Source organism: Streptomyces sp. 130, from assembly GCF_007096885.1.
Lineage (GTDB): Bacteria > Actinomycetota > Actinomycetes > Streptomycetales > Streptomycetaceae > Streptomyces.
Genome location: NZ_VJNO01000016.1, coordinates 1 through 55,217, shown reverse-complemented (window position 1 = coordinate 55,217; position 55,217 = coordinate 1). Strand labels below are relative to the sequence as shown.

At 71.3% G+C, this 55,217-nt stretch carries 57 protein-coding genes, 2 pseudogenes and 1 riboswitch (1 of these 60 running past the window's edge); of the genes and pseudogenes, 30 read left to right on the top strand and 29 right to left on the bottom strand.

The features are described 5' to 3' along the window. The 6 genes from rdgB to FKN01_RS16110 all read left to right on the top strand — a co-directional run. Positions 1-493: the 3' portion of an RdgB/HAM1 family non-canonical purine NTP pyrophosphatase gene (rdgB, locus tag FKN01_RS16135; protein WP_143620956.1), read on the top strand. 110 nt of this gene lie to the left of the window's left edge; 493 of the gene's 603 nt are visible here — the last part of the coding sequence; its start codon lies off the left edge, out of view; it ends in the stop codon at positions 491-493. Between the two features lie 200 nt (positions 494-693). Continuing rightward, positions 694-1,416: a class I SAM-dependent methyltransferase gene (locus tag FKN01_RS16130; RefSeq protein ID WP_185992861.1), complete on the top strand. Its 723-nt coding sequence runs from the start codon at positions 694-696 to the stop codon at positions 1,414-1,416. Positions 1,417-1,685: 269 nt separating this feature from the next. Further along, complete coding sequence (locus FKN01_RS16125) at positions 1,686-2,393, top strand: MOSC domain-containing protein (RefSeq protein ID WP_143620952.1); 708 nt, start codon at positions 1,686-1,688, stop codon at positions 2,391-2,393. Then, a complete protein-coding gene (locus FKN01_RS16120) occupies positions 2,386-3,612 on the top strand; it encodes a cytochrome P450 (protein WP_143620950.1) in 1,227 nt (408 codons plus the stop codon). The genes FKN01_RS16125 and FKN01_RS16120 overlap by 8 nt, the downstream gene beginning before the upstream one ends. Then, positions 3,609-4,550: a nucleoside hydrolase gene (locus FKN01_RS16115; RefSeq protein WP_185992860.1), complete on the top strand. Its 942-nt coding sequence runs from the start codon at positions 3,609-3,611 to the stop codon at positions 4,548-4,550. Before FKN01_RS16120 ends, FKN01_RS16115 begins: the two co-directional genes overlap by 4 nt. A gap of 50 nt (positions 4,551-4,600) precedes the next feature. Then, a complete protein-coding gene (locus tag FKN01_RS16110; protein WP_143620946.1) occupies positions 4,601-5,251 on the top strand; it encodes an HD family hydrolase in 651 nt (216 codons plus the stop codon). A 28-nt stretch (positions 5,252-5,279) separates the two neighbouring features. Here the strand turns inward: FKN01_RS16110 and pabB are convergent, their stop codons facing one another. Next, positions 5,280-7,385: an aminodeoxychorismate synthase component I gene (pabB, locus tag FKN01_RS16105; RefSeq protein ID WP_143620944.1), complete on the bottom strand. Its 2,106-nt coding sequence runs from the start codon at positions 7,383-7,385 to the stop codon at positions 5,280-5,282. A gap of 60 nt (positions 7,386-7,445) precedes the next feature. Continuing rightward, a complete protein-coding gene (locus FKN01_RS16100) occupies positions 7,446-8,210 on the bottom strand; it encodes a 50S ribosomal protein L11 methyltransferase (protein WP_260696910.1) in 765 nt (254 codons plus the stop codon). A gap of 218 nt (positions 8,211-8,428) precedes the next feature. Between FKN01_RS16100 and FKN01_RS16095 the strand changes: the two genes are divergently transcribed. Beyond that, positions 8,429-10,354 carry a helix-turn-helix domain-containing protein gene (locus tag FKN01_RS16095; RefSeq protein ID WP_143620942.1) on the top strand — a complete coding sequence of 642 codons (1,926 nt, stop codon included), beginning with the start codon at positions 8,429-8,431 and terminating at the stop codon, positions 10,352-10,354. 4 nt (positions 10,355-10,358) lie between these two features. Here the strand turns inward: FKN01_RS16095 and FKN01_RS16090 are convergent, their stop codons facing one another. Further along, complete coding sequence (locus FKN01_RS16090; RefSeq protein WP_260696909.1) at positions 10,359-11,537, bottom strand: transposase; 1,179 nt, start codon at positions 11,535-11,537, stop codon at positions 10,359-10,361. A 324-nt stretch (positions 11,538-11,861) separates the two neighbouring features. Here FKN01_RS16090 and FKN01_RS16085 point away from each other — a divergent pair, with 324 nt between their 5' ends. Genes FKN01_RS16085 through FKN01_RS16075 form a run of 3 tightly spaced genes read left to right on the top strand, consistent with a single transcriptional unit; the run spans position 11,862 to position 14,020 of the window. Further along, positions 11,862-12,782 carry an aminoglycoside phosphotransferase family protein gene (locus FKN01_RS16085; protein ID WP_143621087.1) on the top strand — a complete coding sequence of 307 codons (921 nt, stop codon included), beginning with the start codon at positions 11,862-11,864 and terminating at the stop codon, positions 12,780-12,782. A 31-nt stretch (positions 12,783-12,813) separates the two neighbouring features. Further along, positions 12,814-13,290, top strand: a complete 477-nt coding sequence (locus FKN01_RS16080) for a GNAT family N-acetyltransferase (protein ID WP_143620937.1) — start codon at positions 12,814-12,816, stop codon at positions 13,288-13,290. Positions 13,291-13,339: 49 nt separating this feature from the next. Continuing rightward, the gene (locus FKN01_RS16075) at positions 13,340-14,020 is read left to right on the top strand and encodes a pentapeptide repeat-containing protein (RefSeq protein ID WP_260696908.1); all 681 of its coding nucleotides are present in this window, start codon (positions 13,340-13,342) and stop codon (positions 14,018-14,020) included. 18 nt (positions 14,021-14,038) lie between these two features. Here the strand turns inward: FKN01_RS16075 and FKN01_RS16070 are convergent, their stop codons facing one another. The 3 genes from FKN01_RS16070 to FKN01_RS16060 are packed head-to-tail and all read right to left on the bottom strand — an operon-like array spanning position 14,039 to position 16,536. Next, positions 14,039-14,536: a hypothetical protein gene (locus FKN01_RS16070; protein WP_143620935.1), complete on the bottom strand. Its 498-nt coding sequence runs from the start codon at positions 14,534-14,536 to the stop codon at positions 14,039-14,041. A gap of 51 nt (positions 14,537-14,587) precedes the next feature. Next, a complete protein-coding gene (locus FKN01_RS16065) occupies positions 14,588-15,229 on the bottom strand; it encodes a response regulator transcription factor (protein ID WP_143620933.1) in 642 nt (213 codons plus the stop codon). Further along, a complete protein-coding gene (locus FKN01_RS16060) occupies positions 15,226-16,536 on the bottom strand; it encodes a sensor histidine kinase (RefSeq protein ID WP_398932535.1) in 1,311 nt (436 codons plus the stop codon). The genes FKN01_RS16065 and FKN01_RS16060 overlap by 4 nt, the downstream gene beginning before the upstream one ends. 226 nt (positions 16,537-16,762) lie before the next feature. Between FKN01_RS16060 and FKN01_RS16055 the strand changes: the two genes are divergently transcribed. From FKN01_RS16055 to FKN01_RS16040, 4 genes are all read left to right on the top strand, one after another. After that, positions 16,763-17,320, top strand: a complete 558-nt coding sequence (locus FKN01_RS16055) for a heme-binding protein (protein ID WP_143620932.1) — start codon at positions 16,763-16,765, stop codon at positions 17,318-17,320. 30 nt (positions 17,321-17,350) lie between these two features. Beyond that, complete coding sequence (locus tag FKN01_RS16050; RefSeq protein ID WP_143620927.1) at positions 17,351-17,998, top strand: ankyrin repeat domain-containing protein; 648 nt, start codon at positions 17,351-17,353, stop codon at positions 17,996-17,998. A 512-nt stretch (positions 17,999-18,510) separates the two neighbouring features. Beyond that, positions 18,511-19,629 (top strand): hypothetical protein, encoded by a 1,119-nt coding sequence (locus tag FKN01_RS16045; protein ID WP_398932590.1) that lies wholly within the window; start codon positions 18,511-18,513, stop codon positions 19,627-19,629. A 50-nt stretch (positions 19,630-19,679) separates the two neighbouring features. Continuing rightward, positions 19,680-21,095: a M1 family metallopeptidase gene (locus FKN01_RS16040; RefSeq protein ID WP_143620925.1), complete on the top strand. Its 1,416-nt coding sequence runs from the start codon at positions 19,680-19,682 to the stop codon at positions 21,093-21,095. Between the two features lie 162 nt (positions 21,096-21,257). On the opposite strand, the gene FKN01_RS16035 is transcribed toward FKN01_RS16040, so the two are convergent. Beyond that, positions 21,258-21,833: a TerD family protein gene (locus FKN01_RS16035; RefSeq protein ID WP_143620923.1), complete on the bottom strand. Its 576-nt coding sequence runs from the start codon at positions 21,831-21,833 to the stop codon at positions 21,258-21,260. Positions 21,834-22,001: 168 nt separating this feature from the next. On the opposite strand from FKN01_RS16035, the gene arfB reads away from it, so the two are divergent. Beyond that, a complete protein-coding gene (arfB, locus tag FKN01_RS16030) occupies positions 22,002-22,436 on the top strand; it encodes an alternative ribosome rescue aminoacyl-tRNA hydrolase ArfB (RefSeq protein WP_143620921.1) in 435 nt (144 codons plus the stop codon). 169 nt (positions 22,437-22,605) lie between these two features. Here the strand turns inward: arfB and FKN01_RS16025 are convergent, their stop codons facing one another. Beyond that, complete coding sequence (locus FKN01_RS16025; protein ID WP_185992858.1) at positions 22,606-23,169, bottom strand: flavin reductase family protein; 564 nt, start codon at positions 23,167-23,169, stop codon at positions 22,606-22,608. A gap of 268 nt (positions 23,170-23,437) precedes the next feature. Between FKN01_RS16025 and cdgB the strand changes: the two genes are divergently transcribed. Both cdgB and FKN01_RS16015 read left to right on the top strand, forming a co-directional pair. Then, on the top strand, positions 23,438-25,069 hold the full coding sequence (cdgB, locus tag FKN01_RS16020; protein WP_143620917.1) for a diguanylate cyclase CdgB: 1,632 nt from the start codon (positions 23,438-23,440) through the stop codon (positions 25,067-25,069). Positions 25,070-25,212: 143 nt separating this feature from the next. Then, positions 25,213-26,184 (top strand): carbohydrate-binding protein, encoded by a 972-nt coding sequence (locus FKN01_RS16015; protein WP_143620915.1) that lies wholly within the window; start codon positions 25,213-25,215, stop codon positions 26,182-26,184. Between the two features lie 67 nt (positions 26,185-26,251). Here the strand turns inward: FKN01_RS16015 and FKN01_RS16010 are convergent, their stop codons facing one another. From FKN01_RS16010 to FKN01_RS15990, 5 genes are all read right to left on the bottom strand, one after another. Beyond that, positions 26,252-27,103 (bottom strand): class II fructose-bisphosphate aldolase, encoded by an 852-nt coding sequence (locus tag FKN01_RS16010; RefSeq protein ID WP_143620913.1) that lies wholly within the window; start codon positions 27,101-27,103, stop codon positions 26,252-26,254. A 63-nt stretch (positions 27,104-27,166) separates the two neighbouring features. Beyond that, positions 27,167-28,111, bottom strand: coding sequence for a 1-phosphofructokinase family hexose kinase (locus FKN01_RS16005; protein ID WP_143620911.1), 945 nt, complete (start codon positions 28,109-28,111; stop codon positions 27,167-27,169). A gap of 150 nt (positions 28,112-28,261) precedes the next feature. Continuing rightward, a complete protein-coding gene (gene nagA, locus FKN01_RS16000; protein WP_143620909.1) occupies positions 28,262-29,422 on the bottom strand; it encodes an N-acetylglucosamine-6-phosphate deacetylase in 1,161 nt (386 codons plus the stop codon). After that, complete coding sequence (locus tag FKN01_RS15995) at positions 29,422-30,315, bottom strand: ROK family protein (protein ID WP_260696914.1); 894 nt, start codon at positions 30,313-30,315, stop codon at positions 29,422-29,424. The genes nagA and FKN01_RS15995 overlap by 1 nt, the downstream gene beginning before the upstream one ends. Before the next feature lie 132 nt (positions 30,316-30,447). After that, entirely contained in the window at positions 30,448-31,353 is a 906-nt protein-coding gene (locus tag FKN01_RS15990) for an SIS domain-containing protein (protein WP_143620905.1), read from the bottom strand. A gap of 326 nt (positions 31,354-31,679) precedes the next feature. On the opposite strand from FKN01_RS15990, the gene FKN01_RS15985 reads away from it, so the two are divergent. From FKN01_RS15985 to otsB, 3 genes are all read left to right on the top strand, one after another. Beyond that, a complete protein-coding gene (locus tag FKN01_RS15985; RefSeq protein ID WP_185992865.1) occupies positions 31,680-32,897 on the top strand; it encodes an extracellular solute-binding protein in 1,218 nt (405 codons plus the stop codon). Positions 32,898-32,941: 44 nt separating this feature from the next. Further along, entirely contained in the window at positions 32,942-33,202 is a 261-nt protein-coding gene (locus FKN01_RS15980) for a DUF3263 domain-containing protein (RefSeq protein ID WP_143620903.1), read from the top strand. Positions 33,203-33,511: 309 nt separating this feature from the next. Next, entirely contained in the window at positions 33,512-34,357 is an 846-nt protein-coding gene (otsB, locus tag FKN01_RS15975; protein WP_143620901.1) for a trehalose-phosphatase, read from the top strand. Between the two features lie 52 nt (positions 34,358-34,409). Here otsB and FKN01_RS15970 read toward each other — a convergent pair whose 3' ends face one another. After that, positions 34,410-35,801: a trehalose-6-phosphate synthase gene (locus tag FKN01_RS15970; RefSeq protein WP_143620899.1), complete on the bottom strand. Its 1,392-nt coding sequence runs from the start codon at positions 35,799-35,801 to the stop codon at positions 34,410-34,412. A gap of 64 nt (positions 35,802-35,865) precedes the next feature. After that, positions 35,866-36,804, bottom strand: coding sequence for a glucosyl-3-phosphoglycerate synthase (locus tag FKN01_RS15965; protein WP_143620897.1), 939 nt, complete (start codon positions 36,802-36,804; stop codon positions 35,866-35,868). Positions 36,805-36,957: 153 nt separating this feature from the next. Next, positions 36,958-37,084, top strand: a riboswitch (SAM riboswitch). A gap of 17 nt (positions 37,085-37,101) precedes the next feature. Between FKN01_RS15965 and thrC the strand changes: the two genes are divergently transcribed. The 4 genes from thrC (at position 37,102) to groL (ending at position 41,223) form a co-directional block, all read left to right on the top strand. Further along, a complete protein-coding gene (gene thrC / locus FKN01_RS15960; RefSeq protein WP_143620895.1) occupies positions 37,102-38,394 on the top strand; it encodes a threonine synthase in 1,293 nt (430 codons plus the stop codon). A 28-nt stretch (positions 38,395-38,422) separates the two neighbouring features. Then, positions 38,423-38,701, top strand: a complete 279-nt coding sequence (locus FKN01_RS15955) for a MoaD/ThiS family protein (RefSeq protein ID WP_018101573.1) — start codon at positions 38,423-38,425, stop codon at positions 38,699-38,701. Positions 38,702-39,056: 355 nt separating this feature from the next. Further along, on the top strand, positions 39,057-39,263 hold the full coding sequence (locus FKN01_RS15950; protein WP_003967346.1) for a cold-shock protein: 207 nt from the start codon (positions 39,057-39,059) through the stop codon (positions 39,261-39,263). Positions 39,264-39,600: 337 nt separating this feature from the next. Next, the gene (gene groL, locus FKN01_RS15945; RefSeq protein ID WP_018101572.1) at positions 39,601-41,223 is read left to right on the top strand and encodes a chaperonin GroEL; all 1,623 of its coding nucleotides are present in this window, start codon (positions 39,601-39,603) and stop codon (positions 41,221-41,223) included. Positions 41,224-41,385: 162 nt separating this feature from the next. Here the strand turns inward: groL and FKN01_RS15940 are convergent, their stop codons facing one another. Together FKN01_RS15940 and FKN01_RS15935 are read right to left on the bottom strand one after the other, a co-directional pair. After that, a complete protein-coding gene (locus FKN01_RS15940; RefSeq protein ID WP_143620893.1) occupies positions 41,386-42,306 on the bottom strand; it encodes an SGNH/GDSL hydrolase family protein in 921 nt (306 codons plus the stop codon). Positions 42,307-42,472: 166 nt separating this feature from the next. Continuing rightward, positions 42,473-43,168 (bottom strand): VOC family protein, encoded by a 696-nt coding sequence (locus tag FKN01_RS15935; protein ID WP_143620891.1) that lies wholly within the window; start codon positions 43,166-43,168, stop codon positions 42,473-42,475. Between the two features lie 86 nt (positions 43,169-43,254). Between FKN01_RS15935 and FKN01_RS15930 the strand changes: the two genes are divergently transcribed. Continuing rightward, on the top strand, positions 43,255-43,890 hold the full coding sequence (locus FKN01_RS15930; protein ID WP_143620889.1) for a maltokinase N-terminal cap-like domain-containing protein: 636 nt from the start codon (positions 43,255-43,257) through the stop codon (positions 43,888-43,890). A gap of 82 nt (positions 43,891-43,972) precedes the next feature. Here the strand turns inward: FKN01_RS15930 and FKN01_RS15925 are convergent, their stop codons facing one another. Beyond that, positions 43,973-44,836 carry an AraC family transcriptional regulator gene (locus FKN01_RS15925; protein ID WP_143620887.1) on the bottom strand — a complete coding sequence of 288 codons (864 nt, stop codon included), beginning with the start codon at positions 44,834-44,836 and terminating at the stop codon, positions 43,973-43,975. 107 nt (positions 44,837-44,943) lie between these two features. Between FKN01_RS15925 and FKN01_RS15920 the strand changes: the two genes are divergently transcribed. Together FKN01_RS15920 and FKN01_RS15915 are read left to right on the top strand one after the other, a co-directional pair. Further along, on the top strand, positions 44,944-45,315 hold the full coding sequence (locus FKN01_RS15920) for a cupin domain-containing protein (RefSeq protein WP_143620885.1): 372 nt from the start codon (positions 44,944-44,946) through the stop codon (positions 45,313-45,315). Positions 45,316-45,448: 133 nt separating this feature from the next. Beyond that, positions 45,449-46,468 (top strand): PP2C family protein-serine/threonine phosphatase, encoded by a 1,020-nt coding sequence (locus FKN01_RS15915; RefSeq protein WP_143620883.1) that lies wholly within the window; start codon positions 45,449-45,451, stop codon positions 46,466-46,468. Between the two features lie 4 nt (positions 46,469-46,472). Here the strand turns inward: FKN01_RS15915 and FKN01_RS15910 are convergent, their stop codons facing one another. From FKN01_RS15910 to FKN01_RS33195, 10 genes and pseudogenes are all read right to left on the bottom strand, one after another. Continuing rightward, a complete protein-coding gene (locus tag FKN01_RS15910; RefSeq protein WP_143620881.1) occupies positions 46,473-47,312 on the bottom strand; it encodes a hypothetical protein in 840 nt (279 codons plus the stop codon). A 287-nt stretch (positions 47,313-47,599) separates the two neighbouring features. Continuing rightward, a pseudogene (locus FKN01_RS32555) lies at positions 47,600-47,770 on the bottom strand (hypothetical protein); the annotation flags it as partial. Between the two features lie 15 nt (positions 47,771-47,785). After that, positions 47,786-48,055: a hypothetical protein gene (locus tag FKN01_RS15900; protein ID WP_143620877.1), complete on the bottom strand. Its 270-nt coding sequence runs from the start codon at positions 48,053-48,055 to the stop codon at positions 47,786-47,788. Further along, the gene (locus FKN01_RS15895; RefSeq protein WP_143620875.1) at positions 48,052-48,897 is read right to left on the bottom strand and encodes a hypothetical protein; all 846 of its coding nucleotides are present in this window, start codon (positions 48,895-48,897) and stop codon (positions 48,052-48,054) included. Before FKN01_RS15895 ends, FKN01_RS15900 begins: the two co-directional genes overlap by 4 nt. After that, positions 48,861-49,430 carry a DUF6875 domain-containing protein gene (locus FKN01_RS15890; protein WP_398932516.1) on the bottom strand — a complete coding sequence of 190 codons (570 nt, stop codon included), beginning with the start codon at positions 49,428-49,430 and terminating at the stop codon, positions 48,861-48,863. The genes FKN01_RS15895 and FKN01_RS15890 overlap by 37 nt, the downstream gene beginning before the upstream one ends. A gap of 90 nt (positions 49,431-49,520) precedes the next feature. Next, positions 49,521-49,913, bottom strand: coding sequence for a hypothetical protein (locus tag FKN01_RS15885; RefSeq protein WP_260696906.1), 393 nt, complete (start codon positions 49,911-49,913; stop codon positions 49,521-49,523). Between the two features lie 120 nt (positions 49,914-50,033). Continuing rightward, on the bottom strand, positions 50,034-50,882 hold the full coding sequence (locus FKN01_RS15880; RefSeq protein WP_185992857.1) for a helix-turn-helix transcriptional regulator: 849 nt from the start codon (positions 50,880-50,882) through the stop codon (positions 50,034-50,036). Further along, a complete protein-coding gene (locus FKN01_RS32550; RefSeq protein ID WP_185992856.1) occupies positions 50,879-51,622 on the bottom strand; it encodes a DUF6879 family protein in 744 nt (247 codons plus the stop codon). Before FKN01_RS32550 ends, FKN01_RS15880 begins: the two co-directional genes overlap by 4 nt. Before the next feature lie 397 nt (positions 51,623-52,019). Further along, on the bottom strand, positions 52,020-52,286 hold the full coding sequence (locus FKN01_RS15875) for a DUF397 domain-containing protein (RefSeq protein ID WP_143620871.1): 267 nt from the start codon (positions 52,284-52,286) through the stop codon (positions 52,020-52,022). Next, positions 52,267-52,413, bottom strand: a pseudogene (locus FKN01_RS33195) (transcriptional regulator); the annotation flags it as partial. The gene FKN01_RS15875 and the pseudogene FKN01_RS33195, both read right to left, overlap by 20 nt. 182 nt (positions 52,414-52,595) lie before the next feature. Here FKN01_RS33195 and FKN01_RS15865 point away from each other — a divergent pair. From FKN01_RS15865 to hemC, 3 genes are read left to right on the top strand one after another with little or no spacing between them, the layout of a single operon-like run. After that, positions 52,596-53,525 carry a hypothetical protein gene (locus FKN01_RS15865; protein ID WP_143620869.1) on the top strand — a complete coding sequence of 310 codons (930 nt, stop codon included), beginning with the start codon at positions 52,596-52,598 and terminating at the stop codon, positions 53,523-53,525. Then, positions 53,518-54,096 (top strand): O-methyltransferase, encoded by a 579-nt coding sequence (locus tag FKN01_RS15860; protein WP_143620867.1) that lies wholly within the window; start codon positions 53,518-53,520, stop codon positions 54,094-54,096. Before FKN01_RS15865 ends, FKN01_RS15860 begins: the two co-directional genes overlap by 8 nt. A gap of 17 nt (positions 54,097-54,113) precedes the next feature. After that, on the top strand, positions 54,114-55,046 hold the full coding sequence (gene hemC, locus FKN01_RS15855) for a hydroxymethylbilane synthase (protein WP_143620865.1): 933 nt from the start codon (positions 54,114-54,116) through the stop codon (positions 55,044-55,046). 64 nt (positions 55,047-55,110) lie between these two features. On the opposite strand, the gene FKN01_RS15850 is transcribed toward hemC, so the two are convergent. After that, the coding region (locus FKN01_RS15850) for a DUF397 domain-containing protein (RefSeq protein ID WP_143620863.1) at positions 55,111-55,217 on the bottom strand (107 nt) is incomplete at its 5' end.

Below are 55,217 nucleotides of genomic sequence, written 5' to 3'. Positions count from 1 at the left end.
CGACATCCCGGACGTCAAGGAAACAGGGGTAACCTTCACGGAGAATGCGCTGCTCAAAGCGCATGCTCTTGCCCGGGCCACGGGTCTTCCCGCCGTCGCCGACGATTCTGGTCTGTGCGTCGACGTTCTCGGAGGAAGTCCGGGAATCCTGTCCGCCCGCTGGGCCGGCAGGCACGGCCAGGATCTGGCCAATATGGAACTGCTGTTGGCGCAATTGAGCGACATCGCCGCCCCGCACCGTGGCGCCCGCTATTTCTGTGCGGCTGCACTCGCACTGCCCGATGGCACGGAACGCGTCACGCACGGGGAATTGGCCGGCGTGTTGCGCACCGCCCCGGCTGGAACCGGCGGGTTCGGCTACGACCCCATTTTCCAGCCGGACGGCGAGAGTCGGACTTTCGCGCAGATCCCCGACGGCATCAAGAACTCCCTCAGTCACCGCGGCAAGGCGTTCAGATCCCTGTTGCCGGTGATCAGAGAACTGGTGAAATGACGTGACGGGTGAGCCGGGGCCATTCGGACCTGACACAGACCGCACTCTCCTCTTTACACCTCCGCACGGGGCGGTGAATGGTCGAAGGGCAGTCCCGGCCACCTCGCCACGCTTTCCCTGCCATCGGGCACGTCCGGAGCACGCGGCAGACGCGGGGGAGGGGCTGCCGCCCGCTGAGAGTCCGTAGAGAGGGAATGAGAATGAGTCGCTTCGAGGCCATGTGGGACCGTTTCTGGACCGACCTCCCTCACACCGCCGGCGCATCGCCGTGGGACGTGGACCCCACCTATGTCGCCCACGCCCACTTGAAGCTGTTCGGCAGTGTGCTCGACCCCTCCAAGCCGGTCATCGACGTCGGGTGCGGCGACGGCACGCAGACCGCGGCCATCGGGCAGCACTTCGAGCGGGTGATCGGCGTGGACGTGGCCCCGAGCGCCGTGGAGCGCGCCCGCAAGTATCACGACGCTCCGGGCGTCTCGTACGAGCAGCTGGATCTGCTCAAGCCCGAACAGGCCGTCGCCCTGCACGACCGGATCGGCGACGCCGGCCTGTACGTCCGCACGGTCCTGCACGCGTTCACCCCTCAGGAGCTGAAGCTCGCGGTCACGTCGCTGGCGACCCTGGCCGGCAGCACGGGTGGTGCCTTCTTCTACGAACTCGCCCCGGCCAGCGGCGAATTCATCTCGGCCAAGCTCAAGGGCGAGGGAGTTCCCGCGGAGAAGTTCGGATTCGTCTTCGAACGGGTGCCCCTGCCCGTCGCCCGCGCGGAGGACGCCTTGCAACGTGAGCTCGTCGAGGCGGGTTTCGACATCGTCTCCACCGCGCCCATCGATTATCAGGGAACGGTCACGGAGGGCAAGCGGTACGTGAACGTACCGGCATTCTTCGTGGTGGCGAGGGCCAAGGGCGCACCCGCACACTAGACACCGCCACACAGTCCGGATTCCGGAGGTCGAGATTTCCGGGACCGGCGCGTCGAACCGGACCGAAGCAGGGCCGGGAGGGGACAGCCCCCTTCCGGCCCTGAGGGTATTTTCTCCCAAGAGCAGGGTGGTCTTCGCGTGCCGCTCGGCGTCGAGAATGTGACCAGAAGAATCGACGAAAAGGATGCCCTGCCCCAGCAGTTCGGGACCTGACACATTACCGGCGTCGTCGTTGACCGCCGAGCAACGCCATAGTTAGCGTCCTCTGCATGGGAACCATCCTTTCAGTCAATACTGGCCCCTGTGTTGTTCCCGAATTCGCAGTACGCCGCGGGAGGACGGCGATCAGAAAGCTTCCCGTCGACAAAAGTGTCAGGCTGACCAAACTCGGTTTCGAAGGTGACGAGCAGGCCGCGGACTTTCACGGAGGCGTGCTCCAGGCGGTCTATGCCTACGCCCGGGAGGACCTCGACTGGTGGTCGAGCCAGCTGCAAAGGCCGTTACGGAACGGGATGTTCGGAGAAAATCTGGATCTCATCGGTTTCGATGCCAGCAATGCCGTACTCGCTGAGAAGTGGCAGGTCGGTGAAGTGCTCCTCCAGGTCATGGCACCCCGTATGGCCTGCGGCACGTTCGGGTCCTGGATGGATGAGAAGGGCTGGGCCAAGCGTTTCAACAACGCCCGGAGGCCAGGCGTCTATCTCCGTGTGCTCGAGGAAGGCCGGGTCTCCGTCGGTGACAAAGTCGACGTGGTCTGGAGGCCGAGAAAGCACGTCACGGTGGCCGAGGCCGTCGGGGCGATTCTCGACGAGCAGGACGTGCTCCGGCGGATCACGGACATGGCCGACGAAGAACCCGCGTGGGACCGCTCGGCGATGATGTTCCACGTCTCGAACCGGACCCGCTCCGCTGTCCCCAAGAAGGAGCCGGCGGCGTCCGCCGTTCCTGATCCGCACGCCGGGGGGACCCGTGCTTGACGTGTTCGGGGACTACAGCTCCCGCGACCCGGTCCTGGCGCTCGCCGAAGCCGCGAAGGGCTGCCCGCTTCAGGAGGCGTCCGAGAACGGCGGCATGTACGCCTTTCGCGCGCGCGACGTGGAGAGAGCGCTGACCAGCGCGGACTTCTGGTCGCAACGGTCTGCGGACCAGCGGCTCGCGGCCTTGACGGACGAGGACAGAGAACGCCGGAAGAGGCTGAAGACCTTCTTCTCCCTCTGGCCCGTGTTCTCCGACGGCGCGTACCACAAGCAGGCGCGGCACGCCTCCATCCAGCTTCTGCGGGGAACGGTGACGCCCGGGCTTCTGGCCGCGTGCCGGCGGCTGGCCGACTCCCGCCTCGCGGCCGGCGGCGGCGAATCCTTCGACTGGGCGGACACCGTGGCGCGCCCCATGGCGCGGGAGGCCATCGCGGCCCTTACGGGGAATGCCGATGCCGTCCGGCTGATCGAGCTCGGCGTCGGGGTCATGGACGAATTGGCCACCCCCAGGATCGACATGGCGAGGGTGGATCGCGCGCTCCGCTCTGTTGACGCGCTGTCCCACTGGCTCGGCCGGGCGAGGGCCGAGCCGCCGACGCCCTTCGTCGCGGGGCTCGGAGAGCTGTGGGACGACCCGGCCTTCGGCCCGGAAGCCGCTACGGCCCTGCTCACCCAGGTCGTCACGGGTGCGTACGAACCCATCACCACGGCGCTGTGTGTCGTGGGGGAACGCATCCACGGTGACGTGCTCGCACGCATGCCGGTGGCGAAGGTCAGGGAAGAGGTACTGCGTCTCGCGGCGCCCTTCCGCTTCGCGAGCCGCTACGCGCGCCGGCCGGTGTCCATCGGCCCGTACCGCCTGGAGACGGGTGCCAGAGTCAACCTGTGCCTGGGGACGTCCAACCTTGATCCGGAGCGCTATCCGGGCCCACTGGAGATCCGCGACCGGGGCGTGCGCTCCCGCTCCTTGAGCTTCGGCGCCGGCGCCCACTACTGCCCCGGGGCGGCTCTGGCGAGGGCCGTGGTCGACGTACTTCTGGAGTCCCTCAAGGAGTCCGGGGTGCATTTCCGTGCCGAACGCGTCGACCGGGAGCCCGAACTCCCGATGCTTCGCTACCGCGCGCTCAGCGGACGCCTCGTGCGCACGGCCTCGACCGCGGACTGCCGAGACCGGGTGAGCGGAACCACCAACCCCTTGAGCAACGGGAGGGCACGTTGAGCGCGCTGGTCATCGACACGGACCCCGGGCTGGACGACGCCCACGCCCTTGCCATGGCTCTCACCCCGTCGGCGCGACGGCCCCACGTTCCCGTCGCCGCGCTCTGTACGGTCGCGGGCAACACGGGCATAGACGCGGTGACCGCCAATGCGCGCTGGCTGCTCGGCGCCTACGGAGAACAGGCCGCCCGCACCCCGGTGCACCGGGGTGCCGCGGGCCCCCTCGCCGGGCACGGGGCCGCAGCCCCCCACATTCATGGCAGTGACGGACTCGGCGACCTGACGCGATGGCCTGTCACCGAGGTGATGGAAGACCACGTGCCGGCCGCCCGCGCACTCATCGACAGCGCCCGGCGCGACCCCGGCCGGATCACGCTCGTCGCTCTGGGGCCGCTGACCAACGTCGCCCTGGCGCTGCGCCTGGAGCCCCGGCTTCCGCAACTGCTGCAACGGGTGGTGGTGATGGGAGGTGCGGTCAACGGCCGCGGGAACCACACGATGAACGCCGAGTTCAACATCGTCGCCGATCCGGCCGCGGCCGACCTGGTCCTCGCGCACTTTCCCCGCCTCACACTGCTCACCTGGGACGCGACGCTGGCCTGCCCCTTCACCCCGGACGAACTCGAATCCTTCTTCGAGGGCGAGACCGCGGCCGCGACCACACTGCGGCGCATCGTGCACAACCGGTACCTCACCGACCCGGGGTACGCCGGCCGCTCCCACTATCTGCGCCCCGACCCTCTGGCCATGGCCGTGGCTCTCGACCCCACCGTCGTGACCAGGTCCGTACGGCACCGTGTCTACGTGGGCTACGGGCCCGGAACGCTTCAGCACGGTGTCACGGCCGTCGACTGGCAGGACACGCGGTCGGACCGGCCGCCCATCACGATCGTTCAGGAACTCGACAGGGACCGGCTGCTCGAACTCCTCCGGGTCTGAGCTACCGCCTGCCCCATGCCCGACGCCGCCCCTGTGACAGGAGAGTAGACATGAGTGCACCGCAGCCCACGTCCGAGGGCGCACAGCGCCTCCTGGACCTCGACGGACTGGCCCCCGACGTTCCGGCACGCCTCATGGCGCAGATCGAGTTCATAGCCGAGATCGACCGGCTGAAGACGGTCCTGCGGCTGAGCCCGCTGCTCGCCGACGACCGTCGGGAGAACGACGCCGAGCACTCCTGGCACATGGCGTTGATGGTGCTCGTCCTCGCGGAGTACGCGAACGAACCCATCGACGTCGGACGCACTCTGAAGCTCACCCTGGTGCACGATCTCGTCGAGATCTACGCGGGTGACACCTGCCTGTTCGACGACGCCGGCCGGAAGGACCAGGCGGAACGTGAGGCGGCGGCGGCCAGGAAACTGTTCGCTCTGCTGCCGGCCGACCAGGAGAAGGCGTTCCACGAGTTGTGGAACGAGTTCGAGGAGCGGCGGACCCCCGAGGCGAAGTTCGCCAAGGCCATGGACCGGCTGCAGCCCCTGCTGCTGAACGCCGGGAACGGCGGCGGCACCTGGCGCGCGCCCGGAGTCGACGAGGCTCGTGTCCGGGAGCGCACCTCTGTCATCGAGGAGGGATCGGCCGAACTGTGGGACTACACGCGGAAGCTGCTCGCCCTCAGCGTCCGTAAGGGCTGGTTGTGAGATGGACCCCGGCGGTCGTCGACGCGGTTCACGGCGTCGGTCCCGGGGTCGGCAGAGCCGATCCCCTGCTCCCGGGGAAACGGCTTCGGGTCAGGGACAGCAGCGGGGCCGATTTGACGGCGGTCTCCTCGAATTCGTCCTCGGGCGAGGAGAGCGCTATGACGGCGCCTCCCGCGCCGTACCGGACCCGGCCGGGCGTGATCACCACGGTGCGGATCACCACGCTGAGATCGGCGGCTCCCGACAGCGAGAAGTACCCGAGCGCCCCCGAATAGACACCCCGCGGGCCGCCTTCGAGATCGTCGATGATCTCCATGGTCCGTACTTTCGGCGCCCCCGTCATCGAGCCGGGCGGGAACGCGGAGCGCACACAGTCCACCGCGGAAGCGTCCCTCCGCAGCTGCGCCCGCACCGTGCTGACCAACTGATGGACGCTCTCGTACGTCTCGACCTGGAAGATCTCGTCAGCCTCCACCGAGCCCGGCTCGGCGCAGCGCCCCAGATCGTTGCGGACCAGGTCCACGATCATCAGGTTCTCCGCCCGGTCCTTCTCGTCGCTCAGGAGGTCCGCCACGAGATCGGCGTCCTCCCGGGCGCTTCTTCCTCTCGGTCTGGTTCCCTTGATGGGCTTGGACTCGGCCCGGCCGTCGGCGCCGACCTTCACGAACCGCTCGGGCGATGTGCTGAGCACCGAGGTGCTGCCCAGCCTCAGCAGGGCCCCGAACGGTGCCGGACTGCTTCTGCGGAGCAGCCGGTAGCTCGGCAGCGGTGCGAAGGTGCCCCGCGCTTCGGCCATGTTGGTCAGGCAGACCTCGTAGCTCTCTCCGGCCGCGATCTCCTCCAGGGCCCTGTCCACCAGTCCCAGATAGGCAGCCCGGTCGTGGCGCAGCGTCACCTCGGCGTGCGGGACCGGGTCGGGGTTCAGCCGGGGGGAACGGCCGCGAAGCTTCTCCAGAGCCTTACGGGTGTCACGCAGCCAGCGGACCGCTTCCCTTTTCTGCCCGTCCTCGACGAGGGCCAGCAGATAGGTGACGCGGCTGTGGTGGTCGAACACCACCGCACGGTCCGCGAAGATCATGGCCGCGTCCGGCTCCGAGGCCTGATGGGCGAGTCGGCCGCCGCACTCGGCCTTGAGTTCGTAACCGAGGTAACCGACCCAGCCGAGACTGAAGTCGAACGGCAGGTCGAGCGGAGGGATACGGGCAGCGGCCAGGTCCCGGTCGAGCCAGGAGAACCACTCGCCCGAGACCACTTCCGTGCCCTTCGAGGAGCGCACCGTCACGGTCTGCGCCCGCACGTCAGCCTCGGCGATCCGCGACAGGGGCCCGCCGGCATCCCCCATGACGGAGAACCGGCCGAGGGCCGTCTCCGAAACGGCATGGGCGCTGCTGTCCAGCCAGAAGGCGTGCTCGGCGTGCCCGAAGAGCGCTTCAAAGGCGACCTCGTCGTCCCAGCCGGTATCGAGCCGCTCGACTCTCACCTGGAGGGAGCGCCGGGGCAATGCGGCTTCGGCCGGTGCCCGGGGAACCGGTGCCACGAGCGCCGGCCGGTCCCCGTGCCATGCGCGGCTCAGCTCCACGAAGTTACGCAGCAGCTCCATGCCGTATTCGGTGAGAATCGACTCGGGATGGAACTGAACCCCCCACATCGGCTTGCTCCGGTGCTCAAGGCCCATGAGCACTCCGTCCGGGGTCCACGCGGTGGCCCGGAGGCTCTCCGGAAGATCATTGACCGCGAGCGAGTGGTAACGCACGACGTTGAAGGGCGAGGGCAGCCCGGTGAACAGACCGGTGCCCTCGTGGAGCACCGGCGACAGCCGTCCGTGCCGAGGCTCGGGCGCACGGCTGACGACGGCCCCGTGCCACTGGGCTATGCCCTGGTGTCCGAGGCAGATGCCGAGCAGGGGCAGGTCACAGCTCTCCACCAGCTCCCGGCACCTCCCGAAGTCCTCGGTGCGAGCGGGAGTTCCGGGCCCGGGGGACAGGACGACGGCATCGAACCCGCTGAGCAGGCCCAGGTGCAGGAGCGGCGAGTCGTTGGGTAGGACGACCGGCTCCTGACCGGTGATCACCGCCAGATAGTGGGCGAGGTTGTGGGTGAACGAGTCGTAATTGTCAACAAGCAGGATACGCACGGGCTTTCCAAGATCCCTCGTGAGCCGGAACAAGGAGAGGGGCAGGACACGAAAGGCTGCTCAGCTTCCTTGCCGATTGCTTGTGGCGGCACCCACGCGCTTCGGGCGAGGGCTCGACGCGTCCCTCCGCGCGATCTCGATCAACAGGTACTCGATCGTGTCCCGGCCCTCTTCGACGTGCATGCTGCGCACCACGCTCAGCTCGCGCTCCGTCTCATCCGCGAGAGCGTGCAGACGTGCCAGGTCACCCCGGTTGCTGAAGTGCAGCAGGACCCGGCCGCCCTCCGTGGTCCACTGCGGTGCCTGCTCGAGGTAGCGGCGGTGTGCGGCGTAACCGGGGTCCACGTACGCCCGCTCGTGGAGGGAGGCGTAGCGGTAATCGGACGGCGCGAGAACGAAGTTGGAGTGCCAGTACACGGTGTCGAAACGCGCATGGGGGTCGAGGGCGTCGAAAAGGTCGCTCTGCTGTGCGCGGACGCGGTCGGCGATCCCGTGGCGCTGTGCGTTCAGGGCTGTGTTGCGTACGGCCAGCGGATTGATGTCCGTAGCCAGCACCCTCTCGCAGCCACTCAGTGCGGCGCTCACCGCGATGACTCCGGTGCCGCAGCCGATCTCCAGAAAGGAGCCATTTCCGGCCAGTTGGTGGTCCTCGTGGAAACCCAGCAGCTCCATGGCCGCGTCGGTGGACGTCGTGTAGGGCGGGGCGAAGACGTCCGGAAGCAGGGTCCACTCCCGCCCTCGCAGGCGGAAGCTGTCGGGGCGCCTGCTGTCGCTGCGTGCCTCACGGCTGCGCTGCAGCGACTGGACATAACTGCGGATTTCCACCGTAACTCCCCCTGCGGGCAGGGGAATTTCCCCTCCCCGGTACACGAGCGTCCGCGATGCGGCGTGGCGACCGGAAGGTGATCTCAGGACACTCTTGCCGGTGCCTATCGGTGGTCTCACCACCACGCAACGGAATCAGCCCAGGTCCGGGCCGTTGACCTGCTGATCGGTCGACAGCTATCTTCACCGGGGCGCCGGAGTGGGGGAGGGTGCGTGGCATGCCGGGAGAGATATCGACCGGGGATGACGAACTGCTGACCATTCTGCGGCTGTTGGCCGAAGGGGCGACCGCGGGGCAGCTGGAGGCCCTGTTGCAGCGCGTGCGCCGAGAGGGCCGGCACGGGCCCGAGCAGCTGGCCCGTATCGAGTCCGTGGTGCAGCTGGCGCGCGAGGTGAGCCTCGCCACTGCCAGGAGTCACCAGCGGGAGGCCGGACTCGTGGCTCTGATCGACACGGCCCGGGACCTGTCGGCCCCGGTGGACCTGGACGGCCTGCTGCCGCTGATCGCCCGTTGGGGCAGGCGTCTGTTGCATTTCGACATGACGTACATCACCCTGCCGGACGACGAGGGCATGTACGTGCGCTGCTCCGAGGGTTCCACCACGGCGCTCAACACCGGTCTGCGGATCGTGGGCGGCCGGGGGCTGGGGGCGCAGGCCATGCGGTGCCGGGCACCGCTGTGGACCGCCGACTACTCGGAGGACGGCTCCATCGCGCACTCCGACACCATCGACGGGGTGGTCGAGAAGGAGGGACTGCGCGCGCTCATGGCCGTCCCCCTGCTCCAGAACGGTGAGGCCGTGGGGGTGCTGTACGGGGCGGACCGCAGGGTGCGCCACTACACTCCCGACGAGATCGGTCTGATCTGCTCGCTGGCGGACATCGCCGCGGAGGCGATCGGGAGGGTGGAGCAGCTCCAGCGGGCGCGGGAACAGCTTGCCGAGTTGAAGAGCGACGGAGCGCGCGTCCGTACCCGGCTGGCACGCCTCGGGCAGATAAGTGCGACGTACCGCCGGATCATGGACCTTCTGATCGACGGCACGGACCTGGGCGTACTGGTCGATACCGCGGCTGCGGCGCTGGACAGCACCCTCCAGATACGGGATATGGCCGGGCATGTGATGGCGGCCGGCGGCGAGATCGCCGACGTCGACGAGGACGCGCTCAACGAGGCAGCACTTGAGGCGTACACCTGCGGTGGCCCCGTCCGGGCGGGTGACCGGGCCTGGGTCACCCCGGTCACCGCCGGGAAGGAAGGGCTCGGGGCGCTCGTCCTGTGTCCGGCTGCCGAACTCCTCGGAGAGGACGTCTGGCTGCTGCGGACGGTCGCCCAGGTCTTCGCGCTGCAGCTCGTGATGGAACGCAGCGCGGCCGTCGCGAAGGGCCCGGTCCGCGACGAGCTGCTGGAGGAACTGCTGAGCCTGCCGACCGGTGCGCCCGTGCCGCGCCAGATCATTCAGCGCGCCACCCGGCTCGGGATCGACCTGGACAAACCGCACGTTCTGCTCGTGGTCCGGCCGGAGGGCGGGGAGCCGAAGCGAGCCGGGGGATGGGCGTCCTCGTACGTCTTCCGCGTGAACGGCCTGAAGATGATCGACAACGGCCGCCTCGTCCTCATCGTGCCGGGCACCGACGCCTCGGCCACTGCCCGGGCCGTGGCCGACGAGCTCTCCCCGCTGCTCGGCAACCCCGTCTCGGTGGGCGCCGCGGGCCCGCAGACCTCGGCAGCGGAAGCCGGCCGGATGTACCGGGAAGCGGTGCGCTGCCTGGACGCCCTGACCGCCCTCGACGGGGTGGGGGGTGTGGCCTCCGCACAGGACCTGGGATTTCTGGGACTGCTCCTCTCCGACGACCACGATGTCGACGGATTCATCGAGTCGGTCCTGGGTCCGGTCCTCGACTACGACACGGACCGCACGACGGAACTGATCGCCACCTTGGAGCAGTACTTCGCGGCAGGCTCCAGCCCCACCAACGCGGCGGAGAGACTGCACGTGCACCCCAACACGGTCGCCCGCCGCATCGAGCGCATCACCGAACTTCTCGGCACACGGTGGAACGAGCCCGAGCGTGCCCTCGAAGTGCAGCTGGCCCTCCGGCTCCGCCGCGCCCGCCAGGTCCTGTACGCACGCCGAAACAGCTAGGCACTCAATAAGTCCTCCGCGCTTTCTGCCGGTTGATGGTCAGGATGCTCGCGGCATGGGCGGCGGAGGCGAGAGTGACGTGCCGGTGCCAGCCGTGGAAGGAACGGCCGACGTAGTCACGCAGACCGACCGCTTCGCCGATCTCGGCGAAGTCCTGCTCGACACGGTGGGCAAGCTTCGCGATCCGCAGCAACTGCGTCACCGGAAGGTGCGGCAGGTTGGTGAGCCACATTCCGACGGGGGGCCGCTGCGGGTCGTGCCACTCGCCGAGCAGCAGCATGGGGCGCGGCCGCTCCGTGGGGCCGTGGGGCAGCGCCACCCGGACCGCGGAGACCAGCGAGGTGCGAAGGGCGTGCCGCCGAGTGGCGTCCGGCCAGTGCGCCGGCCTGCGCAGGCCCCTGGTCGACTCCAGGATCTGCTGCGGGTTCAGTGGACCCGCACCGAAACCCGGCATCGTCTGGTCGGCCACCAACAGCGGCACGGAGGTGCCGATACGCCCGAGCAGGGGGATCCCGGCCGCCCTGAACCGGGAGACCGCCGGGCGCACCTGGCCCCCGCGCAGGTCGATCACGACCGGCAGGACGCCGGACCGCGCAAGGTGCGCTGTCTCCAGGGCGACGCTCGTGGCACAGGCGCCCAGGCTCTCGTGTCCGACGGTTTCGGGGAGATCGGAGCGTTCGAGCCGATCCTGGTCGCCTCCCCAGGGCTCGGGAAGATGCAGCCGCCAGTGGACCGGGGAGCTCAGCCGCTGGGAGGCCAGCCAGACGCCGAACGCGTGTTGGCCACGGAACATGCGGCCCAGCTGTGGGGCGAACAGCCGGTTCACCCCCACGGAGTGTTCCCCGGTCTTCGGTATGTGCATCGTCTGCACCACCAGGGCCTGCGGGGTGCAGGTGCGCATCAGGTGCGCGGCGAGCGCCGCGCGCAGCGGCTCCCAGTCCCAGGTTGACCCGGTGATGAAGTGGTGCAGACTCTGCTCGGCGGTGCCACCGCCCACCAGCGCCGCGATGTTGCGTACGGACTTGCGTCCCTCGGCACAGACAAGACCGCGCAGATACTGCTCGGCCTTCTCCCGCTGGTCCTTCCTGCGGAACTCGGCGAACAAGGCCGGCGGAAGTCCGGCGAGGACGTCGTCGGCGACCGCCGGGTCGAACAGGCCGCGCTGTGAGGTTCGTTCGGCCACGGTGGCGGCAGGGACCATCTCAGGGAAAGGAGAAACCTTGGTATTCACCATGCTCCAGCCATGCGGTAAGGAGATCCGTCAGGTCACGCTGCAACCCTGGCCAATGGGGAACGTGTGAACGAGGTGTGCAGGTCCCCGACTTGGGCTGCGCAGACGTGGCTGGGACACCGCCCGTGGGGCGCGGTCGCGAAGGGGCCGGCGCGCGGGGCACCGCAATGTGCGGCAGCGGTACCGCTCACCGCTCTGCCGGTGCCCGCATCACACACCCGGTGGCGCCGCCGCATCGCGCGACCTTCCGCCCCCGACGCCGTGCGCCGCGTCCCTATGATCGGGGGCGTGATCGAGATTCCGGATGCGCTCGTCGCCACTCAGTCCGCTCACAACGGGGAGGCGGGCCGGGCGTTCGTGGCCGCGCTGCCGGGGATGGCGGCCGGTTTCCTGGAGCGCTGGGGGCTGCGCCGGGACGGGGCGGCGATGCACGGGGTGTGCGCGCTGGTCCTGCCGGTGGTGCGGGTGCGGGACGGGCGGCGGGCGGTGCTGAAGTTGCAGCCGGTGGACGTGGAGACGGTGGGGGAGCCGGTCGCTCTGCGGCTGTGGGGTGAGGCGGGGGCCGGGGCGGTGCGGTTGCTGGAGCACGATCCGGCGTCCGGGGCGATGCTCCTGGAGCGGCTGGACGGGAGCCGTTCGCTGGAGGGTCATCCGGACGTGGACCGGGCGGTCCGGGTGATCGCCGGGCTGCTGGCGGAGCTGACCGAGGTGCGGCCGGGGGCCGGGCACGGGCTGCGGGGGCTCGGGGAGGCCGCTTCCCGGATGCTGGCCGCCGCGCCGGAGGTCGTGGCGGCGCTGGTGGACGAGGAGGAGCGGGGGCTCGTACGGGACTGTGCGGCGGCGGTGCGTGAGGTGGCGGGGGAGCCGGGGGACCGGTTGCTGCACTGGGACCTGCACTTCGGGAACGTGCTGGCGGCCGAGGGCGGCGGGGCCGCGTGGGTGGCCATCGATCCGAAGCCCTTGGTGGGGGACGCGGGGTTCGAGCTGCTGCCGGCGCTGGTGAACCGGTTCGACGCGGGCGCGGTGGGGAAGCGGTTCGATGTGCTGACGGGGGTGCTGGGGCTCGACCGGGGGGGGGCGGTGGCCTGGACGCTGGGCCGGGTGCTGCAGAACGCCCGCTGGTCGGTGGCGGGCGGGGCGCGGCGGCTGGCGCCGGAGCAGGCGGAGATCGCGCGGGTGGTGCTGGGCCGGGGGTAGCCGTCGGCGGGGCGCTGTCTACGCTGCCCCCATGATTCGTACCGCTACCCCCGCCGATGTCCCCGTCATCCACGCCATGGTGTGTGAGCTGGCCGATTACGAGAAGGCGCTGCACGAGGTGCGTGCGACGCAGGAGCAGTTGCGGGAGGCGCTGTTCGGTGAGCGGCCGGCCGCGTTCGCGCACATCGCGGAGTCGGACGAGGACGGCGAGGTCGTCGGCTTCGCGCTCTGGTTCCTGAACTTCTCGACGTGGCGCGGGGTGCACGGGATCTATCTGGAGGACCTGTACGTACGCCCGGAGCGGCGGGGCGGCGGACACGGGAAGGCGCTGCTGAGGGAGTTGGCGCGGATCTGTGTGGAGCGGGGTTACGAGCGCCTGGAGTGGTCGGTGCTGAACTGGAACGCCCCGTCGATCGCGTTCTACGAGTCGCTGGGTGCGCGTCCGCAGGACGAGTGGACGGTGTACCGGCTGACCGACGGGGCGCTGGCGGAGCTGGGCGGCGCGTGAGGCCGAGCGCCCGTGGGGCGTTGTCAGTGGCGTGCGTCACGATGGGGGCATGGTGCGGAGTGGTGGTCGGAGTGGTGGTCTGAAGGCGGCGCGGCGGCCGGAGGTGCGGCTGCCGCCGTTGGTGGAGTTCGAGGAGGGCGGGCTCGTACCGGACGGGGATTACGACGGGGTGCGGTTCGGGGCGTCGGTGGACCTGGCGGACGCGTCGGGGCGGGGTGCGCGGTTCATGGACTGTGCGCTGGAGGGGTGCGCCCTGGACCAGGCGGAGCTGGCGCGGGCGCGGTTCATGGATTCGGTGCTGACGGGCGTACGGGGGGTGGGCACCGATCTCGCGGAGGCGTCGCTGCGGGACGTGGAGGTGGTGGACGCGCGGCTGGGCGGGACGCAGTTGCACGGTGCGGTGCTGGAGCGGGGGGTGGTGCGGGGCGGGAAGATCGACTACCTGAATATGCGGGAGGCCCGGCTGACGGATGTGGTCTTCGAGGGCTGTGTGCTGGCGGAGCCGGACTTCGGGGGTGCGCGGCTGACGCGGGTGGAGTTCCGGGACTGCGCGTTGAGGCGGGCGGACTTCAGCGCGGCGCGGATGGAGTCGGTGGATCTGCGGGCGGTCGCGGAGCTGGACATCGCGCGGGGGGTGGATCGGCTGGCGGGTGCCGTGATCAGCCCGGTGCAGCTGATGGAGCTGGCGCCGGCGTTCGCGGCGCAGATCGGGGTGCGGGTGGAGCCGTGAGGGGGTGGCCGGGCCGGGTCAGACGCGGGGGAAGCGGGCCTGGAGGTCCCAGACGGCCGGGTTGTCGGCCAGGCCCTCGTGCATGTCGGCGAGGTCGGCGATCAGGTCGTGCAGGAAGTCGCGGGCTTCGCGGCGCAGGAGGGAGTGGCTGAAGGTCAGCGGGGGTTCCTCGGGGTCCATCCAGTCGGCCTCGATGTCGACCCAGCCGAAGCGGCGTTCGAAGAGCATGCGGTCGGTGGACTCGGTGAAGTCGAGTTCGGCCTGCTGGCGGCGGTGCGAGCGGCTGCCGCGCGGGTCCTGGTCGATGCGTTCCACGATGTCGCACAGCGCCCAGGCGAAGTCGAGCACCGGCACCCATCCCCAGGCTGTGGATACTTCGCGGTCCTCCTTGGTGTCCGCGAGGTAGACGTCCCCGGAGAACAGGTCGTGCCGCAGCGCGTGGACGTCCGCGCGGCGGTAGTCGGTCTGCGGGGGGTCCGGGAAGCGGCGGGAGAGGGAGTAGCCGATGTCGAGCACGGTCCGATGGTGTCATGCCCGGCGTGTCGCTCGTATCGGCGAGGCGCCTCGTCACGGCAGCAGCCGCTGTTCCTTGGCGACGGCGACGGCGCCCGCGCGGGTGTCGACGCCGAGCTTGTCGTAGATGCGGCCGAGGTGCGTCTTGACCGTGGCCTCGCTGATGAACAGGGCGCGGGCGATCTCGCGGTTGCCGAGGCCCCGGGAGAGCTGGCCGAGGATGTCGCGTTCGCGGTCGGTGAGGGTGGGGCGGGGGGCGCGCATGCGGGCCATGACGCGGCTGGCGACGGGCGGGGAGAGCGTGGTGCGGCCCTGGGCGGCGGAGCGGATGGCGGCGAACAGTTCCTCGGGGCGTTCGGCCTTGAGCAGGTAGCCGGTGGCGCCGGCCTCGATGGCGCGGGTGATGTCGGCGTCGGTGTCGTACGTGGTGAGCACGAGGACGTGGGTGCCGGGGCCGGCCGCGATGCGGCGGGTCGCTTCGACGCCGTCGATGCCGGTGCCGAGCTGGAGGTCCATCAGGACGACGTCGGGGGTGAGCCGGGCGGCGAGCGCGACGGCTTCCTCGCCGCTGCCCGCCTCGCCGATGACCTCGATGTCGGGTTCGCTGCCGAGGAGGGCGAGGAGCCCGGCGCGTACGACGGCGTGGTCGTCGCAGAGCAGGATGCGGATGCGGTCGGCGGTGCGGTCGGCGGTCATGCGGGGTCCTGAGGTGTGGGGTCCTGAAGTGTGGGCGCCTGGTGCGGGGGTGCGGGAGCGACGGGGACGGTGGCGGTGACGACGGTGCCTTCGCCGGGGGCCGATTCGATGGTGAGGGTGCCGCCGAGCTGGTGGAGCCGGGCCCGCATGGCCGGGAGCCCGTGGCCGCGCACCCCGCCGGGGGCCCCGGTGGCGGCGGTGGGCGTGAAGCCGTGGCCGTTGTCGGCGATGTCGAGGACGGTGCGGTCGTCCAGGTGCGTGAGCGTGAGGGCGGCCTCGGTGGCGTGCGCGTGTTCGGTGACGTTGGCCAGGGCGCCCTGGGCGATCCGCAGCAGTGCGGACTGGGTGCGGTCGGGCAGGACGGTGTGCGGGGCGCCCTCGATGTGGCAGCGGACGGTGAGCCTGCCCTGCGCCTGGGCGGTTTCGCGGGCGGCGAGTGCGTGCAGGGCGGCGTCGAGGCCGCCGCCCTGGGCCAGGTCGGCGGGGGCCAGGTCGTGGACGAAGCGGCGGGCCTCGGCGAGGTTGCGTTCGGCGATGCCTTCGGCGGTACGGATGTGGCGTCGGGCGGTGGCCGGGTCGGTGTCCCAGGTGCGGTCGGCGGCCTGGAGGAGCATCTGCTGGCTGGACAGGCCCTGGGCGAGGGTGTCGTGGATCTCCATGGACAGCCGCTGGCGTTCGGCGAGGGTGCCTTCCCGGCGCTCGGTGGCGGCGAGTTCGCGGCGGGTGCGGAGCAGGTCGTCGATGAGCCGGCCCTGCCGTACGGCCTGGCGCCGCATGTGGACGAACACGGCGGTGGCGACGGCGGCGACGGCGGGCGGGGCGAGCACGAGGTTGGGGTCGAAGCCGTGCGCGAGGCGGAGTTGCGCGGCGACGACGAACAGCGTGAGCAGGGCGACGAGGGCGTACGCGGCGCGGGGCGGCAGGATGCGCAGCCCGGTGTAGAAGAGCGGCACCGCGCACCAGGCGAAGCTGGGCGCGAGGACGACCACCACCATCCAGACGACGACGAGCCCGCCGAGCCAGACGAGGCTGCGGGCGGTGGGGCGCGAGCCGAGCACCGGCCCGATGACATAGAGCGCGGCCAGGGCGATGGACAGCCCGATGATCCAGGGCGTGCGGGCCTCACCGGGGTGCCGGAGCAGGAACCGGGCGAGCGACGCGCCGAGGAGCAGGAAGAACGCGGCGTGCATGAGGAGGGCGAGGGGACGGGTGCCGGCGTCGTCGGCGTCCCGCTCCGGCGCGATGCCGGCGTCGTCGGCGTCCCGCTCCGGCGCGGGCCGGGGCCCGTCCTCGTACCGGTGCTCCACCTCGTACCCCTGCTCTCCGGTCCCGGAGGGACCCCGCTGACCTGCGTGGACATTCCATCGTCACCCCGGACGGGCGCCCGCGCATCAACCGATCGGCCGATGGGTACGTCAGCCGTCCCGGGCGCCGGGTCGAGCCGGTACGACGACCGTCCGGGGGCGGTGGCGGGCCAACGATGGATGGCAGGACGCGGGAACCGCCCGCCTCCGCCCCGCTGAGGAGCCCCTGATGAAGAAGATGTCGCCGCGTACCCGTGTCCTGACCGGTGCCGCCGTCGCCGCCGCCCTCGGGGCCGGCACGTTCGGCGCGATGTCCGCGAACGCGTCCACCCCGGCCGCCGCCCCCGCGACCACCGTCAAGGCGGACACCGCGCACCGCAACCTCCAGCAGACGACGCACCTGACCCTCGACGCCGCGACGAAGGCCGCGAAGGCCGCCCTGGACGCGGCGAAGAAGGAGAACCAGCGCGTCGCGGTCTCGGTGGTCGACCGCAACGGCAACACGATCCTGACCCTGCGCGGCGACGGCTCGGGCCCCCAGGCGTACGAGTCGGCCGAGAAGAAGGCGTACACCGCCGTGTCGTGGAACGCCCCGACCTCCGAGCTGGCCGGACGGCTCGCCCAGGCCCCGAACCTGAAGGACATCCCTGGCACGCTGTTCCTCGCGGGCGGCGCCCCCGTGCAGGTCAAGGGCGCTCCGGTGGCGGGCATCGGTGTCGCGGGCGCGCCCAGCGGCGACCTGGACGAGAAGTTCGCGCGGGCCGGCGTCGCCGCCCTCGCCAAGTAGGACGTACGCGCACACCCCCGGGAGACGGACATGAACGCCCTCGATCACCAGCTGCTCGACGCCGCGCGCACCGGCGACACCGCCGGGGTGCGGACCGCGATCGAGGGCGGCGCCCGGGTCGACGCCCGCGACGAGGAGGGGCGCACCCCGCTGCTCCTGGCCGTCCACGGGGAGCACGTCGGGGCCGCCCGGCTGCTCGTCGCTGCGGGCGCCGACCCGGACGCGCAGGACCGGCGCGAGGAGAGCCCCTGGCTGGCGACGGGCGTCACGGGCAGCGTGGAGATGCTGCGCGTCCTGCTGCCGGCCGGGCCCGACCTGAAGCTGCGCAACCGGTTCGGCGGGATCGCGCTGATCCCGGCGAGCGAACGCGGCCACGTCGCGTACGTACGGGAGCTGCTGAGGCTCACCGACATCGACGTGGACCACGTCAACCGGCTGGGCTGGACGGCCCTGCTGGAGGCCGTGATCCTCGGCGACGGCGGCCGGGCGCACCAGGAGATCGTGGAGCTGCTGCTCGCGGCGGGCGCGAAGCCGGGACTGGCGGACGGCGACGGGGTGACGGCGCTGGAGCACGCGGAGCGGCGCGGCTTCGCCGGGATCGCGGCGCTGCTGCGGGGCGCGGAGGGCGCCGAAGGCGCCGAAGGCGCGGATGCGCCGGACAGCGGGGGCACGCGGTGAGCGCCCACCACGGGCCGCGCGCGGAGGCGGCCGAGGCCACGCGCACCGCCGCCGCCGGGGCTGTGGATTGTCCGGTTTGCGTGCGCCGTGCTGGGGCTGTGGAGTGTCCGGTCTGCGTGCGCCGTGCTGGGGCTGTGGAGTGCCTGGTCTGTGTCCGCCGTGCTGGGGCTGTGGAGTGTCCGGTCTGCGTCCGCCGTGCCGGGGCTGTGGAGTGCCCGGTCCGTGCTCGCCGCGTCGGGGACCGCGCTCGCCGCGTCGGGGGCCGCGCTCGCCGTGCCGGGGCTTCGGTCTGCCCGGTCCGCGTCCGCCGCGTCGGGGACCGCGTCCGCCGTGCCGGGGACCGCGTCCGCCGCGTCGGGGACCGCGTCCGCCGCGTCGGGGACCGCGCTCGCCGTGCCGGGGCTTCGGACTGCCCGGTCCGCGCTCGCCGTGCCGGGGACCGCGCTCGCCGCGCCGGGGCTCTGGGCTGTCCGGACTGCGTCCGCCGTGCCGGGGACCGTGTCCGGCGCTCCCTGTCCGCTCTCCTGGCCGCCTTCGCCGCCGTGGCGGTGCTCGTCGGGTGTGCCGGGGGTGCCGCCACCGACGGGTCCGGGTCCCCCGGGGCCTCGCCCGCCGCGCGGGCCCCGGTGCCCACCGCCTCGTCCGGGTCCGGGGTGACCCCCGCAGGGACGTTGCTCGTCGCCGACTTCGGGGCCGACACCGTGTCCTTCGTGGACCCGGTCCGGGGTGCCTTCGACCGGGTGGAGGTCGGTACCGCCCCCTACGGCGTCGCCGTCGGCGCGGACGGGCGGGCGTGGGTCACCACCGCCGAGGGCGTCGCGGTCGTGGACACCGGGAAGCGGAAGCGGCTGGCCCGGATCGCGTACTCGACGCGGACCGGGCCCGTGACGACGGGTGAGTACCGGGGCGGCGGGATGGGTATCGCGCTGGCCCCCGACGGCCGGCACGCGTACGTCGGGGTCAACGTGCCCGGCGGCAACGGGGTCCTCGAGGTCATCGACACCGCCACCCGGAAGGTCACCGGCACGGTCCCCGTGGGGCGCCGGCCCTTCGACGTGGACGTGTCGCGCGACGGCTCGGAGGCGTACGCCACCGGCCACGACTCGTTCGACGTGACCTCCGTCCGTACGGACACGCTCCGCGCGCGGCGCATGGAGGTCGCCCCGTACGGGACCGAGGGCGGGCTGGGGTCCTGGCTGAAGCCGCACTACGCGGTGGTCCGCCCGTCGGACGGGAAGCTGCTGCTGCCGTTCGAGGGCGAGCGGCTCGCCGTCCTCGACCCGCGCACCGGGGAGGTGGCCGTCGAGCGGATGACGGCCGACACCCACCAGCACGGGGCGGCGCTCGCCCCGGACGGCACGCTGCTCGTCGTGGGCACCGGCCCGATCGCCTCCGGCGACGAGGAGGCGTCGCTGACGATCCGTGAGCCCGGCGGCTCCGAGCGCCTGGTGAGGCTGGACGGGCCGCACGAGGATGTCGCCGTGTCGCGGGACGGCCGTACGGCGTACGTCACGGGAGGCTTCACCCGGGACGGCTACTGGAACGGCATCACGGTCGTCGCCCTCGACGGGAAGACGCCCCCGGTCCGGCTGGCGGCGGGCGAACGGCCGCTGGGGATCGCGGTGCTGTGAGCCCCGCGGACCACATCGGATTACGACATTCCGCACATAGGATCATTCGTGTGGACCAGCGAACCCCGGCACGCCGCAGGACGGCCCGCGCCGCCCTCCCCCTGCTCGCCCTCGCCCTCCTCGCGCCCGCCTGTTCCGGCGGCGTCGAGGGGAAGCCGGGCGCGTCCGGGGTGCGCGATCCGTACTTCCCGAAGCTGGGCAACGGCGGTTACGACGTCACGCACTACGCCCTCACGCTCGATGTGGACCCGGACGAGCGGACGCTGCGCGGGACGGCCGAGATCACCGCGCGGGCCACCCAGGATCTCAGCTCGTTCAATCTGGACCTGGCCGGGCTGACCGTGGACTCGGCGACCGTGGAGGGGCGTCCGGCCGCCGTGAACCGGGCGGGCGACGAGGTGACGCTCCGTACGGACGGGAAGGTCGAGGGCCGGCTGCGCAAGGGCGGGACGTTCCGTGCCGTCGTGCGCTACTCCGGGGCGCCGAAGACGATCACCGACCCGGACGGGTCGGAGGAGGGCTGGCTGCCGACCGACGACGGGGCGCTGGCCCTCGGTGAGCCGACCGGTTCGATGGCCTGGTTCCCGGGCAACCACCACCCGGGCGACAAGGCCGCGTACGACCTGGCAGTCACCGTCCCGAAGGGGCTCACGGCGGTGTCCAACGGGGTGCTCGCCGGGCCGCCGGTGACGGAGCAGGGCCGTACCACCTTCCGCTGGCACACCGCCGAGCCGATGGCGAGCTATCTCGCGACGCTGGCGATCGGGCGGTTCGAGACGAGGACGTCCACGATGGCCGGCGGCATCACGGTGTTCACGGCCGTGGACCCGGAGGTGGCGAAGGCGAGCGCGCGGACCGTCGCCCGGGTCCCGGAGGTCGTGGCGTGGGAGGCGGAGCACTTCGGTCCGTATCCGTTCTCCGCGACGGGCGCGATCGTGGACCGCGAGGACGACGCGGGGTACGCCCTGGAGACGCAGAACCGGCCGTTCTTCCCCGGCCCGCCGAGCGTCGGGCTGCTCGTCCACGAGATGGCGCACCAGTGGTTCGGTGATTCGGTCACGCCGGAGAGCTGGCGCGACATGTGGCTGAACGAGGGCCTGGCGACGTACGCGGAGTGGCTGTGGGAGGAGGAGAAGAACGGCATCCCGGCCGACGAGTCGTTCGACGTCGCCTACGAGGACGAGGACAACTGGGCGTTCCCGCCCGCCGATCCGCCGTCGGCCGCGGCCATCTCGGACGATCCGGTGTACGGGCGCGGGGCGATGGTCATCCACATGATCCGTGAGGCGGTGGACGACGACGGGGAGTTCTTCGCGCTGCTGCGGGGCTGGACGGAGAAGTACCGGCACCGCAACGCGTCGACGGCCGACTTCACGGCGTACGTGGAGGGGGAGACGGGCCAGGACCTGTCGGGGCTGTGGAAGTCGTGGCTGTACGGCGGGGGCCGGCCCGCCGCGGACGGCTGACGGCCTCCGCTTCCGCTCCCACGGCGGCCGGGGCGGCGTCGCGACGGGCGGTGAGGTGGGGGCCTTCAGACGCCGTTGCTCGGTCCGGGGGACGCCCGGACACGCGGGAGCCCCCGGCCGCAGGACGTTCGGCCGGGGGCTCCCGTACGGGCTCGCTGGGCGTCAGAGGCTGACGCCGAAGTCCTGGGCGATGCCGCGCAGGCCGGAGGCGTAGCCCTGGCCCACGGCGCGGAACTTCCAGTCGGCGCCGTTGCGGTACAGCTCGCCGAAGACCATGGCGGTCTCGGTGGCGGCGTCCTCGCTCAGGTCGTAGCGGGCGATCTCGGCGCCGCCGGCCTGGTTGAGGATGCGGATGTACGCGTTGCGCACCTGGCCGAAGTTCTGGCTGCGGGTCTCCGCGTCGTAGATGGAGACCGGGAAGACGATCTTGTCGACGTCGGCCGGCAGGCCCGCCAGGTTGACGTTGATCTGCTCGTCGTCGCCCTCGCCCTCACCCGTGACGTTGTCACCGGTGTGCACGATGGTCTGGTCCGGGGTCGCCTTGTTGTTGAAGAAGACGAAGTGCGCGTCGGAGTAGACCTTGCCGCCCGCGTTGACCGCGATCGCCGAGGCGTCGAGGTCGAAGTCTGTACCGGTGGTGGTACGGACGTCCCAGCCGAGGCCGACCGTGACGGCGGTGAGGCCGGGGGCCTCCTTGGTGAGGGAGACGTTGCCGCCCTTGGACAGGCTTACTGCCATGGGAAGTCCCTTTCATCTGTCGGGTGCGGGCTTCGCGGTCACGAAGCTACCGTCACAGGTCTTAACGCCGACAGGGGACCGTGAGGTTCCGCGCGCCTTTACTTTCTTTGCCGAAGGGGGCCGGGGCGCCGCAAAAAGAGGTGACGAACCGCCGGCGGGGCGGGGAACATGGGTGACATGTCCGGGCCCTATGTCATCCGAGGTTCGGTCTCCCTGCCGGAGGCCGAGCTCATGTGGCGTTTCTCGCGGTCCTCCGGCCCCGGCGGCCAGCACGTCAACACCAGCGACTCGCAGGTCGAGCTGCGCTTCGACCTCGCGGCCACCGAGGCGCTGCCCGAGGTGTGGAAGGAGCGCGCGCTGGAAAGGCTGGCGGGCCGGCTGACCGGCGGTGTGATCGCGGTACGCGCCTCCGAGCACCGTTCGCAGTGGCGCAACCGCGAGACGGCCGCGGTACGCCTCGCGGCCCTCCTGGCGGAGGCGTCCGCCCCGCCGCCCAGGCCGCGCGTGAAGAAGAAGGTCCCCCGCGGGATCAACGAGCGCCGGCTGCGCGAGAAGAAGCAGCGCGGCGATACAAAGCGGGGCCGCTCGGGGCGCGACTGGTAGGCGACTCCCAGCGCCGCAGACGCCCCGGCCCCGGCCCGCCAGGCCCCGGTCCGCCTGGTGCAGGGCGCGCTCGCCCGGTCCGTCTGGCCCCGGTCCGCCTGGCCCAGGCCCGACCGGCCCCGGCCCGCCCGGCCCCTGCCCGGCCGGCCCAGGCCCCCGTCCGCCCGGTTCAGCCCAGCTGCCGGTACTTCCCCCGGAAGTACGTCAGGGGCCCGCCGTCCCCGTTCGGCACCCGGGCCGCCAGCACCCGGCCGATCACCAGGGTGTGGTCGCCCGCGACCACCCGCTGCTCCGTGCGGCACTCCAGCGTCGCGAGCGCGCCGCCCGCCAGCGGGGCGCCGCTGACCTCGCCGCGTACGTACGGGATGTCCTCGAAGAGCAGCCGGTCGCTGATCCGGCCCTTCATCGCGAACCGTCCCGCGATGTGCCGCTGGCTCTCCGCCAGCACGGACACCGCCCACAGCGGCTGCTCCGCGAGCAGGTCGTCCATCCGGGAGTCGTTGCGCAGGCTCACCATGACCAGCGGCGGGTCCAGGGACACGGACATGAAGGCGGTCGCGGTCATGCCGACGTCCTCACCGCGTCCGCCCTCGTCGAGCGGCGGCTCCTGGGCGGTGACCAGCACCACGCCGGCCGCCAGCCGGGACAGGGCGGCACGGAACTCTTCGTTGCTCACCCCCTCAGCATGGGGGACGGGCTCGGTACGCGGGGTGGGGGGTTTCGTCTGCAACACACCGGGAACGCTAGCCGCGCGCCGGGGCCGCCCGCATCGGGCCAGGGGACCAGCCGGGTCCTAGGACCCCGGGCTCCCGCCACCCCGCTGACCTGCGGTGGCCTCTTCCCGCTCGTCTGTGACTTGAGTCACAGAGTGCAATATTTGCTGACCCTGTGTACCGAGTGCACAGCTCGCTGTGATTCAGTGGCGGTGACACTGCAGTAAGTACGTCAAGTACGTCGATATGAATTCTGGAGTGCTGTCGAGGTCTCGGGGAGTGCGAGCGATGGACGCCGAGTCGGAGCCCTACGTCCGTCTCGCGACGATGCGGCAGCTGCACCAGGCCGTGGCCGACCTCAACACGGCGCGGAGCCTGGCCGACACATTGCAGACCGTGGCCGACGGGATCGTCGCCAATCTCGGTTACGAGCTTGCCTGCGTCAACCTCGTCCGCCCCGACGGCGACCTCGTCGTCGCCGCCCTCGCCGGGAACCACGCCGCCGAGGCCCTGATCACCGGCCGGGTCGGCTCCCGGGCCTCCTGGGAGCGCCGGCTCCTCATGGGCGAGGCGTGGGACGGGCTGCGGTTCATACCGCACACCGAGGGCTGGGTCCTCCTCGACGACGACGTGCCGCAGTGGCACACGGAGGGCCCCGAGCCCCGCTTCGAGGACGAGTGGCACCCGCAGGACCGGCTGTACGCCCCGATGTACACGTCCGGCGGCGGCTCGGACCTCCTGGGCGTCATATCCGTCGACCGGCCGCGCAACGGACGCCGCCCGGGCGCCTGGGGCCGCGAGGCGCTCCACATGTACGCCTCGCAGTCCGCCATCGCGATCAGCAACGCCCGGCTCCGGGCCAACATGCAGCGGGCCCTGGTCCGGCTGGAGCGCGAGCAGCAGGCGCTCCGGGCCAGTGAGGAATCCTTCCGCCAGGCCTTCGAGTACGCCCCCAGCGGCATGGCGATCGCCGAGCTCGGCGGTGACCAGCAGGGGCGGCTGCTGCGGACGAACGACGCGCTGTGCCGGCTGCTCGGCCGCCCCGCGTCGGTGCTGCGCCGCTACTCCTTCGCCGACCTGGTCCACCCCGAGGACATCGGCACCCTGCTCCGCACCTCCGCCGAGGGCGGCCGGGCCGAGCTGCGCCTGGGCCGGCGGGACGGCACGTACGTGTGGGTGTCGCTGCGCAACTCCGTCGTCGCGGACACGGCGGACGGGCCGCGCTTCCTGCTGACGCACGTGGAGGACATCGAGGAGCGCAAGCGCCATGAGCTGAACCTCGCCCACCGCGCCTCGCACGACGCGCTCACCGGGCTGCCCAACAGCGCGGAGCTGCGGACCCGGCTCGGCGCCCGGCTGTGCGCCCGCCCGGACGCGGCGGCGACGACCGACGTGGAGGCGCTGGACGCGGCGTACGGGGACGTGGACGAGACGCGGGGCTACCCGGCCGGCGGTCCGGGCGCGCACCCCTTCGACCACCATGTGCACGTGGTGGCGCCGGACACATCGCTGGACGACGGGGCGAAGGGGCTCGCGGTCCTCTTCTGCGACCTGGACGGCTTCAAGTCGATCAACGACCGCTTCGGGCACCACACGGGTGACGCGGTGCTCATCGAGGTGGCCCGGCGGCTGACCACCTGTGTCCGGGACGGGGACACCGTCGCCCGGCTCGGGGGTGACGAATTCGTCGTCCTCGCGGACGGCCTGGGCGCGGCGGACGCGGCTGACCTGGCCGTTCGCCTGCGGAACGCGATCATTCCGCCCATTCGGGTCGACGGCCGCGCGGTGCGCGTGGGGGCGAGTTTCGGCATCGGCTGGGCGGCCTGCGGGATGACCGCGGAAGAGGTGCTGGCCTCCGCCGACCAGCGGATGTACGTGGAGAAGCGGTCGCGTTCGAAGGTTCACCGCAGGGCCGGCTGACGTTCTTCCGCGCGTCTTCGGCCGGGTTCCCGCCGAGGCCCGTGTCAATTCTTGACATCGTCCATTCGAGGTAGGCTCGGCCGGTCGGCGACGGCTGGCGATATTCGGCGACGGCTGGCGACATGGTGAGGAGTGACCCAGGGATGGCCGGGAACAACGGCGCGAGCACACCCGAGGACGACGATCCGTTCGGCTACCTCTACGCGGACGGGCAGGCGGCCGGTGCGCAGCCGCCGGGGCAGGGCGGCTACGGCTACCCGGGTCCCGCCGCCCAGCCGGGTGTGCCCCGGACCTCGTACAACCAGGTGCGAACCGTCGGCGAGCGCCAGTACGGGCAGCAGGCGCCGCAGCAGCAGGCGTACGGCTATCCGCCGCAGGCGCCCCAGGGCCAGTACGGCCGGCCCAGCCCGCAGTACGCCGCTCCGGAGACGTATCCCGGCGGCGCGGCCACCGCGCAGGTGCCGCACCAGGGCGGGCGCGGTGGTTCCGGCAAGGGCGGCCCGAACACCAAGGGGCTGCTGATCGCGGCGGTCGCGGTCGTCGCGGTGGTGCTGGTCGGCATCGGCGTGGCGCTGATGACGAGCGACGGCGACAAGGACAAGAAGGCCGAGGCGACGGCCTCCGAGAGCCCGGGCGAGCAGGTCGAGCAGTCCCCGACCCCGGAGTCCTCCCCGAGCTCGTCGGCCCCGGCGGAGCTTCCGAAGCAGGACGCGGCCTCGCTCCACCTGGGCGGCACGGCGCGGCTCGACAACTCCGTGAAGGGCGCCAAGAGCGCGAACGGGCAGTACATCAACCTCAACGAGGTGGGCCGCTCGGCGACCTGGACGGTCGAGGTGCCGGAGGCCGGTGAGTACACGCTGTTCGTGACGTACGGCGTGCCGGGCAAGGACGCCAAGACCTCGCTGACGGTCAACTCCGAGGCCCCGCGCGGCATCAACATGAAGAACTTCGCCAACGCCCCCGAGGGCGATCTGGAGAAGGGCTGGACGACGACGTACGCCTACGTCAACCTCGTCAAGGGCCAGAACACGCTGATGATCTCGTGCAACGAGGGCGATCAGTGCGACGCCAATCTGGACCAGCTGTCGCTGGAGGCCGGTCACCAGACCCGCTGACCGGCGCCGCACACCATCCGGCCCCCTCGCCTCCGGGCGAGGGGGCCGGTGCGTTTCCCGGGTCCGGTCAGCCCATCAGGGCGAGGAAGGCCGCGACCGTCGCGGCCATGGCCTCGCGGCCGGGGGCGATGTACTTGCGGGGATCGACGCCCGTGGTGTTCTCGGCCAGGTGGGCGCGGACGGCGCCGGTGAACGCGGTGTTCAGGGCGGTGCCGACGTTGATCTTGACCATGCCGGACGTGGCGACGGCCTGGCGGATCTCGTCGTCCGGGACGCCGCTGGAGCCGTGCAGGACGAGCGGGACGGGGACGGCGGCGCGGAGCCGGCCGATCAGCTCATGGTCGAGGGCGGCGGTGCGCTCGGTCATGGCGTGCGAGGAGCCGACCGCGACGGCGAGGGCGTCCACGCCGGTCGCGGCGACGTACGCGGCGGCCTCGGCCGGGTCGGTGCGGACGCCGGGGGCGTGGGCGTCGAGCGGGGCCTCGCCCTCCTTGCCGCCGACCTTGCCGAGTTCGGCCTCGATCCAGATGCCGCGCTCGTGGCCCCAGGCGACGGCCTCCGCGGTGGCCCGGACGTTGTCCTCGTAGGTGAGCTTGGACGCGTCGAACATCACGGAGCCGAAGCCCTCGTCGTGGGCCTGGTGGAGCAGGTCGACGGATTCGACGTGGTCGAGGTGCAGGGCGAGCGGCGCGGACGAGGTGCGGGCGACCGCGGCGGCGGCCGCGGCTATGGCGGTGAGCCGGCCGCCGTGGAACTTCACGGCGTTCTCGGAGATCTGGAGGATGGCGGGCGCGCCGGCGCGTTCGGCGCCGGTGGCGATGGCCTCCGCGTGTTCCAGGGTGATGACGTTGAAGGCGGCGATCCCGCGTCCCCGGGCCTGGGCGGCCGAGACGAGTTCACCGGTGCTGACGAGCGGCATTGCTGACCTCTGATTGTTTCTCCGGTCCGGCGGGCGGGCCCGGTGCGGGGCGGGGCGCGGCGCTCAGGCCGCCCCCGCTGCGTGTTCCTCGATGGCGACGCGCGGCAGCAGCTCCTCGTACGCCGTGCGGTCGAAGTCGCCCGCGGTGGGGGCCAGCACGGTCGCCGTCGACAGTGCCACCGCCCGGCGCAGCCGGTCCGGCCAGCTCAGGGACTCCACGAGGCCGGAGAGCAGCCCGGCCACCGCGGAGTCGCCCGCTCCGGTCGGGTTGCCCTTGACGGGTGCGGGCGGCGAGGCCCGCCAGACGCCGTCCGGGGTGACGGCGAGCATGCCGTCCGGGCCGAGCGAGGCGATGACGCCGTGGGCGCCCCGGCGGCGGGCGTCGCGGGTGGCACGCAGGGGCTCGCGGGAGCCGGTGAGCTGGGCGAGTTCGTCGGCGTTCGGCTTGATCAGGTCGGGGCGGGCGGCGATGCCCCGGCGCAGCGGTTCGCCGCTGGTGTCCAGGAGGACGGGGACGCCGGCGGTGCGGGCGAGCCGGACGAGTTCGCCGTACGCGCCGACGTGGATGCCGGGCGGGAGGCTGCCGCACAGGGCGACGGCGTCGGCGGTCTTCAGCAGACCGGCGTACGCGTCGAGGAAGGCGGCCCATTCGCCGGCGGTGACGTGCGGTCCGGCCTCGTTGAACTGGGTGGTGTCGCCGGTGGCCGCGTCGGCCACGGCGATGGTGCGGCGGGTGTCGCCGGAGACGGGGACGAGCGCGTCGGTGAGGGAGGCGTCCTGCCGGGGGAGCGCGGCGAGCAGGTCGCGCAGGACGGTCCCGGTGGTGCCGCCGGCGAAGCCGGTGACGACGGTGTCGTGGCCGAGGGCGGTGAGGACGCGGGCGACGTTGATGCCCTTGCCGCCGGGGCGCTCGGAGTGGTCGGTCACCCGGTGGCTGGAGTGCGGTACGAGGGCGGGAACGGAGTAGGTGAGGTCGAGTGCCGTGTTCAGCGTGACCGTGAGGATCACCGCGGCCGCCCTTTCGCGTTCGGTCCGTGCTGCGCGCTGTTTCCTTGCCGGAACGCGCTTTCCGTGCTGGTTTCCCAGGTGATCATGCCAAAGAGGTGGCGGTCGGCCCAGACCTCGGGGCCAACCGCCGTCTCTTCGTTACGTACGCGTTCAGCCCGCCGCGGCCTCGGGGCGGACGATCCATTCGCCCTTGCGCATGACGCCCTTGAGCCGGAAGTCCTCGTCCAGGACGACCAGGTCGGCGTCCTTTCCGGGCTCCAGCGAGCCGACCTTGTCGTAGACGCCGAGGAGCCGCGCCGGGTTGGCGGAGATGGAGGTGACGACGTCCTCGACGGGGATGCGGTCGATGGTCACGGCGCGGTGGAAGGCGGTGTCCAGGGTGAGGGTGGAGCCGGCGATGGAGTTGCCCTCGACCAGCCGGGCGACGCCGTTCTCGACGTTCACGGCGAGCGGGCCGAGCTGGTAGCGGCCGTCGCCGAAGCCGGCCGCGTCCATGGCGTCGGTGATGAGGGCGACGCGGTCGGCGCCCGCGTGGTGGTAGGCCAGTCCGAGCGCGGCCGGGTGCAGGTGCGTGCCGTCGTTGATCAGCTCGACGGTGATCCGCTCGTCCTCCAGGAGCGCGGTGATCGGGCCGGGCGCGCGGTGTCCGATGCCGGGCATCGCGTTGTAGAGGTGCGTGGCGACGGTGGCGCCGGCGTCGATCGCCTCGACGGTCTGCTCGTACGTGGCGTCGGTGTGGCCGATGGCCGCGATGACGCCGTGCTCGGCGAGCAGCCGTACGGAGTCGATGCCGCCGGGCAGCTCCGTGGCGAGGGTGAACATCTTCGCGGTGCCGCGCGCGGCGTCCATCAGCTTGCGGACCTCGGCCGGGTCCGGGTGGCGCAGGAGGGCCTCGCTGTGGGCGCCCTTGCGGCAGGGGGAGATGAAGGGGCCCTCGAAGTGGATGCCGGCGAGGTCGCCCTGTTCGACCAGTTCCGAGAGGATGCCGGCGCGCTCGGCGAGGAAGTCCATCTCACCGGTGACCGTGGAGGCGACGAGGGTGGTGGTGCCGTGCTCGCGGTGGGTGCGGACGCCGGTCAGGACCTCGTCCACGGTGCCGGAGGTGAAGGACGCGCCGCCGCCGCCGTGGTTGTGCATGTCCACGAAGCCCGGGACGATCCAGTGGCCGGAGAGGTCCAGGACCGGGGCGTTCTCGGCCTGGGTGCCGGAGATGCGGGTGCCTTCGACGGTCACCCGGCCGCCCTCGACGGTGCCGGTGGGCAGTACCACCCGGGCCCCTGCGAGAACGGTGCTGTCTGCGCGTCCGGCCATCAGGCGGATACCTCCGTGGAGAGTAGATCCCAGGCGAGCAGCCCTGCGCCCAGGCATCCGGCGGTGTCCCCGAGGGCCGCCGGGACGATGTGGGGCAGCTTCTGGAACGTGACGCGTTCCTCGACGGCCGCACGGAGTGGTGTGAACAAGGTTTCCCCGGCCTCGGCGAGCCCGCCACCGATGATGAGCGTGCGCGGGTCCAGCAGGGTGAGCGCGGTGACGAGTCCGGCGGCGAGCGCGTCGACGGCGTTCTGCCAGACCTCGACGGCCTTCGGGTCGCCGGACTCGACGGCCTTGGCGCAGTCGGCGGCGTCCGCCTTCGGGTCGCCGGACGCGACCGCCCAGGCGCGGCTGACGGCGGAGGCGGAGGCCAGGGTCTCCAGGCAGCCGCGCTGGCCGCAGCCGCACTCCGGGCCGTCCGGCCGGATCACGATGTGGCCGATCTCGCCCGCGTAGCCGTGGGCGCCCTCCTCGATCGCGCCGGCGATGCCGATGGCTCCGGCGATCCCGGTGCCGAGCGGGATGAAGAGGAAGCGGTCGGCGCCCTGGCCGGCGCCGATCCGGCCCTCGGCGAGCCCGCCGGTGCGGACGTCGTGGCCGAGCGCCACGGGCACGCCGCCGAGCCGTTCGCCGAGCAGCCGCCGCATGGGTACGTCGCGCCAGCCCAGGTTCGCCGCGTAGACGGCGATCCCCTGCTCCGCGTCCACGATGCCGGGCACGGCGACACCGGCCGCGAGGGCGCTCTCGCCGTAGTGCTCCTCACCGTACGCGCGCAGGTCGGCGGCGAAGGCGAGGATCGACTCCACGACGGCGTCGGGGCCGCGCTCTCTGCCGGTCGCGCGCCGTGCCTCGTGGAGCAGGGCGCCGTCGGCCCCGACCAGTGCGGCCTTCATTCCGGTGCCGCCCACATCGAGGGCGATGACGTGTTTCACGTGGAACAGTTTCGCCCGAGCGATCCAAAAGGTCTAGTCCACTAGTGCTGTTTGTTGCGCATCCATACAAAATCCCGGTACCGGTTGCGCCCGCTACGGCAGGATCACGCTGCGCGAGAGGTTGCGGGGGTGGTCGGGGTCGTACCCCTTCGACTCGGCCAGGACCACCGCGAGCCGCTGCGCGCGGATCAGGTCGGCCATCGGGTCCGCCGTCCCGTTGGCGACCAGCGTCCCGCCGACCGCCGCCACCTCCCCGGCCAGCCCTTCGGGCAGGGCGCCGAAGACCCAGGCCACCCGGTTCGGACCGGTGATCGCGATCGGGCCGTGGCGGTACTCCATCGCCGGGTACGACTCGGTCCAGGCGCCGGCCGCCTCGCGCATCTTCAGCCCGGCCTCCTGGGCGAGCCCGTAGGTCCAGCCGCGCCCCAGGAACGTCCACTGCTCGGCCGCGACCACCGCCTCGTCCAGCGGCTCGGTCACCGCCAGCTCCGCGTCGACCGCCGCCTCGGCGACCGTCTTCACACCCGCGGGAAGCGGACCGGCCGCCTCCAGGCCCGCCCGCAGGAAGGCGAGCGCGGTCGTCGCGAACCGGGTCTGGACCACGGACTCCTCGTCCGCCCAGTCCAGCACCGCGACCGCGTCGGCGGCCTCCATGACCGGCGTCTTCGGGTCGCCGGTCAGTGCGACGGTCGCGGTCCTTCCGCGCAGCTCGCGCAGGAGCGCCAGCACCTCGCTCGTCGTACCGGAACGGGTGATCGCGACCACCCGGTCGTACGGGCGCCCCACCGGGAACTCCGAGGAGGCGTACGCGTCCGTCTCGCCCTGCCCCGCGGCCTCCCGCAGGGCTGCGTACGCGATGGCCATGAACCACGAGGTGCCGCACCCCGTGACGGCGACGCGCTCGCCGGGCTTCGGCAGCCCCTCGAACTCCGCGCCCGCCTGCGCGGCACGCCGCCAGCAGCTGGGCTGGGTGGCAATCTCGGTTGCGGTACGCGACATGCGGAGCGGCTCCTCGGTCGGGGCGGGGTCGGGGCGACGGGCTCGGCCCGTACGGAAACTGACGCACCGTCGATTGAAGGTCTGGACCAATAAGGCCCGTACGTCCAGACCTACTTAGCAGTCGCCGTGGGCCCCGTGCAATGCTGCTGCGTTGTGGAAGCGATACCTCCGTGGTGTAGACCTCTGTGTCGGTGGCGGGGAAAATCGCAGCTCACCCGGAGTGCCCCGTGCGTATGCGGGAGGCGCGGGCAGTGCAATCGACGAGGACGGACTGAGCTGTGCAGCGGCGTTACTTGGGACTGACGGCGGCTGTCGCCGTGCTGGGCATGACGGCGACGCTGTCGGGCTGCGGCTCCGGCGGCGGCTCCGGCGACGTGACGCTGAAGCTGGTCGCGGCCGACTACGGCACGAGCGAGGCGAACAAGTCCGACAAGTACTGGGACGGCATCGCCCGCGGCTTCGAGGCGTCCCACCCCGGCATCAAGGTCGAGGTGACCGTCCTGCCCTGGACCGACGTCGACCGCGAGGTCGCCAAGATGGTCAAGGACGGCAAGGCCCCCGACATCGCGCAGATCGGCGCCTACGCGGACTACGCGAAGGCCGGGAAGCTCTACTCGGCCGACGAGATGCTGAGCATCCCGACCCAGGCCAACTTCCTGCCGAAGCTGATCGGCGCGGGCCAGGTCAACCGCATCCAGTACGGCCTGCCGTTCGTCGCCTCCACACGGCTGCTCTTCTACAACAAGAAGCTGTTCTCGCAGGCCGGCCTGCACGCCCCCAAGACCTGGAGCGACATAGCCTCCGACGCCACCGCGCTCGAACAGCGCGGGGTGTCCTACCCCTTCGCGCTGCCGCTCGGTCCGGAGGAGTCCCAGGCCGAGACGCTGATGTGGATGCTCAGCGGGGGCGGCGGCTACACCGACGAGGTCGGCTCGTACGACATCGCCTCCGAGGCGAACGTCAAGACGTTCGACTGGCTGAAGACGAACCTCGTGGACAAGGGCCTCGTCGGCCCGGTCGCCCCCGGCAAGCTGAACCGCGCGAAGGCGTTCGAGGAGTTCTCGAAGGGGAAGGTCGGCATGCTCAACGGCCACCCCACGCTGATGGAGGAGGCGCAGAAGCAGGGCGTCGAGGTCGGCATGGTCCCGCTGCCCGGCGAGCACGGCCCCACCGAGGGGTCCATGGGCGTCGCCGACTGGATCATGGGCTTCAAGCAGAACGATCACCGGGTCGAGATCGGGAAGTTCTTCGACTACCTGTTCACCGACAAGAACGTGATCGAGTTCGCCGACATGTACGACATGCTGCCGGTCACGGGCAGCGCGTCCGCGGCGATGGAGGACGACGCCAAGTACAAGCCGCTGCACCAGTTCCTGGCGGCCCTGCCGGAGTCGGAGTTCTATCCGTTCGGCAAGACGTCCTGGGCGGCGGCGAGCGAGTCGATCAAGGAGAACATCGGCAAGGCGGTGCAGCCGGGGGCGAATCCGGAGAGCGTGCTGACGCGGATATCGCGGGACGCGGTGCAGGCGGAGGCGGCGGAGTAGTCTCCGCGTTCCATGAGGACGGGACGCGCCATATATTGGCTGATATGACCGCCCACCCCCCGAACGGCCCCGCCGACTCCGCGCCGCTGTCCGACCGGGACCGCGCCGTCCTCGCGGTGGAGCGGCAGTCGTGGGCGGGGGCGGGGGCGAAGGAGCGGGCGATCCGCGAGCGGCTCGGGCTGTCGCCGACACGGTATTACCAGCTGCTGAACGCGTTGCTGGACGACCGGCGGGCGCTGGAGGAGGACCCCGTGACGGTGAATCGCCTCCGGCGCGTACGGGAGGCTCGGCGGGGGAGGCGGTAGGGCGCGCGCGGTTGCGGTACGCCTGCGGCGGGCCCGTTCCCCTACCCGCCCCTCCCCGAACCGGGCCGCCGCCCCGGCCCCCGGCGCCTCAATCGCCGGCGGGGCTTGGTTTCGCGCCGAGGCCCGGTTTCGCGCCGGGCCCCGTTTCGCGCCGAGGCCCGGCTCGGGGCTCCCACCCCTGGACCTGCGGCTTGATCGCCGGTGGGGCTGGGTAGCGCGTCGGCCACATCAAGCCCCTGCGGCGATTGAGCAGCGGGGGTACGGGGGCAGCGCCCCCGCATCAGGGACGCGCGGCGATACGCTCACCGTATGGGCACCCCGCAGACAATCGCAGGCCGCACTGGACTCGACGCCATCCTCGCCCGGCCGGCCGAGGCCCTCGTCGCGCTCGACTTCGACGGGACGCTGGCGGACATCGTGCCGGACCCGGAACAGGCCCGGGCGCACCCCGGAGCCGTGCGGGCGCTCGCCGCCCTCGCGCCCAAGGTCGCGTCCGTGGCCGTGATCACCGGGCGCCCCGCCGAAGTCGCCGTGCGGTATGCCGGGGTCGCCGGGGTCGAGGGGCTCGACCACCTCGTCGTGCTCGGGCACTACGGGGCCGAGCGCTGGGACGCCGCGACCGGGGCGGTGCGCGCCCCCGCCCCGCACCCCGGCGTCGCGGCCGTGCGCGCCGCACTCCCCGGCGTGCTGGCGGATGCCGGCCTCCGGGACGAGACCTGGACCGAGGACAAGGGCCGCGCCCTCGCCGTGCACACCCGGCGCGCCGCCGACCCGCAGGCGGCGTTCGACGCGCTGCGCGGGCCCCTGGGCGCGCTGGCCGCGCTGCACGGACTGATGGTGGAACCGGGGCGGCTGGTCCTGGAACTGCGCCCCCCGGGCATGGACAAGGGCGTCGCGCTCACCGAGTACGTGCGCGAGATCGGCGCCAGGTCCGTGCTGTACGCGGGCGACGACCTGGGCGACCTCGCCGCGTACGCCGCCGTGGAGAAGCTGCGCACGGACCCGGCGGTCCCCGTCCCCGGCCTGCTCATCTGCAGCGGGAGCGCCGAGGTGCCGGAGCTGGCCGAGCGCGCCGACCTCGCCCTGCCGGGGCCGGGTGCGGTCGTGGAGTACCTGCGGGAGCTCGCCGACCGGATCGGCGGGGGAAAGCCGTAGTCGCGCCGAAGCGCCTCCGCGAGCGCGTCGGCCGGATCGGCGGGGGATCGTCCTAGTCGCGCCGCAGCGCCTCCAGCTGGTCCAGGAACCACTGCTGCGGCGGCAGCGCGGTCGCCGCCTCGGCCAGCCGTTCCGTGCGGGCGGCCCGCACGTCGTCCGGGAGCGTCAGCGCCTCGTGCAGCGCGTCCGCCGTGGCGGAGACGTCGTACGGGTTGACCGTGAACGCGTTCTCGCCCAGCTCCTCGTACGCGCCGGCCTCCCGGGACAGGACCAGCGCGCAGCCCTCGTCGGAGACGACGGGGACCTCCTTGGCGACGAGGTTCATGCCGTCGCGGATCGGGTTGACGAGGGCGACGTCGGCCAGCCGGTACGCGGCGAGCGAGCGGGCGAAGTCGTCCTTGACGTGCAGGACGACCGGGGTCCAGCCGGCCGTGCCGTACGTCTTGTTGATCGCGTCGGCGACCTGCTGGACCTCCGCGGTGTACTCCCGGTAGACCGCGAGGTCCTGGCGCGAGGGGTAGGCGAAGGCGACGTGCACGACGCGTTCGCGCCACTCGGGGCGTTCCTCCAGCAGGGTGCGGTAGGCGTGGAGGCCCCGGACGATGTTCTTGGACAGCTCCGTGCGGTCGACCCGGACGACGGTCTTCCGGTCGGGTCCGATCTGCTCGCGCAGGGCCGCCATGCGCTCGTCCACGTCCGCCTCGTGCGCCCGGCTCCGCAGGAATCCGGCGTCGGCGCCGAGGCCGTGCACGCCGACGCGGGTGCGGCCGGTGCCGCCCAGGATCTCCGTACAGCAGCCGATGAAGGCGTCCGCCCAGCGGCGGGTCAGGAAGGCGGCGCGGTCGGCGCCGAGGATGCCGTGCAGCAGCTGTTCGGCGATGTCGTCGGGGAGCAGCCGGAAGTAGTCGACGGGTGCCCACGGGGTGTGTGAGAAGTGGCCGATCCGCAGGTCGGGGCGGAGCTCGCGGAGCATGCCGGGGACCAGCGAGAGGTGGTAGTCCTGCACGAGGACCGCCGCGCCCTCGCCCGCCTCCTCGGCCAGCGCCTCGGCGAAGGCGCGGTTGTACGTCTCGAAGGAGGCCCACTGCCTGCGGAACTCCGCGTCGAAGACGGGCTCGACGGGCGTCTGGTACAGCATGTGGTGGACGAACCACAGCACGGAGTTGGCGATGCCGTTGTACGCGTCGGCGTGCACCCCGGCGTCGATGTCGAGCATCCGGACGCCCGGCTCGCCGACCCCTCGGCGCACCGCCTCGCGGTCGCCGTCGCCGAGGGCGGCGCAGACCCACATCTTGTCGTCGACGGCGCTGAGGCCGGAGACGAGTCCGCCTCCGCCCCGTTTCGCTTCGAGGGTGCCGTCGTCGCCCAGGGCGTACGAGACGGGGCCGCGGTTGGACGCGACGAGGACCTGGGCAGCGGGCTGGGGGGCGTGCTCGGAGACCATGGCCGGAATCTAGCCCGAACCCGATCCGCCCAAACGTACGAAGTCGGACGGAGTGGGATCGCGATCAGGCCGCACGGCGTGCCAGGTACTCCTCGATCTCGCACATGGGCGGCCTCTCCCGCGTGTCCACCGGGTAGGTGTGCGGGACGAATCCGTCCGGTCCCCGTTCGAACTGGGTCAGCGAGGGGCGCACCAGATGGCCCCGGGAGAGCCGCACCTGCGCGGTGCGGTAGATCGCGGCGGCCATCCGGCCGAGCGCCTGGCCGTCCTGGTGGCGGTGGACGCGGACGCCGACGTCCACCTGGGCCAGGGCGTCGAGGCCCACGGTGTGCAGCGCGTCCACGAGCAGCCCGAGCTCGACCCCGTAACCGACCGGGAACGGCAGCCGCTCCAGGAGCGAGCGGCGTACGGCGTACTCGCCGCCCAGCGGCTGGACGAAGCCCGCGAGGAGCGGCCAGTGCAGGTTCAGCAGGGGGCGGGCCACCAGCTCGGTGACGCGGCCGCCCTGGCCGGGCAGCTCGCCGAGCGGCCGGTCGTACATCGCCTTGACGAACTGCACCTCGGGGCGGGCGAGGAGCGGGCCGACGATGCCGGAGACGAAGTCGGCCGAGAAGTCCTTCAGGTCCGCGTCGATGAAGCACAGGATGTCGCCGCTGGTCACCAGGAGCGACCGCCACAGCACCTCGCCCTTGCCGGGGACGGCGGGCAGCCGGGGCAGGATCGCGTCCCGGTGGACGACCCGGGCGCCCGCGCGGCGGGCGACCTCGGCGGTGGCGTCCGTGGAGCCCGAGTCGATCACGACCAGCTCGTCGACCAGCGGAACGCGCTCCATCAGCTCGCGCCGGATCGTCGCGACGATGTCCCCGACGGTCGCGGCCTCGTTGAGGGCCGGTAGAACGACGCTGACGCCCGTACCGTCCGCGGCACCCCGCACGCTCGCCGGCGGGTGGTCGGCGGCCGACCAGGAACGCCTGGTCAGCCAGCGTTCGACCTCTTCGAGCACGGTCGATACTCCCTGTATGTGATCCATCTCGCGGTACGGACGCCTGTCTCACCCGCCCGGTCCTTCGGTTACAGTCTTGAACAACGCGGACGGCCATCGCATGCCGGGGTCGGTCCGCCGACAAACGCGCGGATCCATGGTCCGTCGCCACAGCGCTCATCCAGAGGGACAGAGGGAACGGCCCGTTGAAGTCCCGGCAACCCTCCTGCCGACCGCGAGGTCAGGTGGGGAAGGTGCCAATTCCGTCTCGCGGCGAAACGCGTCGTGAGGAAGATGAGGAGAAAGGGCCTCGCCATCATGGCTGTTGAGACTGTCGCAGCACACACCGGAACTTCCGTGGACCTCGGTCCCGCCGCGGCCCTTTCCTGCCGCGAGTGCGGTGAACGGTTCGCACTCGGTCCCATTTTCGCCTGCGCGTCCTGTTTCGGGCCGCTCGAAGTGGCGTACGACCTGCCGAGCGGTTCCCCCGACGAGCTGAAGAAGCGCATCGAGGCCGGCCCGAACAGCATCTGGCGTTACGCGCCGCTGCTGCCGGTGCCCGCCGACGTGGCCGACAAGCCCAATCTCAACCCCGGCTTCACCAAGCTGGTCAAGGCCGACAACCTCGCCCGTGAGCTGGGTGTGACCGGCGGCCTGTACGTGAAGGACGACTCCGGCAATCCGACGCACTCCTTCAAGGACCGCGTCGTCGCGATCGCCGTCGAGGCCGCCCGCGCCTTCGGCTTCACCACGCTCTCCTGCTCCTCGACCGGCAACCTCGCCGGGGCGGTCGGCGCCGCCGCGTCCCGGGCGGGCCTGCGCTCCTGCGTGTTCATCCCGCACGACCTGGAGCAGGGCAAGGTCGTCATGGCCGCGGTGTACGGCGGTGAGCTGGTCGGCATCGAGGGCAACTACGACGACGTCAACCGCTTCTGCTCCGAGCTCATCGGCGACCCGCTGGGCGAGGGCTGGGGCTTCGTCAACGTGAACCTGCGCCCGTACTACGGCGAGGGTTCCAAGACGCTGGCGTACGAGATCTGCGAGCAGCTCGGCTGGCGGCTGCCCGACCAGATCGTCATCCCGATCGCGTCCGGCTCGCAGCTGACGAAGATCGACAAGGGCCTCCAGGAGCTGATCAAGCTCGGCCTGGTCGAGGACAAGCCGTACAAGATCTTCGGTGCCCAGGCCGAGGGCTGCTCCCCGGTCTCCACCGCCTTCAAGGCCGGTCACGACGTGGTCCGCCCGCAGAAGCCGAACACGATCGCCAAGTCCCTCGCGATCGGCAACCCGGCCGACGGGCCGTACGTCCTGGACATCGCCCGCCGCACCGGCGGCGCCGTCGAGGACGTGAACGACGAGCAGGTCGTGGACGCGATCAAGCTGCTGGCCCGCACCGAGGGCATCTTCGCCGAGACGGCGGGCGGGGTGACGGTCGGCGTGACGAAGAAGCTGATCGAGGCCGGCCTGCTCGACCCGGCGCTCACCACCGTCGTCCTGAACACGGGTGACGGCCTCAAGACGCTGGACGCGGTGGCCGACACCTCGCAGGCGACCGCCACGATCCGCCCGAGCCTGGACGCCTTCCGCGCCGCCGGACTCGCCACCAGCTGACCACCCGAGACTTCAGGAAGGCACCGCCATGAGCGTCAAGGTCCGCATTCCCACCATCCTCCGCACCTACACCGGCGGCCAGGCCGAGGTTCCGGCCGAGGGCGCGACCCTCTCCGAGGTCATCGCCTCGCTGGAGAAGGACCACCCGGGCATCGCCGCCCGCGTGCTGGACGACCAGGGCAAGCTGCGCCGCTTCGTCAACGTGTACGTCAACGACGACGACGTGCGCTTTGAAGGCGGCCTGGACGCGGCGACCCCGGACGGTGCCGGCGTCTCGATCATCCCCGCCGTGGCCGGCGGCTGCTGAGCCGACGACTCCGCTGCGTCACCGTAGTTGCCCCCTCCGCGAGAGAAGCGGAGGGGGCAATTCTGCATGGTTGAGCGGGGTAGAGTGTGGGAAGTCCCCTTCGCTGCCCGTGCCCCTCGCATATGAGAATGCGCCGCGCCACGATCAGAAGCAGCCAATGTGCCCGGCCCACTTGCGCCATAAGTCGTCTTTGCCGGGCCCGACTTGCCCCGCAAGCTCATGAATTCCCCATATTCGGGCGATCGGTGCTGCGCAGAATTGTCGTCCGATTGACCTGTCGCACAGGGCAGTTGGGCAGATACATTCAGCCGCGGTCGACGCGCTTCGGCGCACACACGTTACAGGGGAGTTAGGCATGGCTCAGGGCACCGTCAAGTGGTTCAACGCGGAGAAGGGGTACGGCTTCATCGCGGTCGACGGTGGTGCGGATGTATTCGTCCACTACAGCGCGATCCAGATGGACGGGTACCGCACCCTCGAAGAAGGTCAGCGGGTCGAGTTCGAGATCTCGCAGGGCCAGAAGGGGCCGCAGGCGGACATGGTCAAGCTCGCCGTCGGCTGAAGCCCGGCACGTCGGCCGCGACGCCACGCACGTACGAAGGGTCCGTACCTAGGGGTACGGGCCCCTTCGCGCGTCCGGGGCGTGTCCGGGGGCGGCCCGGAGGCGATCCCTGGGGTGACCCGGTGGTTGTCCACATGCCGAGGCCGACGCTTGCACTCTCGGGGGTCGAGTGCTAATCATTGGGCTTAGCACTCTCCAGGTGAGAGTGACAGAATTTGGACCGGGCCGGTGAGGCCCGCACGCCAGGCGGGGAAGGAACCGCAGGGCACGCAGGCCGTCCGTCGCGGGCGCCACTCGGTCCGGAGCAATCCACCCCTGTCCGGGAGGACCACTTCACATGGCCAAGATCATCGCGTTCGACGAGGAGGCCCGGCGCGGTCTCGAGCGCGGCATGAACCAGCTCGCCGACGCCGTCAAGGTCACCCTTGGCCCCAAGGGTCGCAACGTCGTCCTCGAGAAGAAGTGGGGCGCCCCCACGATCACCAACGATGGTGTGTCCATCGCCAAGGAGATCGAGCTGGAGGACCCGTACGAGAAGATCGGTGCGGAGCTGGTCAAGGAGGTCGCCAAGAAGACGGACGACGTCGCCGGCGACGGTACGACCACCGCCACCGTTCTCGCCCAGGCGCTCGTCCGCGAGGGCCTGCGCAACGTGGCCGCGGGTGCGAACCCGATGGCTCTCAAGCGGGGCATCGAGAAGGCCGTCGAGGCCGTCTCCGCCGCCCTCCTGGAGCAGGCCAAGGACGTGGAGACCAAGGAGCAGATCGCTTCGACCGCCTCCATCTCCGCCGCCGACACCCAGATCGGCGAGCTCATCGCCGAGGCCATGGACAAGGTCGGCAAGGAAGGCGTCATCACCGTCGAGGAGTCCCAGACCTTCGGTCTGGAGCTGGAGCTCACCGAGGGTATGCGCTTCGACAAGGGCTACATCTCGGCGTACTTCGCCACCGACATGGAGCGCATGGAGTCGTCCCTGGACGACCCGTACATCCTGATCGTGAACTCCAAGGTCAGCAACGTGAAGGACCTCCTTCCGCTGCTGGAGAAGGTCATGCAGTCCGGCAAGCCGCTGCTGATCATCGCCGAGGACGTCGAGGGCGAGGCCCTGTCGACCCTGGTCGTCAACAAGATCCGCGGCACCTTCAAGTCCGTCGCCGTCAAGGCCCCGGGCTTCGGCGACCGCCGCAAGGCCATGCTCGGTGACATCGCCATCCTCACGGGCGGCACCGTCATCTCCGAGGAGGTCGGCCTCAAGCTGGAGAACGCCGGTCTCGACCTGCTCGGCCGCGCCCGCAAGGTCGTCATCACCAAGGACGAGACGACGATCGTCGACGGCGCCGGTGACAGCGACCAGGTCCAGGGCCGCGTCAACCAGATCCGTGCCGAGATCGAGAACTCCGACTCGGACTACGACCGCGAGAAGCTCCAGGAGCGCCTGGCGAAGCTGGCCGGCGGCGTGGCCGTCATCAAGGCCGGTGCCGCGACCGAGGTCGAGCTGAAGGAGCGCAAGCACCGCATCGAGGACGCGGTGCGCAACGCCAAGGCCGCCGTCGAGGAGGGCATCGTCGCCGGTGGTGGCGTGGCTCTGCTCCAGGCTTCGGCCGTCTTCGAGAAGCTGGAGCTCTCGGGCGACGAGGCGACCGGCGCCAACGCCGTCAAGCTCGCGCTTGAGGCCCCGCTGAAGCAGATCGCCGTCAACGGTGGTCTTGAGGGTGGCGTCGTCGTGGAGAAGGTCCGCAACCTCCCCGTCGGCAACGGCCTGAACGCCGCGACCGGCGAGTACGTCGACATGATCGCCGAGGGCATCCTCGACCCGGCGAAGGTCACGCGCTCCGCCCTGCAGAACGCCGCGTCGATCGCCGCGCTGTTCCTCACCACCGAGGCCGTCATCGCCGACAAGCCGGAGAAGGCCGCCGCGGCCGCTCCGGGCGGCATGCCGGGCGGTGACATGGACTTCTGATCCTGACGGATCGGCAGTTCCAGCAGTACCGAGACACCGGCCCCCGGGGATGCGTCCCCGGGGGCCGGTGTCGTCGTGTGTACGCGTGCCTCGCCGCGTGTACGCGTGACGGTGCACGCGGACTCGGAGGTCACGCTGCCGGTGGGACCGACCGGGCAGGGGTCAGTGGCGCCCGGGGCCCCGGCCGAGGGTCTTCAGGAGGGCCTGTGCCATGACCTCCTCGCCCTTCGCGTTGGGGTGGGCCGGAGCGGCGGGCGCCGCCGGGACCAGGGGCTCGATCCACCGGTCGGCGGGTGCCTTGCACATGTCGTGGCCGACCGTCGGCCCGTAGGTGTCCACGTAGTCGGCCCGGTTCAGCAGCGCCACCGCGCGCAGCATCAGGTTGAGGCGCTTCTCGGTGTCCCGCAGGTAGGGGAAGTCCTTCGCGGCGAACGGGACCTGGGGGTAGCAGCCGGTGCCGTCCTCGGGAAGGAGGTCCGGATAGCCGACGACGACCACGCGCGCGTGGGGGGCCTTGCGGTGCACTTCCCGCAGCACGCGGGCGACCTTGGGCGCCGTCTGGAGGATCTTCAGCGTCAGCTGGTCGTGGCCGGCTGCCGTGTAGTGCTGCTTGCAGGGATTGCCGGCGAGGTCCTTGGCGCCGAGGGCGGCACAGGTGCCGATGATGGAGCCGAAGCCGATGTCGTTGCCGCCGATCTGCAGGGTCACGAGATCCGTGTCGCGTTTCACCGCGTCCAGCTGGGGCCCGTTGGTGCCCTGGGCCTGCCACATCTCCGCGGTCGTCGCGCCGCCGCAGCTCACGTCGGTGAACGAGGAGATGTGGCGCTCGCGCGCGGTGATCGACGGGTAGTTGTGGTCGGACCGGGCGCAGTTCGCGTCGACCTGCGTGGGTATCAGCGGGCCGGAGGTGTAGGAGTCGCCCAGCGCCACGTAGGAGGTGCGGGGTGCGCCGTGCGCGCCCCCCGGCGCCGCCGAGGCCGTGCCGGTGAAGCCGGCCGTGAGCGCGCAGCTGCTCAGCGCGGCCAGCGCGACGGCGGTGCGTCGCTTGGATACGGCCCGGCCCGGACGCGTCCGATGCGTCATCATGTCCTCCCCTGGAAGTCCGGCGGTCCGCGGACGGACGGGCGGCGGTGGCCGGGGCGCGCATGAGGTCAGAAGGCGCCCGGTCGCTCGGCGGCTCGTGTCCGGCGGACCCAACCCCGCCTGTATACCGGCCGGTAGACCGTGAGGGCCAGTGATCGGACAGGTCCTAGTCGGCGGCCGGTCCGGGCGGGCCGGCGACCCCTACGCAGGCCTCGTTGCCCTCGGGGTCGGCGAGGACCCGGTTGTGCGGGGCGTCCGCGTCGTTCAGCAGCCGGCCCCCGGCGGCCAGCGCCGCGGCGATCCGGGCCTCGGCCTGGTCGTACGGCACCCATACGTCGACGTGGAGGCGGTTGCGCTGGGGGCGCGGGGTGTCCATCCGCTGGAAGTAGAAGGGGGCGCCGCGCCGGTGCGGGTCGACCAGGTCCTCGGGGCTGCCGGCGCGGTGCTCGTAGCCGAGCAGGGCGCGCCAGAACGCGACCCCGGCGGGGCCGTCGAGCGCGTCGACGGTGACCTGCACGGTCTGTATGCGGGAAGGGTCGGCGGTCAGGCCCAGGGCGCGGGCGGCCTCCGATATCCGCTGGGCCACCTCGATATGGCGGCTGGTCATCCCGAAGTACTCGTCTGTGAGCGTGATCAGCCGTACGGTCACGCCGTCCCGCCGCACGTCGATGTCGGGGTGGTCGTCCCCGAGGCCGGGCAGCTCGCCGATGGCCTGGACGAAGCGCGTACCGGCCGCGAACGATCCGTCGGTGCGGAAGTAGGCGCACGCGCCCTCGCCGACGACGCGCCAGTCATCGAGGCCGGCGGTCTCGTGGAACCGCTGCGGCCTGATGCGTACGGTGGTGCTGCCCCCAGTGCTCATAGGCTCAATCTAGCGCGCGGGTCCGGCAACGGCCCCCGCGCGCAGGGAAATCAGCCGTCCACGCGACCCACGGGAGACCCTCCGGCATGGCCGTCATCCACCGCACCACCCTGGCGCCGACCAAGCTCGAACTGCTCACCGCCTGGCTTCCCACCCGCCCCTGGTACGTGGGCCCCACGCGTCCGTCCCTGGTGAAGTCCGGCGGCTTCCGGCTGGACGACCCGCGGGGTGAGGTGGGCATCGAGTTCATGGTGGTCACCGACACCTCGGGCGCCGAGCCGGTGCCGTATTTCGTGCCGCTCACCTACCGGGGCGCGCCGCTCGCGGGCGCGGAGGACGCGTTGGTCGGCCTGACCACGCACGGTGTGCTGGGCAGGCGCTGGGTGTACGACGGCTGCCACGACCCGGTCCTGGTGGCGCAGCTGTTCGCCTTCCTGGACGGCCGCGCGGTGCCCCAGGCCCAGAGCGTCAGCGACACGCCGGACCCGACGATCACGTGTTCCGGGGCCGGAAGCGCCCCCGGCGTCGCGGCGGCCAGGGCCACGGACAGCCCCTCGGGCACGGACCTGTCGGCGAGGGCCGTGACCCTCCGCGTGAACCGCCTCCTGCGTCCGGCGGACGGCGACGCGCTGCCGGAGGGCGCGGTGGGGCACGTCTCCGGCCCGTGGCGCACGCCGGAGGGCGCGGAGGTGCGGGGGGTGTTCGCGGAGCTGCGTATCTGAGGCGTCGCTCGGGAAGGCCGACGGGTGTGCCGGGCCCGCCGGCGTCCTGCGCGAGGGCCGGGCCGCCTGGGCGACAGCACACCTAGCGTGCTGGTGAGTGCCCGGTGCGGGGCGGGGAAGGCGTCGGGCCGGCGCCTCCGCGGGTGCGTTCGTAGGCCCCGGGGGTCGTTCCCACGTGGCGGGTGAAGTGCCGGTTCAGATGGGACTGGTCGTGGAAGCCCACGGCGGTGGCGACCTCGGCGGGCCGGTGGCCGTCGAGGAGGAGCCGGCGCGCCCGTTCGATGCGCAGGCCGGTGAGGTAGGCGTGGGGCGGCAGCCCGAAGGTCTGTTTGAAGCAGCGGACCAGGTGGGTGGGGTGGGCGCACAGGATGCCGGCGGCCTCCTGCAGGGCGATGCCGGCATCGATCCGTGAGTCCAGGAGTTCCCGAAGCTCGACGGCGAGCCGGTTCGCCTCGCGCCCCGGCGCCCGGGGCCGGAGTGCGCCGAGGTGGAAGTGGAGCCGTTCACGGATGAACGCGAGGCGGGACTCCGCCTCGAACCCGTCCTCGGCATGGACGAGCGTGCCGTGCAGCTGGTCGATCCGGTGCCGCAGCAGCCCGTCGCTGAAGACCGGGACGTCCACGGCGCGGCCCGTCAGACGCTCCGGGAGCACGGTGCTGTCGAGGTAGAGATTGCGCTTGCGGAAGCCGGTCGCCGTGACGGTCCGGCCGTCGTGAGGGACGCCCGGCGGCAGCAGGAGGACGTCGGCGGTTCCGGTCGCGCCGTGGCGGCGGCGCTCCAGCGCGAAGTCGACCGAGCCCTCGTCGAGGATCATCAGGTCCCACGTGTCGTGGGTGTGGGCCGGATACGCGTGGTCGGTGAAGTGTGCGTGGAAGACCTCGGCTATCCCTCGTACCGGCGGCCTCCAGGCGCGGACCGACGTACGGGGGCGGGCTCCGGATTCCATGCCAGGAACGTACAAGACCGGCGATATCGATGCGTGGCATGGTCGTGTCGCCGGCCGGAGGGCCTGAGAGGCCGCTTCCGGTTGTCCGGCCCGAGGAAGGATGCCGTATGCCCGAGTCCGTCGCCCCGGTGAATCTCGCCGACAAGCTGTCGCGGTTCAGCGAGTTGTGGTCGCAGAAGAAGGTGGCCGTGCTGAACGACTACGAGGTCAAGCTGGCCAAGGTGAAGGGGGAGTTCGTCTGGCACACCCACGCGGACACGGATGAGCTGTTCCTGGTCATCAGCGGGCGGCTCACGATCCAGCTCAGGGACGCCGATGTGGTGCTGGAGCCCGGTGAACTGTTCGTCGTGCCCCGTGGAGTCGAACACTGCCCCGTGGCGGACGAGGAGACGGCGATCCTGTTGTTCGAACCGGCGGGCACGCTGAACACCGGTGACGCCGGTGGGCCGATGACCAAGGCGGCCGGGACCCTCGACTGACACCTCCGCGCCGCCAGAGGTCCGTTTCATCCCCTTCGTGGCATTCTGGGGCGGGTCGAGTGGCGCGGAGGTGGCTGTGGGAGGCCGTTGGGAGCGGGTGGTCGGGTCGCCGAGAGGGCTGCCGTTGGCCGTCATGCTCGGGACGGCGGTCGTGGACGCGGTGACCGGGCCCGAGTACAACCTGCTGCCTGTTTACGCCGCCGGTCCCGCGCTCGCCTCCGCGCGCGGGCCCGTGCGCAACGTCGCCGTGATGGGGGGTCTCGCTCTCGCCCTGTGCCTGCTCTTCGCGTGGAAGGGCGACCGCTTCGGCAATCTGCGCATGTGGGTCGCCGTGGCGGCGATCCTTTACGTCACGCTCGCCTCCGCCTACGCGGCCCGGGCGCGCCGGAAGGTCGAGCGGCGCCTGATCGACGTCGGGGACGTGGCCCGCACGCTGGAGGACGTGCTGTTCACCCCGGTCCCCCCGGAGCTCGGGCCGGTCCGGCTGGGCACCTCGTACGTCTCCGCCGGCCGCGCCACCCGGATCGGAGGGGACCTGTACGACGTGGAGCCGTGGTCCGGCGGCGTCCGTCTGGTCGTCGGGGACGTCCAGGGCAAGGGCCTCGAAGCCGTCCGCTACGCCTCGGTCGTCCTCACGGCCTTCCGGGAGGCGGCCCCCGGGGCCGGGCAGCTGGCCGAGGTCGGCCGTCGCATCGAGGCGGCCCTGGAGCGCAGGACGGACGGCCGGCGCTTCGTGACCGGGATTCTCGCGCAGCTCGGGGCGGACGGCGGTCTGCTCGTCTACAACCACGGCCACCCGCCGCCCCTGCTCCTCCCGCGCGAGGGCGAGGCCGTGGCCGTCGCGTCCGACGAGCCCGTCCCGCCGTTCGGGCTGACGGCGCTGACGGGCCCCGCCGATCTCCGGGGCAGCGTCGCCCGCACCACCCTGCGCGTCGGCGACCGGCTGTTCTTCTACACCGACGGGCTGAGCGAGGCCCGCGACGACGAGGGGCGTTTCTACCCGGTCCATGAGCGCGTCACACCGCTGCTGGCGACCGGCGAGCCCGAGGAGGCGCTTCGCCGCGTACGCGCGGACGTCGCCGCGTATTCCGGCGGCCCGCCCGATGACGACTCTGCGCTGCTCCTGCTGGAGTTCCGGGGGCCGCCCGCCTGAGCGGTCAGCGCTTGGGGCGGTCCGATTTCGGGATCAGGCCCGCTCGTACGGCTCGCGCCTGGGCCCTGACCTGTTGGGCGGGGAGGCCCGGGGTCCTGCGGGCGGGCGCGCCCGCGCAGGCCCGGCACTTGCCGCCGGGGAGGGCGTCCGCCGTGCCGGGGGCCCGGCACTCGCTGCATTCCAGGGTGCGCAGGACCGGGACCGGTTCACGGGCCGGGGGCAGCTTCACCTGGAGGCGCTTCGCCACGAAGGCCGCCGGGTGGTGGATGGGGGTCGGGAGGCCGGTGCTGAGGGCCCGGAAGACTTCGTCCTCCGTGGCGCCCCGGCGCAGCCACTCCGACACCTCCGGCTCCAGGGCCACGCATTCGCGGTGCGACAGCGACAGCACGGGGGCCTTGCGGCCGAGCGCCGCCAGCAGGATGAACGCCCTCGAACGCGTTTCCCGCCGGGCTTCCTTGGGTACGTCGCCCCGGCTGAACGCCGCCCACCAGGTGTCGTCGCGCGCGGTGCGGGAAAAGTACGTCCGCGTCACCCACAGCAGGTTCGTCCCGCTCGCCACGCACTCGCTGCCCCGGCGCAGGTGCCCCGCCTCCTGGAGGCGGTTCAGCGACGTCCGGATCGCGCACTGCCCGTACGGAAGCGCCTTGGCCAGCGTCTTCACGGAGATGTCGGCGCCGTCGCGCAGCCCGTCGATGTACGCCGCGATGGCCGCGTCACGCGGGTTGAGGTGAGTGAAGTCCTGACCGGTACGGGGGTGCTGGTCCGGGGCGGAACGTTTGCCGTAACCGGGGTTCGCCATCGGGTGGTCGGGGAAGGGTGCGCTACTAGACTGCTCGTCAGCCATCTGATCGTCTCCGTCAGCCTTCGATCGAGGTGGTCAGGCCCCTGGCGGTGTGCCAACACCGGCGGGGGCCGACTTCAAGGTCTGTTTCCTCGCTGAAGCTAGAGCGTGCCTACCCTCCGTCGCAACTCGGTCGCGAAAAGTGAACCCTTGCGGGTAACGGGGGCGGGTGGGCGGGCAAAGACCCACCCGACCATTCCTCAGAAAGAGCGCTCGGAACCCGCGACTTGAGCCCCGGGAGGGTGCGGGGTCGGCGGTCCTTGCCGGTGACCGGGTTGCCGCAGGTTGCCTCAAGCCCGGTGGTACGGCGTCCCCATCAGGTGCATCGCGCGGGTGTTCGCGGTGAAGCCCAGCGACGCGTACAGCGCTCTTCCCGCGTCGCTGGCCACCAGGTTCATCAGTGTGCAGCCCTGCCCGGTCAGCCATTCGACGAGCGCGTTGGTGACGGCTCGGCCGTAACCACGCCGACGGAACCGCTACTCGGTGACGACGGTCTGGATCTGGCCGAAGACACCGACGTGATCGGGGCCAGGCAGCCCTTGATGGACGACGCCGATCGCGCAGGCCGCGAGACCGCCGTCCGGATCGTCCACCACGAACGCGGCGAGCCGAGGCCCGCCCAGGCGTTCCCGAAGGTGGTCGGCGAGTTGAGCCCGCCACGGTCCGGTGGCGTCGACCCCCACCATTTCGGCGTGGACACGCGCCAAGTCCTCGGCGTCGTCCGGAGAGGCGGGGCGCACATTCACGGAGACACCTCCGACAGACACCCGGCGATTTCGCCGGCCGTCGGCCGGTCGGAGGCACGGGCGGTCAGGACATCGGCGAGGACGCTCTGGAACCGAGGCCACGGCCGTGCGTCCGTGAGCGGGAAACCTGCGGCGATGGCCTGTCGCAGCTTTGAGGGGCTGGTGTCCTTCACGGCGATGCCGACGGCCTCGTAATCCAGCGGCCATCGTCCTGTCGCGCAGGTCCAGAGCGCTCCTGCCAGCGCGTACGCGTCCGCGGCGGGCGAGGGCTTCACCGGCTGCGGGCCGTTGGTGATCCACGCCGCGAGTTCCGGGGCGACCAGGTGCGTGATGCCGCCCTCGTACTCCCGCAACGGCTCGGTTCCCTCGCGCCACGACCACGCGAAGTCGATCAACTCCACACCGGAGGCGGTGTGAATGCCGTGGGCGGGCTGCAGGTCGCCGTGAACCCAGCCGGCGGCGTGGAAGTCGGCGACCGCCCGGCACAGCGCCAACGCGCCGCCGAGAGGGGCCGCGCGGTCGTGGGAGCCGTCCCGTACCGGCCGGAAGACTTCCCAGGTGGACGGCCCGTCCAGCCACGGCGTGACGTGCCAGACACCGGCGCCGCTGCGGCCGGCGACCACGCTGCGGTCCGGTAGGGCGTCGAGCGTCGCCGCTTCCCGCGCGGTGGCCTCAGCGCTCCCGGCGCGGTATCCGAGCTTGATGGCGGCGGCGCCGAGCGGGCCGGCAGCCCTCCAGACCACGGCACCGCGCCGTGCGGTGACCTCCGTCAGCGAGACGGGGCCGCAGATGGCCTCCGCCGCCGCTACCGCTTCCGGGGGACAGGGAGCGAAGCCGCCCATGCCTGTACCGCCTTCCAGTCGCAGGGGATGTGCTCGAACACGTCACGGCCGTCGTCGCAGCCCGCCGCCAGGCTTCGCGCGAGGTCGGGGGTGTCCTGCAAGAACTGCGGATCGCGTGGCCGGACGGACGCTCGTACCGGGAGGAACGAGACCGGTGCGGGCGGGATGCTCCGGCCGAGCCTGTCGTGCTCCTGCACGTTCCGAGCGAACTTGCCGAACATCACCCCCACCGGTCCGTAGAGGTGCTTGAGGGCCCAATGCGGCCAGCCCATCAGCTCACAATGATCGGCGTCCCGAGCGTCGCCGAGGAGGACCAGGTTCTCGCACGCGAGGACGCCGCGACGGTGGCCCATCAGTTGCCTCACACTTTCCGCGGCTTGCACGCCGGCATGGAACAACTCGGCTGCTACGTCGTTTCGGTGAGCCGCGGGACTGATCTCGTACACGGTCCAGCGGGTCATCTCCTGCGCCATGGAAGCTTCTAGGTACGGGCAGTGCGTGAACAGGGACGCGGCATAGTCATGAACATCCACGCACGTCGGGTTCACCGACCTGGACTCGACGAGGCGGAGCGCCCCGGCGGTCGGCCGGGACGCTCCATGAATGGGCGTGGCAAGCAAGGGTCACCGATCCCCGTCGCTGGGAGCCGGGGAGCAGTTCCACTCCGCAACCACGCGGCCGGTTTTCCGGTAGGCGGCGAGGGCAGCGGTGTCGAGGCTGCCGTCGGCGGCGGTGAACCAGATGGCCGGCAGTGGGCCGTACGCCGCCTCGTACGCCCCCACCCAGGCGATGGGGCCGCGCCCCGACGCCTCGGAATGGGTCAGCTCCCGCCCCGCATGCTCGGCGGTGAACGAGCTGTGTGCCTGGGGGTCCTGCGCAAGCCGGTGCCACGCGGCGTCGATCGCCGTGCTGAACATCTCCGGCGCGGACTGTCCCGCGTCGAACCGGCGGGCTGTGATGGTGAAGAACTTGCCCAGTTCCGCCAACTGCGTGGTCATGCACGTGGCAGTACTCATGTGGTCCTCCTCTGGCCGGACTCCGACGATTCATCACCACGTTGCGTGGTGCCCGGAATCGCTTGTGTAGTCAAAGTGGCGCAGGGAGGAGGAACCGACGAAGAAATTTCTAAGTATTTCTCAAGCCCAGTTGTGAGCGGATGCCGTGAGCAACTGCCGCGCCTCCGCGTCGTACAACGCGCTCTGTGCCAGCAAGTCGAACACCTTCCGGTACTGGGCGACCTCCTCGGGCAGCCCCAGCCGGAGCTCGGCACTGACGACCTCGACGATCACCTGTCGGTCGTCGAAGATCCAGAAGCCGTGCACGGGCGAGACGGGGAGCCGGACCCTCAGCGGCACTATGCCGAGCCGCACCGCGGGGAGGGTGCTCGCGGAGACCAGTCGGTCGATCTGCGCGCGCATCACCGGGGCCGGCGCCAGTCCGTACAGCAGGGCCGCTTCCGTCAACAGGAGGTGCCACCGCTTGTGGCCGGGTGAGTACAGCGCTTGCTGCCGGGCGAGTCGGGCGGCGACGGCGGCGCCCGTGTCCGGCGCGCTGCCGTGCAACCGGGCGTGCTCGCGGAAGCGGGCGGCGGCGTAGTCGGCCGTCTGCAAGAGACCGGGAACCCAGCATGGTTCGAACGCGCGGATGGTCCTGGCGGCGGCTTCCGTCTCTGCCCATGACCGCTGGACTGCTGCGTGACCTTCCCGCAGTTGCCGACGCCACTCCGCGTACCGGCTGTCCAGGTCGCGCAGCAGCACCAGCAACTCGGCTGCTGACTCAGGGGCTCCGCAGGCAGCCGTCCAGGCCGTGATGTCGCCTGCGCTCGGGGCCTGGCGGCCGAGCTGGATTTTGGAGACCTTGCTCGGCGGCCAGCCCAGACGCCGCGCCAGCGTGCGGCCGTCGATACCGGCGGCCGCACGGACGGCGCGCAGGAGTCCGCCCAGTTCCTCTCGGGCTTCGTGGACGCCCTTTCGTGCGGTGCTCAACGCGGCGGATGCTCCTTGACGAATTCCGAGAAGGGCTGGGCGTGGTGGAAGGCGGCGTCCAGCCAGCGTGCGTGCTCGACGACGACGGCGGGGTCGGTGATGATCTCCGCCCCGAGCAGATGGCCTTCGTCGGTGAAGTGCAGGACCGCAAGGGTGTGTGAGTCGAACAGCCAGAAGTCCCGATCGGGCAGCACGAACCGGTTGGCGGTCTCTCTGTCCAGATATCGGATGTCCTCGCCCGCAGCCGTGTTGCTTTCCGCGAGGTGGAGTTCGTACCGCAGGTAATCCGTCAGATCCGAAGGCACGACACGGACCCGGGCCACGGTCTTCCCGGCAGCGGTCTGCTCGCGCATGGTGTCGAGCCACGGCGAGAACCAGGCGAGATCGACTTCTTCGCCGTTGAGGAACTGCGCGAAGGACTCACGCTCGTTCTCGATGTCGTAGTACGCGCGAGTCTCCAGCCGGCGGGCCGTGTGCTCGAACGTGGTGAACAGCTCGTCGAACGCGGGACCGCTGACGAGCTCGGGGGCGTCGGCCGAGCGCCTCGGAACAAACCGTTGCAACAGCTCTCGGGGCACTTCGAGAACGTCCTCGTCGCCGGCCAGGTCCCGTACGTCGCCGTACGCCTGGTCACTCGGGTTGATCTTCCAGCCTTGGACAACCACGGTACCCCGGTCGGTCTCGTAGACCGAGGGGCATCCGCCGCCGCCACTGGTGCTGCCGATGAACCGTAATCTCATGGCGTTCTCCTCACGGAAGAAATTTCTTGCAGTTTCTCTCCTGGCTCCAGGGTCTGGGTAGCCCGATTCTCGTCACATGCTCACGGCCAGCCCTTGGCACACGCGCACAGGGGTGTCGCCCGGGCGCCACTGCGGGGGGCTGCTCGCCGGCTGTGTCGCGAGCACGATCTACCTCGGTGAGGCCGGCGTTGTGGCGGTCGCCTTCGACGGCGGCTACGGACCGGTTCTGCTCTCGCTCCTTCTCACGCCGGTGATCGGTGAGGTGGCGGCGGCTCACAGCGGAGACGTACTGGGTCGCACGCGCCATTAACCGTGGTTGGCGAGGTAGGTGCGACTTGAGGGGCCGCCGGTACCACCGCGCGGCGGTGGTACCGGCTTCCGGTCGTCGCCCTTCGCGTCAGGCGTGCTTCAGGTCGGTGACGAACTGCTGCCAGGCGGCCGTCGCGAAGACGACCGCCGGGCCGTCGGTCACCTTGGAGTCGCGGACGGGGACGACGTCCGGGACGCCGTCGAGGACTTCGAGGCAGTCGCCGCCGCTCGGTCCGCTGTACGTGGACTTGCGCCAGGTGGCGACCTCTACGCAGTTGCCACCGCTTGCGTCGCTGTACGTGGACTTGTGCCAGATGGCCGTGGACAGGTCGTAGTCAGTGCCTCTGTGCTTCATGCTCGTAATCCTCCGCCACCGACTCGATCAACGCCAGGGACGCTGCCGGTGAGAGCGCGCTGGCCACGACCAGAACGTAGGTCAGTTCGTACTGCCGGACCGTCGCTGGATCGTCCTGCAACTGCCCGGTCCAGGGCTTATGAGCTCCGGGGGCGCTTACGGCGGCGTGGTACCCCGCGACCGGGCTCGGACCTTTCTGCGTGTGCGCCCCTGCCGCGCTCTTTCCCGCCCCTGGATGCCGACAGTATGTCGGTATCTACTCTCTGCATGACCGTTCTCATTCAGCGCTAAGCGCAGACATCCGATGGCATCAACCCAGCGCGCGCCCGCCGCGCCGTCCGTGACCTCTACACCGGCCCTTCCCTGACGGCCGCCGACCTGAGCGCGCCGCTCCTCGTCCTCCCCAGCAGTACGCCCGACGGCCGACTCCCCGGAGCCGTCTCCCTCGACAGCGTCAAGGCCACGCTCGCCCGCTGGGCCGAGCTCGGCATCCAGGGCATCAAGGTCTTCGCGTACGGACACGATCGCGACGGTCGCGCCTCCGGCGCTACGGCCCCCGGCAACCGCATGGTCCGCGCCATCGCCGCCGCCAAGGCGGCCACCCCAGACACCGCTGTTACCACCGAGGTCTGCGGCTGCTCCTGGACCGATCACGGCCAATGCATCCTGCGCACCGAGGACGGCGGCATCGACCTCGGGGCCACCTATCGGCTCATGGCCGACATGGCCGTCCAGCACGCCGACGCGGGTGCCGATGTCGTGTCGCCGACGGCCATGCTCGACGGCTCGGTCCGCGCCGTTCGGCAGGCGCTTGACGACGCGGGGCACCGCGACGTCGGCGTGAACCCCAACCTGGCCATCCATACGGGCCTGTACGGTCCGTTCAAGACGCTCATGGAGACCGACCCGCGCGCCGGTCACCGCCGGGGCCTCCAGCTCGAACCCGGCCGCGCCGAGCGGGACACGATCGTCCAGGCTCGCCGCTGGATCACCGAAGGCGCGGACTCCCTCACTCTTCAGCCCGTCATGACGGCTGTGGACGTCCTCGTACGGCTCCGCGACGACCAGAGGGTCCCGCTCGTCGCGTACTCCACGTCAGGGGAGTGGGCGGCGCTCCAGACCCTTGGCGAGACCGGCATGGTCGAATACCTCTTCATGCTCAAGCGGGCGGGCGCCGACCAGCTCCTCACCTTCGCAGCGGAGAGCGCCGCCCGTCACCTGGGGGCTGCTCGTGCATGACGTCCCGTACCAACGCCCGCCGCAGCTCGCCGGCATCCTCGCCGACGCCGACGGTGCCGGCTTCGCGATGTCCTGCGAAGACCGGACCGGCTCTCTGCTGGCCACGCTCGCCGCGTCCAAGCCGGGCGGCCTGTTCATCGAGCTGGGCACCGGCGTCGGCGCCGGTGCCGCCTGGCTCGCTGGGGGCATGGACGCCACCGCTCGTCTTATCACCGTCGAACAGGACCCGGACGTGCAGGCCATCGCGAGCAAACACCTGGGCGATGACCCCCGCATCGACTTCGTCACTGCGGACGTGGACACCTGGCTGAGCGAACAGGAGCCCGGGGAGCGGTTCGACTTTGCCTACGTCGATTGCAGGCCCGGAAAGTACCTGCGCCTACCCGACCTCCTCGCTCTCCTTCGTCCGGGCGGACTGTATGTCGTGGACGACATGCTTCCGCAGGTCACATGGCCCGATGACCACCAGTCTCGCGTCGACGACTTCCTCGAACGGATGCCCGAAGTGTCCAACTGGCTCGCCACACCCATGAACTGGGCCTCCGGACTGGTAGTGGCCGCGCGAATCTGAGGGTCTATCGTGCCCTCATGCCGGTTGACCTGATTCGTATCGTTTCTCGTGACTCCCCGATGGCGCTTGCGCAGGTGGAGCGTGTTCGTGCCGAGTTGGCCGTGCTTCACCCCGGGATCGGGACCGCTGTTCTGCCGGTGAAGACGACCGGTGACAAGTGGATGGGTGACCTCAGCGAGGTCGAGGGGAAGGGAGCGTTCACCAAGGAGGTGGACGCGGCCCTTCTCGCCGGTGAGGCCGATCTTGCCGTGCACTGCGTCAAGGATGTCCCGGCGGACAGACCCCTCCCGGCCGGCACGACCTTCGCGGCCTTCCTCAAACGGGACGACATCCGGGACGCGCTCATCCATCCCGGCGGCCTCACCCTCGACCAGCTCCCGGCCGGTACCAGGATCGGGACCTCCTCGGTGCGCCGCGTCGCGCAGCTGTCCGCCTCGCACCCGCACCTCGAATGCGTACCGATGCGCGGCAACGCGAACAGCCGGCTGGCGAAGCTCGATGCCGGGGAGGCCGACGCGCTGCTCCTGGCCCTCGCCGGCCTGGAACGGATCGGCCGTACCGATGTCGTCACCGAAGTCTTCTCGGCCGAGACGATGATGCCGCCCATCGGTGCCGGGGTCCTCGCGCTTCAGTGCCGCGAAGGTGACGCCGAGCTCATCGACATCGTCAGCCCGCTCGGTGATCGCGACGCCTACCGGGAGACGCAGGCCGAGCGGATGCTTCTGCATGTCCTGCAGGGGCACTGCAACAGCCCGATCGCCGGATTCGCCAGGGTCGAGGGCAACGGCGAACTGTCGCTCCGCGCCTGTGTGTTCTCCGCGGATGGCAAGACGGTCCTCAACGCCCACGAGTGGGCGGGCCGCCTCGACCCGGCCACCCTCGGTACGTCCGTCGCCGTCGCCCTCCTCCGGCAGGGCGCGCGCGAGGTGATCGACAGCATCGCGCATTGACCGGGACGGGGCGGAAGCCGGTCGCACCGCGCGGCGGGGGGACCGGCTTCCGGTTCACGTTGTGTCAGGCGCGCTTGAGGTCGGTGACGAACTGCTGCCAGGCGGCCGTCGCGAAGACGACCGCCGGGCCGTCGGTCACCTTGGAGTCGCGGACGGGGACGACGTCCGGGA

Coding starts and splice junctions, on each gene's coding strand:
- thrC (WP_143620895.1), top strand. CDS start 37,102: ATGGCTGTTGAGACTGTCGCAGCACACACCGGAACTTCCGTGGACCTC.
- FKN01_RS15950 (WP_003967346.1), top strand. CDS start 39,057: ATGGCTCAGGGCACCGTCAAGTGGTTCAACGCGGAGAAGGGGTACGGC.
- FKN01_RS15930 (WP_143620889.1), top strand. CDS start 43,255: ATGGCCGTCATCCACCGCACCACCCTGGCGCCGACCAAGCTCGAACTG.
- FKN01_RS15955 (WP_018101573.1), top strand. CDS start 38,423: ATGAGCGTCAAGGTCCGCATTCCCACCATCCTCCGCACCTACACCGGC.
- nagA (WP_143620909.1), bottom strand. CDS start 29,422: ATGGCCGGACGCGCAGACAGCACCGTTCTCGCAGGGGCCCGGGTGGTA.
- FKN01_RS15925 (WP_143620887.1), bottom strand. CDS start 44,836: ATGGAATCCGGAGCCCGCCCCCGTACGTCGGTCCGCGCCTGGAGGCCG.
- cdgB (WP_143620917.1), top strand. CDS start 23,438: ATGGACGCCGAGTCGGAGCCCTACGTCCGTCTCGCGACGATGCGGCAG.
- otsB (WP_143620901.1), top strand. CDS start 33,512: ATGGGCACCCCGCAGACAATCGCAGGCCGCACTGGACTCGACGCCATC.
- FKN01_RS16125 (WP_143620952.1), top strand. CDS start 1,686: ATGGGAACCATCCTTTCAGTCAATACTGGCCCCTGTGTTGTTCCCGAA.
- FKN01_RS15885 (WP_260696906.1), bottom strand. CDS start 49,913: ATGAGTACTGCCACGTGCATGACCACGCAGTTGGCGGAACTGGGCAAG.
- FKN01_RS15875 (WP_143620871.1), bottom strand. CDS start 52,286: ATGAAGCACAGAGGCACTGACTACGACCTGTCCACGGCCATCTGGCAC.
- FKN01_RS15980 (WP_143620903.1), top strand. CDS start 32,942: ATGACCGCCCACCCCCCGAACGGCCCCGCCGACTCCGCGCCGCTGTCC.
- hemC (WP_143620865.1), top strand. CDS start 54,114: ATGCCGGTTGACCTGATTCGTATCGTTTCTCGTGACTCCCCGATGGCG.
- FKN01_RS15990 (WP_143620905.1), bottom strand. CDS start 31,353: ATGTCGCGTACCGCAACCGAGATTGCCACCCAGCCCAGCTGCTGGCGG.
- FKN01_RS16055 (WP_143620932.1), top strand. CDS start 16,763: ATGAAGAAGATGTCGCCGCGTACCCGTGTCCTGACCGGTGCCGCCGTC.
- FKN01_RS16075 (WP_260696908.1), top strand. CDS start 13,340: ATGGTGCGGAGTGGTGGTCGGAGTGGTGGTCTGAAGGCGGCGCGGCGG.
- groL (WP_018101572.1), top strand. CDS start 39,601: ATGGCCAAGATCATCGCGTTCGACGAGGAGGCCCGGCGCGGTCTCGAG.
- FKN01_RS32550 (WP_185992856.1), bottom strand. CDS start 51,622: ATGAGATTACGGTTCATCGGCAGCACCAGTGGCGGCGGCGGATGCCCC.
- FKN01_RS15970 (WP_143620899.1), bottom strand. CDS start 35,801: ATGGTCTCCGAGCACGCCCCCCAGCCCGCTGCCCAGGTCCTCGTCGCG.
- FKN01_RS15920 (WP_143620885.1), top strand. CDS start 44,944: ATGCCCGAGTCCGTCGCCCCGGTGAATCTCGCCGACAAGCTGTCGCGG.
- FKN01_RS16035 (WP_143620923.1), bottom strand. CDS start 21,833: ATGGCAGTAAGCCTGTCCAAGGGCGGCAACGTCTCCCTCACCAAGGAG.
- FKN01_RS15915 (WP_143620883.1), top strand. CDS start 45,449: ATGCTCGGGACGGCGGTCGTGGACGCGGTGACCGGGCCCGAGTACAAC.
- FKN01_RS15995 (WP_260696914.1), bottom strand. CDS start 30,315: ATGAAGGCCGCACTGGTCGGGGCCGACGGCGCCCTGCTCCACGAGGCA.
- FKN01_RS15935 (WP_143620891.1), bottom strand. CDS start 43,168: ATGAGCACTGGGGGCAGCACCACCGTACGCATCAGGCCGCAGCGGTTC.
- FKN01_RS16065 (WP_143620933.1), bottom strand. CDS start 15,229: ATGACCGCCGACCGCACCGCCGACCGCATCCGCATCCTGCTCTGCGAC.
- FKN01_RS16080 (WP_143620937.1), top strand. CDS start 12,814: ATGATTCGTACCGCTACCCCCGCCGATGTCCCCGTCATCCACGCCATG.
- FKN01_RS16110 (WP_143620946.1), top strand. CDS start 4,601: ATGAGTGCACCGCAGCCCACGTCCGAGGGCGCACAGCGCCTCCTGGAC.
- FKN01_RS15985 (WP_185992865.1), top strand. CDS start 31,680: ATGACGGCGACGCTGTCGGGCTGCGGCTCCGGCGGCGGCTCCGGCGAC.
- FKN01_RS16010 (WP_143620913.1), bottom strand. CDS start 27,103: ATGCCGCTCGTCAGCACCGGTGAACTCGTCTCGGCCGCCCAGGCCCGG.
- arfB (WP_143620921.1), top strand. CDS start 22,002: ATGGGTGACATGTCCGGGCCCTATGTCATCCGAGGTTCGGTCTCCCTG.
- FKN01_RS16085 (WP_143621087.1), top strand. CDS start 11,862: ATGATCGGGGGCGTGATCGAGATTCCGGATGCGCTCGTCGCCACTCAG.
- FKN01_RS15910 (WP_143620881.1), bottom strand. CDS start 47,312: ATGGCTGACGAGCAGTCTAGTAGCGCACCCTTCCCCGACCACCCGATG.
- FKN01_RS15940 (WP_143620893.1), bottom strand. CDS start 42,306: ATGACGCATCGGACGCGTCCGGGCCGGGCCGTATCCAAGCGACGCACC.
- FKN01_RS16050 (WP_143620927.1), top strand. CDS start 17,351: ATGAACGCCCTCGATCACCAGCTGCTCGACGCCGCGCGCACCGGCGAC.
- FKN01_RS16095 (WP_143620942.1), top strand. CDS start 8,429: ATGCCGGGAGAGATATCGACCGGGGATGACGAACTGCTGACCATTCTG.
- FKN01_RS15895 (WP_143620875.1), bottom strand. CDS start 48,897: ATGGGCGGCTTCGCTCCCTGTCCCCCGGAAGCGGTAGCGGCGGCGGAG.
- FKN01_RS16130 (WP_185992861.1), top strand. CDS start 694: ATGAGTCGCTTCGAGGCCATGTGGGACCGTTTCTGGACCGACCTCCCT.
- FKN01_RS16015 (WP_143620915.1), top strand. CDS start 25,213: ATGGCCGGGAACAACGGCGCGAGCACACCCGAGGACGACGATCCGTTC.